Source organism: Chryseobacterium sp. CFS2, from assembly GCF_036543225.1.
GTDB lineage: Bacteria > Bacteroidota > Bacteroidia > Flavobacteriales > Weeksellaceae > Chryseobacterium > Chryseobacterium culicis_A.
The window spans coordinates 1-57,671 of the sequence record NZ_JAZHQU010000008.1 but is presented as its reverse complement, the minus strand read 5'-3'; the positions used below and the strand labels follow the sequence as shown (position 1 = coordinate 57,671).

Here is a 57,671-nt window from a genome sequence, read left to right as displayed (position 1 = left end):
GTCCCTTCCTCTCCCGGTTCTCTGTTAATATCATCCACATGAGAGAAAATGGCAGAGTGAGGAGATAGTTTTGAAGGTTTTTCAAGGTCTAGCAGACGAGGCAGTACTCTTCCGTAGCCGCTGGAATCAATAACAAACTTAGCATGGATTTCTTTCGTTTCTCCCTCCTTATTTTTTACCGTAGTTACAGAATCTGTTCCGTCAAATTTTATGTCAATAACTTCGGTTTCAAATTCAAGATCAATTCCTTTATTAATAACTTCCTGAGCAAGAGTATTATCAAAATCAGCTCTCGGAACCTGCCAGGTCCAATCCCAGCCTTCCCCGAATTTGTTGCTAAAATCAAAAATGCAGACTTCTTCACCACGAAGAAAACGGGCTCCCAACTTTTTTTCAAAGCCCATTTTGTCTAATGCAGGGAAAAGTCCGGCCTCATCAAAGTGGTCCATTACCCTTGGAATTAAGCTTTCACCCACTACCAGTCTGGGGAATTTTGTCTTTTCGACTACTTTTACGCTGACGTTATTATTCTTTAAGTACGAAGAAGACACGCATCCGGAAGGTCCAGCTCCGATTACAAGAACGTCAACAAATTCTTTGCTCATCTTTGATTTTTTATTTTAATAATAACTTTTATCTTTGCCGCAAAATTAGTGACAAATAATTAATATTTTACAAAATTATCAACTATTACTTTTAATTGATGAAAATAAATAACTTTTTAGAACTGAAAGACTTTCAAAAAATTATCATTGAGAATGAAAAAATAGAACTGGATGAATCACTTTTATCGAGAGTGGATAAAAGTTTTCAGTTTTTAAAAGAATTTTCAAAAAATAAAGTAATATATGGTGTGAACACCGGTTTTGGGCCTATGGCTCAGTTTAAAATCAGCGATGAAGATACACACCAGCTTCAATATAACCTTATCAGAAGCCATTCTTCAGGAATTGGAAATCCTTTACCTGCCGAAGAAGTAAAAGCCTGTATGCTGGCAAGGTTGAATACCTTATCATTAGGAAATTCAGGAGTACACCAATCTGTTATTTATCTTCTTCAGGAGCTGATCAACAGAGATATTACCCCATTGATATTTGAACATGGAGGAGTAGGAGCAAGCGGAGACCTTGTTCAGCTGGCTCACTTAGCCTTGGTACTGATTGGAGAAGGAGAAGTATTTTATAAAGGGGAAAGAAAATCCACAAAAGAGATTTTCAAAATTGAAGGATTACAACCAATACAGGTAGAAATTCGTGAAGGTCTTGCTTTGATGAATGGAACTTCTGTAATGTCAGGAATAGGTATTGTAAATGCTTATAAAGCGAATCAGCTTACAGATATTTCCCTTAGACTTTCTTGTGCGATTAACGAAATTGTACAGGCTTATGACGATCATTTATCCGAAGCGCTGAACGGGACGAAAAAACACTACGGCCAGCAGAAAGTGGCAGAAAGAATGCGTGCTCACCTGGCGGATAGTAAGCTGATCAGAAAAAGAGAAGATCATCTTTACACTCACTTCGAAGAACAGGAAAAAGTATTCAAGGAAAAAGTTCAGGAATATTATTCCTTAAGATGTGTGCCTCAGATTTTAGGTCCGGTATTGGATACGTTGGAATATACAGAGAAAGTTCTTGAAAATGAGATCAATTCAGCCAATGATAATCCCATTATCAATGTTGAAGACCAGCATGTTTATCATGGAGGAAACTTCCACGGAGATTATATCTCTCTGGAAATGGACAAACTTAAAATTGTAGTTACCAAACTGACGATGCTTGCCGAAAGACAGCTGAACTACCTTCTGAATGCCAAAATCAATGAAATTTTGCCTCCTTTTGTAAATTTAGGTAAATTAGGTTTCAATTTCGGGATGCAGGGCGTACAGTTTACGGCAACTTCTACTACGGCAGAAAGCCAAATGTTGTCGAATTCAATGTATGTTCACAGTATTCCAAATAATAATGATAATCAGGATATCGTTAGTATGGGAACCAATGCTGCGGTGATCTGCAGAAAAGTGATTGAAAATGCTTTCGAAGTATTGGCCATTGAAGCCATTACGATTATTCAGGCTGTTGAATATCTTGGATTCCAGGATAAAGTTTCATCATCTACAAAAGAGCTGTATGATGAAATCAGAAAAATAATTCCTGCTTTCTCAGATGATATGGTTATGTATCCGTATCTGGAGGAAGTAAAGAAGTATCTGAAAGGAATGTAACTATTAACGGTGGTGAATTGTCTTTTAAAGAAAGATGCATCAACTTAAAAAAACTAAAAACGATATAAACACTAACGCATGAAATGTGCAATTGTAACAGGAGGCTCCAGAGGAATCGGGAGAGCAATCTGTATAAAACTGGCTGAAGAGAAAAACTATCATATCTTAATCAACTACGCTTCAAACGAAACGGCAGCAAAAGAAACTCTGGCTAAAGTACAAGAACTTGGGTCTACAGGAGAAATTCTTAAATTTGATGTAGGAAATACTGAAGAAACACAGGCTGTTTTAACGGAATGGCAGGAGAAAAATCCTGACGCCGTGGTAGAAGTGATCGTCAATAATGCCGGAATCACAAGAGATGGTCTTTTTATGTGGATGCAGAAAGAAGACTGGAATAATGTGATCAATACAAGTCTTGACGGATTTTTCAATGTGACCAATTTCTTTATCCAAAAACTGCTTCGTAACAAATACGGAAGAATCATCAATATGGTTTCTGTATCCGGAGTAAAAGGAACTGCTGGTCAAACGAATTATTCTGCAGCAAAAGGGGCATTGGTAGGCGCTACAAAAGCTCTTGCTCAGGAAGTTGCCAAAAGAAATGTTACCGTAAATGCAGTAGCTCCTGGTTTTATCAGAACCGATATGACTCAGGAATTTAATGAAGATGAACTGAAAGCAATGATTCCAGCCAACAGATTCGGTGAAGCAGAAGAAGTGGCAGATCTTGTAGCATTCTTAGCATCTAAAAAATCTTCTTACATTACAGGAGAAGTGATTAATATTAACGGAGGAATTTATTCATAACATGGAAAATAGGGTTGTAATTACCGGAATGGGAATTTATTCCTGCATCGGGACATCTTTAGAAGAGGTCAGGGAATCCCTATATCAAGGAAAATCCGGTATTGTTTTAGATCCGGATAGAAAAGAATTTGGTTTCAGGTCTGGTCTTACAGGAGTTGTTCCAAAACCTGATCTGAAAAACCTTTTAAACAGACGCCAGCGTGTCAGTATGGGTGAAGAAAGCGAATATGCTTATCTGGCGACCATGGATGCATTGAAACAGGCAAATCTGGATGAAGAATTTCTGGATTCTCATGAAGTAGGAATCTTATACGGAAATGACAGCGTTTCTCAGGCTGTTGTAGAATCTATTGATATTGCCAGAGAAAAAAAGGATACAACATTGATGGGTTCAGGAGCGATCTTCAAATCAATGAACTCTACAGTAACCATGAACCTTTCCACCATCTTTAAACTGAAAGGAATCAATCTTACCATCAGTGCAGCATGTGCAAGCGGTTCCCATTCTTTGGGACTGGCTTATATGATGATCAAGAATGGTTTTCAGGATATGATTATCTGTGGAGGAGCTCAGGAAACCAATAAATATTCTATGGCAAGCTTTGATGGATTGGGAGTATTCTCCGCCAGAGAAGATGAACCCACAAAAGCTTCCAGACCCTTCGATGCAGAAAGAGACGGATTAATTCCTAGCGGCGGTGCTGCCAGCCTTATTGTGGAAAGTCTTGAATCTGCTCAAAGAAGAGGTGCTCCGATTATTGCAGAAATTATCGGCTATGGTTTCTCTTCGAACGGAGGTCATATTTCAACACCCAACGTGGATGGACCAGCTTTGGCAATGGACAGGGCATTAAAACAATCAGGATTAAAAGCTTCAGATATTGATTATATCAATGCTCATGCAACTTCTACCCCTATTGGTGATGCCAATGAGGCAAAAGCCATCTATGAGATCTTCGGTAGTGAAGTTCCGGTAAGTTCTACCAAATCTATGACTGGGCATGAGTGCTGGATGGCAGGCGCAAGTGAAGTTATCTACTCAATTCTGATGATGCAGAACGATTTTGTTGCTCCCAATATCAACCTGGAAAACCTTGATAATGAAGCACAAAAGATAAATTTAGTGGCAAAAACAAAAAATCAAAAAATTGATGTATTTTTGTCGAATTCTTTTGGGTTTGGGGGAACCAATTCTGCACTAATAGTTAAAAAATTTGATTAAAAACATGGAAAGGGAAAAAATTGTTGCTATCGTTAATGATTTTCTTGTCAACGAATTCGAGGTAGACGGAGACGAAATCAGTAATGATGCCAACCTTAAAAATACACTGGGCTTAGACAGCCTGGATTATATCGACATGGTAGTCGTGATCGAATCTAATTTCGGCGTGAAATTAGGAGAAGCAGATTTCAAAAAAATGGTAACATTTGATGATTTCTATACAACGATTGAAAACAAGATTGCTGAAAAAAACGCTTAGTTATTGAGTAAATCTTTATTCTATAAAATGAGCCAATGTAATACTACCACAGTGATTCGCTAGCGGACACTTCTAAAATGGTAATATTACATTGGTTCTCTGTTATATTAAACTGTAGATATGAACAAGTGGAAAGGTAAATCTAAAGGAACAGTACTCGGATACAGAATATTCGTCTGGTGTATTAGAAATATCGGAATCAAAAGTTCATATGGGGTATTGTATTTTGTAGCAGCGTATTACTCGCTGTTTCAGAAGAAAAGCAACCAATATATTCTGTATTATTTTCAGAAAAGACTGAACTATGGATACTGGAAATCCAAAGCCTCCATATTTAAAAGCTACTTTACCTTCGGAAAAGTTCTGATCGATAAAACAGCTATTTCTGCCGGACTTAGAGAAAAATACACCTATGAATTTGACGGTATTGAAAACCTCAGAAATCTTTTAGCCGCTAAAAAAGGAGGCGTACTGATCAGCGCTCATATCGGTAATTTTGAAATTGCAGAGCACTTTTTTGCAGATATCGACTTCGATTGCCAGATCAATCTGGTGACTACAGATCAGGAAGTTACCGTAATTAAGGAATATCTGGAAAGCGTTGCCGTAAAAAAAAGTAATATCAAGTTTATCTACGTAAAAGAAGATATGTCGCATATCTTTGAAATTAACAAAGCTTTGTCAGATAATGAGCTGATCTGTTTTACCGGAGACCGCTATTTTGAAGGCTCCAAATATCTGGAAGCAGAACTGCTCGGGAAAAGTGCAAAATTTCCGGCCGGCCCTTTTTTGATTGCCTCAAGGCTGGGTGTTCCCGTAGTATATGTTTATGTAATGAAAGAAAACAATCTTCATTACCATCTGTATGCAAGAGTAGCCCAGAATATCAAAAACCGGGATTCACAAGGCCTTTTAAATTCTTATGTTCAAAATCTTGAAACCATGGTGAAAAAATATCCGCTTCAATGGTTTAATTATTTTGATTTTTGGGATGATATTGATTAATTTTTCTATTTTTATCAAATAAAAACGAATAAAAAACTAAAAACCATTAAGATTCACCGAGGTTTAAGATGGTCAGATCATATTGCCTGATATAAATTTCTTTGCTTACTTTACCAAAGTAATCTTTAAATATCTTAAATTCCCTGTTTCTTAATTATTAAAAGCACATTTTCTTTTGAAGAAAGCATACGACATACTTGTAATCGGAAGCGGATTGGGAGGTCTTGTTTCAGCTCTTATTTTGGCGAAAGAAGGCCTGAAAGTATGTGTTCTGGAAAAGAATAACCAATATGGAGGAAACCTCCAGACCTTTGCAAGGGACAAGCTTATTTTTGATACGGGAGTTCATTATCTTGGAGGATTGGGCAAAGGACAGAATCTGAACCAGTTCTTTTCCTATCTTGAAATCATGGATGATCTTGAGCTTCAGCTGATGGATGAAGATGGCTACGACAGGATCAGCTTTGGAGAAGATGAAATAGAATATCCCCATGCTCAAGGATATCAGAATTTCGTAGAACAACTTTCCAAATACTTTCCTGAAGAAAAAGAAAACCTTGAAACCTACTGTGAAGAAATCCAGTATGTATGCAGCCAGTTTCCCAGATATCATGTGGTAGGAAAAGACAGTTATAATGAGGAAATCCTGCATCTCAATACCAAAAGATTCATTGAATCCGTTACCCAGAACAAAAAACTTCAGTCGGTTTTGCTGGGTTCCAACTTTTTATATGCCGGAGATTCTGAAACCGTACCTTTTTATGTACATGCTTTAACGGTAAATTCGTATATTCAAAGTGCTTACAAATGTGTAAAAGGAGGAAGCCAGATCTCTAAACTTTTGATCAGAAAGCTTAGAGAGTACGGAGCAGAAGTACATAAGCATTCAGAAGTTTCTGAATTTGTTTTTAATGAGAATAACAGACTGACCTCTGTAAAAACAAAAACAGGAAAAGAATACACGGCAAAACAATTTATTTCCAATATAGAAATCCGTTCCACCATTAAACTGATTGGAGAAGAGAGGTTGAAGAAGTCTTTTCTGAACAGAGTTTTAAGCTGGAAACCGGTTTCATCATGCTTTAGTATTTATCTGGTTTTAAAACCTCACAGCCTTCCCAACTTTAATTACAACAGATATCACTATTCATCAGAAGAGCAGGTCTGGAATGCATTCCGCTACAGGAAAGAAGCATGGCCGGAAACGTATATGCTTTCATCCACCCCTTCAAAACATCATCCTGAATTTGCAGAAAGCCTTACCGCTATTTCTTATATGGATTTTGATGAGGTTAAAGAATGGGAAAATACCTTCAACACGGTAGCAGATGAGCATGAAAGAGGAGCAGCTTATGAAAGGTTTAAACTCGAAAAGACAGAGAAAATGCTTGATGCTCTGGAAAAGAAAATTCCCGGCCTAAGGCATGCCATTAAAACAATATATACATCTTCTCCCTTGTCTTACCGGGACTATATCGGGAATTTTGAAGGAAATATGTACGGATACATGAAAAGCTCTGAGAATCCTCTTAAAACAATGGTTTCTCCCCGTACCAAAATCGACAACCTGTTTCTTACCGGACAATCCGTGAATATGCATGGAATTTTAGGAGTTACCATCGGAGCTTTTAATACCTGTGCAGAAATTCTTGGAAAAGAAACGATTGACATGAGGTTGATACAAATGATTAATAAAAACTAAAGTGAAAAAAACTAAAACCATTTATAGATCCCATAAAAGAGCTTTTCTTTACCTTACTTTTTGTTTTTTCCTCATGGCCTGCGGAATATCAAAATCTATCCGGCATATTCCAGATGTAAAACAATATGCACTGGAAGTTCCGAAGGTTACCAGAATCAACGACAGTACTTTGAGCTATAATCAAAATTATCTTACCAAAAATAAACAGCAGCTCTGGGAACTTTATATTAAAGGAAATCCTATACAGCTGGGATATAATAACGGAGCATTAACTCAAAGCTTAATGCAGAAGCAGGAAAGTATCTTCTTCGCAAAAGTTGAAGGGTTTGTACCCTCAAAATTCCGACAAAGGCTGTTAAGAGGTTTTTTAAAATGGTACAACAGAAAAATGTATCTCAATGTAAGAGAAGATTATCAGGCAGAATTATATGGTTTATCACAATATTCATCTGATCAGTATGATTTTATTGCTCCTAAATATTTAAGGAACCTTTACCTGCACGGTGCTCATGATATCGGTCATGCCATGCAGGATCTTGCAATGGTAGGCTGTACATCTCTTGCCGTATGGAACGAAAATACCGAAGATGGAGACCTGCTGATCGGAAGAAATTTCGACTTTTATGTGGGGGACGACTTTGCAAAAAATAAACTGGTAGAATTTGTTCAGCCAGAGGAAGGAATTCCTTACATGTCTGTAAGCTGGCCGGGAATGATTGGTGTGGTTTCCGGTATGAATAAAGAAGGAATTACAGTCACGATTAATGCCGGGAAATCAAAAATTCCTTTGACGGCAAAGACTCCTATTTCCCTTGTTACAAGAGAAATTCTGCAGTATGCTAAAAATATTGATGAAGCGATTGCTATTGCTAAAAAAAGAAAAGTTTTCGTTTCTGAATCTATTCTTGTGGGAAGTGCAGCAGACAAAAATGCGGTAATCATTGAAGTTTCGCCTAAAAACTTCGGTGTATACAGAGTGCAGAATACCAACAGGGTTCTTTGTACCAATCATTTCCAGTCTGAAGCCTATAAAGAGGACAAAAGAAATCAGAAACATATTGAAGAAAGCCATTCCGAATACCGTTATGAAAGACTTCAGGAGCTTTTACAGGAAGAAAAAAAGATGACCCCGGAAAAGATGGCTTCCATTTTAAGAAACAGATCCGGCTTAAAAGATGAAAACATAGGCTATGGTAATGAAAAAGCACTCAACCAACTTTTAGCTCACCATGCGGTTATATTTTCGCCTCAGAAAAAGTTGGTCTGGGTTTCTTCAAATCCTTACCAGTTAGGAGAATTTGTATGTTATGATCTGAATGAAATCTTTTCCGACAAACCATTATCCCAAAGTCTGCAGGCAAAAACAAAATTGAATATTGTAAGGGATCCGTTTGCCGATTCTGAAGAGTTTGCGCACTATGAACAATCTAAAATGCTGGCTAAAGAAATCAATGAGGCCGCAGAAAATAAAGATATATTGTTGACAGATGATCTTATTCCTTATTATCAGTCTATGAACCCCGATTTTTGGCAGGTGTATTATCAGTCAGGGAAATATTATTTTAACAAAAAAGAATATTCAAAGGCAAAAACTGAATTTGAAAAAGCTTTAACGAAAGAAATTACCACAGTTCCTGACAGAAAAAATGTTGAAAAGTACCTTAAGAAAACTTTAAAGAAACTGAAATGATCCCCAAATATATAAAACTGCTGTTCTGCATTCCTTTTATTATCATCATCTGCCATTCCGTGTATTTGTTTACGGTATACAGTTCAATCCCGGACACCATCCCTATTCACGGCTACGGAAATATGAAAGACATTGATGGAAGTAAAATATTTCTTATCATGCCAATCCTCATGAATTTGGTTATTCTTCTCTTTATCTGGTTGATTATCAGAAGACCGGATAAGATAAAATTTACGTTTGAAATCAATGATGACGAAAGAGAAAAAATATACCATATCACCCAGCTGGCTCTTGTAATTATTGCCATATTTGCTACCATTATGATGACTCCATTATCATTCTCTGATGTGGTTTACAGATAGCTAACCATGAAAAAACTTATTCCCTTCAAAACATTATGAAGCATAAGAAAAGATAGATGAATGGGTTTAAAGATCTATAGCCTTTTTTGAGTGATTAATAGTAAATAATACAATTTTCTGACTTGAATTATTTTTTTAAATAAATAATATGTGATTTTGTAACAATTTAGATTGTTTTTCTACTAACTGTTAAATCTAACGTATTAATATTTGTTAAAAGTAATCTAAATGAAAAAAATTCGACTAAGTGTTAAGCTATTGTTGTTTTGTTCAATTTTTGGTGCGGGTGTAGTATCTGCCCAGCAATATGAACAAACCATCAAGGACTATGTTAATTCTGCTCAGGGATCGTTCCAGAGAGTTAATCCGGAGCTTAAAGCATTTAAAATCATTAATGTAGATCCTTCAAAAAGCTTAAATGGAGATGTTGTAGGGATACAGCAAACGGTTAATGGTATTCCTGTTTTTGGAAGCTCTGCCAATGTTTTGATCAGAGAGGGAAAGGTTTTAAGCTTTGCAGATACTTTCATCAAGAATTCTCCTTCTGCGATTAAAGGAAAAGAAAAAGGAAAAAAAGAATCATTAGTAGCAGAAACCGTTAAAAAACTGAACGGTTTGCCTACTGTTAAAAATGTTGAAGGAAAAGAAGAACCTATCCGTGTCAATACAGTTTATTTTGCCAAAAATGGAGAGCTGATTCTGGGTTACCAGTTCTATATTGAAGAAAAAGGAACCGGTAATGTATGGAATACCATTGTCAGTACTGATGACAGCAGCATTTTATACCAGGAAAATACAACTTTATCATGTAATTTTCACGATGAAGCCTATGATCACCACAGTTCATCAGAACATAATATTCAAACCTATTTACCTGAAAATATAGCAGCTGCAAATCTGCAGAACCCTGCAAATTTTGTATTAGTGCCTGATAACGCTTCTTACAACGTGTTTGCATTCCCTACAGAAGCGCCTACGTTTGGAGCAAGGACATTGCTTACCAATCCATGGGATCTGACAGCATCACCTGAAGGATGGCATTCTGACGGAACTAATCATTATACCATAACAAGAGGGAACAACACATTTGCCTATACGGATGAGAGTAATCTCAATACGCCACAATTTTCTCCAGATGGAGGGGTAAACAGAGTATTTGATTTTCCTTTAGACATTACAGCCAGTCACACAACATATACTTCGGCAGCAGTAACGAATTTATTCTACAATGCAAATAAAACGCACGATGTATTTTATAAATTCGGATTTACAGAATCTGCAAGGAATTATCAGGTAAACAATTTTGGAAACGGAGGAGTAGGTAATGATCCTGTTCTTGCGGAATCCAGAGATGGTAGTGGTCTTAATAATGCCAACTTTAGCCCTGGTACTGATGGAACAAGCGGAAGAATGCAAATGTTCCTTTTTTCACCGAGTGGAAATGTAAGATATCTTTATTATAATTCACCATCCACTTATACGGCCAGAGCACCTATTGCTACTACCGCGAATTTTGGACCTCAAATTATGGGGAATCCACCTGTAACAGGAGATCTTGCTCTTTCTACACCTGCAGACGCGTGTACTGCAGTGACTGCCGGAAGCCTTGTAGGAAAAATAGCAGTAGTAAATGCTGCAGGATGTGGTTTTGCTGTTAAAACTAAGAATTTACAGAATGCAGGGGCAGTAGGAGTTATACAATACCACCCGTCAAGTAATACTCCTGTAGGAATGGGAGGAACTGATGCTTCCATTACAATTCCTACCATTATGGTGGGTATGTCAGAAGGTCAGTTCCTGGTGAATGACTTAACTAACGGAACTGTTGGTAATGCTACATTGAAAACAGATGCCGTTTACAAAGATGCAAGTTTAGATAACGGAGTAATCAGCCACGAGTATGGTCATGGTATTTCCAATCGTCTTACCGGAACAGGAAGTTCTTGTTTGTCTTTTATTTCGTCTAATGAGCAGATGGGTGAAGGATGGTCAGACTTCTTCGCTTTGATGATGACAACCAGACCAGGAGATACTTCTTCTATGGCCAGAGGTGTAGGAACTTTTGTTTCAGGACAGACTACTACCGGTGGAGGAATAAGACCTGCAAAATATTCACCTGACTTTGCCATCAATGATTATACTTATGGCCGTACCAACGGGATGAAAATAAGTACCACTATTTCAGGAATAGCGGTTACAGTGCCGGATGTTCACAGTATCGGATTTATCTGGGCTTCTATGCTTTGGGATCTTAACTGGAAATATGTAGAAAAATACGGATACAACAGCAACGTTCTTGCAGATGCGAACAGTGGAAGTGCACGAGTACTTCAGTTGGTAGTAGATGCTCTTAAATTACAGCAATGTAACCCAACTTTCATTCAGGGAAGAAATGCGATCCTTGCTGCAGAAATGGCAAAAACAAATGGGGTAGATAAATGTATGATTTGGAATGTATTCGCTAAAAGAGGGTTAGGGGTTAATGCATCTGCAGGAGCTCTTAATGGTTTAGCAATGGGTGCTAATCAGCCTTTACCGGAAATGAGCGATCAGGTGGAAGACTTTACTGTTCCTGCAGAATGTGCTGCATTGGCGGTAAAAGAAATTAATAATTCTAAAGGAATATCCATCTATCCAAATCCTGTAAGAAATGAATTCACGATAAAAACACCGTCAGATGTTAATCTGTCAGGAATTACAACCGTTTCTATTTTTGATTTTACAGGAAAATTGATTTCTAAAGAAAGCATCAACCTTAATAAGCAAAATACCATCAGTGCAGAAAAACTGATCAATGGTGCTTATATTGTGAAAGTTAGCAATGACTCAATTGACTATTCTCAAAAGATTATCGTTTCAAAATAGGAAATAATAATAACTAATTGTGATGGGCCTGGAACATTGTTCCGGGCTTTTTTAGTTGTTTTCCGGACTTACTTTATTCAGGAACAGAAAAGAGGCTATCCCTGTAAGGGCAGAAAGGGTAGTACTTAAGATGAAACTGCCGATAACGTATTGCAGAAGATTGTTTTTGATCAGTTCAAAATTTAAATCCTGACTTAAAATATCACTGTCACCACTTACAAATGGTGCTCCTAAAAACAGAGAAGCGGCAATGATAAATGGAATAAAAGGAGGAAGACTTACATTGGAAGCTACAAATGCAAGTACTTTATTGAGTTTAAAGAGTACAGACAAACTAATGACCAGAAGCGTCTGAAATCCCCAAAAAGGAGAAAGTCCTATAAAAACTCCCAGCGCTATAGAAAATGCTTTTGTACGGTTGCTCCCGTCACTTTCTAAGACATCTTCCTGTATGAATTTTTTAAAGCTTTTTTTTTTGAAATTATTCACGAAATTTCTCGGAATAATATAAAGCAGGGTAATCGTCACCAAAATCGTATTCAGAATACTGATTCTCGTAAAATCCTTGAAAGGCCTGAAGTGGGAAACCCGTTCTGCCGGATCATATAAAACCCTGATTGGGACATTTTTTACCGGAACATGCCTCCACGCAGTTCTTACAATGATCTCGATTTCAAATTCAAACTTAGGGGTAAAATATTTCTTTGGAATTTTATGCAAAGGATAAAGTCTGTAACCGGATTGGGTATCTTCCAGTTTAATTCCGGTTTCAAACCAGAACCAGAAGTTGGAAAAACGGTTTCCGAAACTGCTTTTCTTGGGAATGCCATCCTGAGACATATTTCTGTTTCCAATCAGAAGAACTTCTTCTTTTTCATGAAGAAGCGCCTCTACGAATACCGGAATATCATCCGGATAATGTTGTCCGTCCGAATCAATGGTGATGGCATAATCATACCCGGATTTTTTTGCCGCTCTAAAACCTGTTTTAAGGGCATTTCCTTTTCCTTTGTTCTCCGGTAAAGAGATTACCGTAATCTGAGGATATTGGGCAAGGATCTGAGGGGTAGAATCTGTAGAACCGTCATTGACCACAATAATACTTCCGGTGTAGTTGAGAACACCGTCAATAACCCTGTTCAGAGTCTTTTCATTATTGTAGGTAGGTATTAAAATGCATATCTTCTTTTCAGAAATTGCATTTTGAACTTCAGCAAGGGACATTTTTTTATTTTAAAGTGGCTCTTTCCGCCTCTGTAATGGTTTTAGATTGCATAGCAAACCTTTTGATATAGCCTTTTAATGCGGTATTCTGTTTGCTGTAATTATTCAAGAGGAAAGCTTTATCATCCTTTAGGCTTCCGCGGTAGCCTACAATTTTCGGAATATTTTCCTGAACGCTTAATCTGATCAGACGTAATTCTGCATTATTAGGATTACTTTTGATAACGCTTTCAAGACTTGTTGCTCCTGTTTTTACCAGTGATTTTCTGTTACTTTTAGCAATTTTTGCCTCCATAATCTTTGCCGCTGCCTTATAGCCTACAGTGACTGCATCAGAACCGGATTGTTTATCTGCGGTTTCAATGAAGTTTTGGGTATTGCCATTAGATTCATTAGCTTTAGCATAGCTGTTTCTCAATGTTTCAAGATCCAACTGAAAGAAAAAAACAAATGCCGCTAAGAATGATAAGATTAGTTTCATGATGGTATTTTTTTATAGCTTACAGACAATTTCAATGCAATAGTCTCGCCAAAAGAAGTTGCGTTTTTTACTTTAACGTCTTCTCCATTTTCAGCAATATCAAGTTGAAGAACCAAATCAGGTGTTTCAAATGGATTGATAATTGCCATAAATTTTACATTCGAAGCTGTTTTAAGGAATAATTTTGAACCTGTAAATTCTTCTGTCAGCTCTTTAATGATCTGCATCATACAAACACCGGGTGTTACCGGATTCCCAGGAAAATGTCCTTTAAAAATCTCGTGGTCTTTATTAAGGTTGATATGAGCAGTAAACTTTCCGTCTTCTGTTTTATCGTATGATGTTAATGTGTAAAAGTCTGTAAGAATGGTTTGCATGATCTTATTTTTTAAGATTAAATGTACAATACAGTCCGGTCTGAAAAAGAGCTCAAATATTGTACAATTTTTCCTGTTGGAACTTATTCTGTTTCGGTTATTTGAACTAGTTTTATATTGATCTTAAAGTCTTTGTGCTGTAGATTTAAGCTATCCGCGAAGATATGCTTTTTTGCATCAAAAGTAAAATCGATTTTTTCCTTGTTATTTTTCGTGTAAATGATCTGTTTCAATAAATTGTTTTTACTGAAGAATAAGTAATAGCTTTTATTCTCAATTTTTGAAAGATAGATTTTCGCATTTTCATTCTCAAAACTTTCGCTTACCGGATATTGTTTTTTAAGAAGCTGCTGAAAGTCGTTTTTCAGGAAATTAATGACAATTTTTTTATCCAGGTCAGAAAGTACATAATTCAACTTGAAATTATTCTCAGAAACCTCAAAATCAATCAGTTTGTTTCCGAAATCTGATGTTAAAGCAACACGATGGGTCGTTTCATTCAGTTTTTTGATGATCAGAATCCCGCTTACATGGTTTTTATAAATATCCATCTGGCATTTGTATACATAATCTTCGCCTGAAGAAAAGTATAAATTCTCAACCATCTTTTCAGAAGAGGAAACAGGTTTTGCTTCTGTTAACTTGTAGGTTTTACAGGAAACTGCCAGAATGAGAATTAGGCTATAGAGTAAACTCTGACGCAGGAATTGAAGCATTGACCTTGGTATTTTTGAAAACAATATTCGTAGTATCTCCGGAAGCTTCAGTCATATTTACCTGAGAAACCGTCGACTGGTTCTTAGGGAAATACAGCTCAATCTGTTTGATGTATTTCAACAGTTGGGATGTTTTAGGAATAAACTTTGCCACATTATAATTTCCGTTCTTGAAGTACGTTACCGTAAATTCAGGATCATTGAACATGGTTCCGTTTGAACTTCCTACAATCAGTTTATTGATTTTTTCAAATGTTTTACTCTTGGCATCTACAGAAGATTTTTTCCCCTGATCATTGATGTAGATCTTATTGCTTTTAAAAACAATACTGTACTGATAAGGTTTAGTATACCTCCAGCTCAGCATATTGGGAGTCTGTAATGACATTTTTCCATAGGTAACAATGCTTTTATCCAGAAAATCCATTTTTTTGGTCTGGGTAAAATCACTTTGTAATGTTTTGATCTCTTTGGTCTCTGAAGAAACCTTCGATACAAATGCTTTGGCTTCAGCTCCTGACATTGCCGTGTTTTGTGCAAAAAAGAAACCTGAAACCAGTAAGAATGCTCCGAAAGCAATATTTTTAATCATTTCTATTTGAATTTATAACTGTATCAACTGTAAAGGTTGAATATTTTTTGTCCTTCAAAAATACTAATAAATCTATCAGAACACGATAAGTGTTTTCCGAAGTATCATGAAGCAGGATAATGCTCCCTTTTTTCAAGTCTTTGGTAACTCTGGTATAGATTTTCTTTTCATCATCAATGATGGTATCTAAGGAGCGGACATTCCATCCGATACTTTTTTTATGTGTTCTTTTAATCGCTTTCGCAATATTGGGATTCGTCACTCCGAAAGGTGGTCTGTAGAGATGGGTGCTGATATTTCCAACATTCTTGATGATTGCATCACATTTTTCAATTTCCTCAATCATTTTTGAAGTCGATAAAAATCCTGTAGAATTGGAATGTGTTAAGGTATGATTTCCGATAGTATGGCCTTCAGCAATAATTCTCTGAAACGTTTCCGGATATTTTTCGATCTGTTTCCCGATACAGAAAAAGGTGGCTTTTACCTGATGTTCCTTAAGTAAGTCTAAAAATTTCGGGGTAAACTCGGTAGGCCCATCATCAAAAGTAAGGGCTACTTCTTTAATTCTTGTGCGTTTATGGGTAAGGCTGTTGACAAAATATCCCAGTTCAATATCAAAAGAACCCCAAACTACAATTGCAGAAAAAACAAAAAAACAAAACAGATACACCCAAAAACTTCCGTGAAACGCATAAATAAAAGCGTTACAGAAAAGATAGAAGAGGATGAATGGATAGTGTTTCATTGCTGACTGTTTTTTATTGTTGATTAATTGGAAACCTCTGTTGTACTTTGTCACTTCGTAGGAGTCTAAACTAATCTAGATTCCATGCTCCACTTCAGAACCTTGTTCGCAGACCTTTGGTCTGTGCTCTGAATGACAAATAGACCGCATAATTTTCAATTTCAACAATTATGCCTTTTCCAGTAATACCAAACTGTGATCATCACCTCCCAGATGATTGTAAATAAGTATATTCTTCACAATTTCTTTTTTCTCAGTGTTGATCATCATAATTTCCGGGATCTGCTGTTCCTTAAGGATATGACAGGCTATAAACGTTGAAAAACCACTGGCTGTATTGAATTCACCACTCAAATGTTTATAATACAGCTGTGCTGAATCCGGAAAAAGATCCATTGCTTTAGTATAATACATATCTGACTTTGCATCTCCACTGAACCCTAAAATAACCACATCAATATCATTGTGGGAAAGATTGTTTTGAGCTAAGAAATTCTGGATGAAATCTTTTACTTCATTTAATTCAACCTTATTGCTGATTTGGATATTCTGAAGCTTGGCGTAAGAATTTTCAGTCTTATTTTTTCCTACAACAAAGAAGCTGGCGCCTTCACCCCAGATTACTCCGGTGGTAGTGGAATTTAAGTAGTCAACGGGAAGATCTGTTTCTTTTTTGATGGTGTTATTCAAACAGTAAAGTTCCATTGTTCTGTCGGTCTGTTCATCTGTAGAACCTACCAGAACATTTTCCGCTTCTCCGTCATTGATCTGAAGTTGAGCATCCAATAATGAAAACTCCAGTGAGGAAGAAGTATTTACATAGGTGAAGTTGTAAGCATGGCATTGCAATCCCAGAGCAATCTGTCCTGCTACCGTATTGTGAGTAGACTGAATAAAAAAAGTAGGTGTAAGAAACTCTTCATGATTATCAATCACATTTTTCAGGAACTTTTCAGAATCCTGTGAGCAGCCCATTCCGGTTCCTACGATGATGGCATCCGGTTGTTCAATACCGGCTTCCTTCAATGCATAATTTGATGCTACGGAACTCATTTTTACTGTTTTGGACATTCTTCTGATCATCGCAGGCGGAATGAACTCTTTATAATTGGGTTCTATCGCTTTAATGATGTTTAAAGAATTCCTGGAAGTAAGGTTCTGTAGAATATTGTTGTTTAAAGTGTCCTGAACTGAGATACAGGATGCACTGTTGATGTATACTGCACTCATGATTTTGAGAAAATTAAAGTTGAACAGTTTCCTCCAAATCCAAATGAATTGGAAAGCACATGATTGATGCTTTTCTCTTTTAATTCAGTAACCGGAGTGAGATCAAACTCTTCCATTTTTGTTTTGAAATTCAGGTTGGGGAAAATAAGGCTGTTTTGCATTGCTAAGATTGAAAATACAGCTTCAATTCCTGCTGCTGCAGCCAAAGTATGGCCTGTAAATGCTTTTGTAGAACTGAATTCAGGCACCTGGTTTTCACCGAAGATTCTGATCATGGCAATTCCTTCTGATAAATCATTATTAGGAGTTGCTGTTCCGTGAACATTGATGTAATCTATATTTCCTTTATCTAATCCGGAGATTTTCAGGGCTTGCTGCATGGCTAAGAATGCCCCTTGTCCGTTTTCTGAAGAGGCTGTCTGATGGTGCGCATCATTAGCGTTTCCATATCCTGAAAGATAAGCCAGGACTTTTTTGTTTTCTTTTTTGACAATCTCTTCAGATTCAAGAACTAAGAAAGCGGCTGCTTCTCCAAGGTTCAATCCTTTTCTGTTGTTGTCAAAAGGAGTATTATAGGAATCCGTAAGAATCATCAGGGTATTGAAACCATTTAAGGTAAACTTTGAAAGGGAATCTGTTCCCCCGACAATGACACGGTCCAAAACTCCGTTTTTGATCAGTTTAGCACCCATCATAATCGCATTGGCTGCCGATGAGCAGGCTGTACTGATGGTAGAAACCATGCCTTTTAATCCTAAATAATCAGCAATTGCCAATGAGGAATTTCCGGCATCGTGAGCGTCAATATATTTTTGCTTTTCAGGGAAGTCTTCGTAAGAGTAGAAATATTTTTCAGTAATATCCATTCCTCCTACACTGGTAGAAGAAATCAGCCCGGTTTTGTAACCATTAATATCTGAAATACCTGCACTTTCTACAGCTTCTTTTGCAGCAATCATTCCCAATAAAGAAGTTCTGGTTACATTGTTGTCTTCATCAAGCTGAAGTTTCTGTACAAGTTCTTTATTGGATAATTTTATCTCACCTGTTTTAATAATTCCGGCATGGCGGGTTTCAAACATTTCGATATCTGAAATTCCGTGTTTTCCGGTTTCTAATGAAATAAAATTTTCCTCCACATTGTTTCCGATGGAGGAAATGATGCCCATTCCCGTTATGGCAATTTTTTGACTCATGGTATTCAATACTGTAACAATGTATCAATCTAACAATTTACCAATAATTGCTACATTGTTACACTGTTAGATTGTTGTAGTAATTTATTTTGTTCTGTTATCCTCGATGAATTTAGCCATCGTATCGATAGATTGGAAAATCTCTTTTCCTTTTTTAGGATCGGCTAATTTGATTCCATAGTCTTTATCAAGAAGAACAATAAGTTCCAAAGCATCAATAGAATCTAATCCTAATCCTCCTCCGAATAATGGATCAGTATCTTTGATTTCTTCTACAGATACATCTTCAAGGTTAAGGACTTCAATAATTTTGTGTTTCAATTCTGTTTTTAAGTTTTCCATAAATATTATTTTAATGTAACAATATATCAATGTACCAGTTTACCAATAGTTGTTATTACCTTTAGCATTGGTACATTATCAGATTGGTACATTGTTAAATTATAATGTGAGCAAATATACAAAAGCTTTATAATTTTCCTGATACAATTCTACCCAGCCGCATAATACCTTGTCGGCCTTACCAGACTGCAGAATCTGTTCAGCATAATTGTTTAAAAAATTTTCATCAAATTCATCCAAAACAAAAAAAGCATTTTCTGTCTGCATTTTATGTTTAATGCTGATTTCGCCTACACAAATATTGGGTAATGTGTACACAAAAACTGCCGGACTCGGATAGAAGTTATCCTGATTATTGATGCTTTCCTGATATTTGAAATCCGTATCAAGGCTGGATGATCTGTTGGCAAAAACGATTGCTGTTCTGCTGTGATCTTCGTCTTTCAAAATCGTTTCTGCGGAAAGAAAAGCCAGTTTACTCAGATGATCCATTTTATGAAACTTAGGATAACTGAGATCTAAACTTTTATAAGCTTCCTTGGCAAATTCCTGAAAAGTTTCGCTTTGACTTTCAAAAACAAGATTTCCGTCAACGGTTATTTTTGAATGTTCTATGGTACAGGTATTTATTTTCTTCATCAAATTCAATTTAACATTTTTCCAGCACAACAGCTGCGTTACAGCCGCCAAAACCTGAAGCAGTCTTCAGAATATATTTAATTTCTGCAGATTGGTTTTCTCTGATGATATTCAAAGATTGGGTTACTCCTGTTTCTTCAAAGTTCTTTGATGGAAGTAAAGTACTATGAAGAGCACTTTCCATAGAAATAATGCTTTCAAGAAGACCTGATGCACCCAGACAATGTCCGTAATATCCTTTCATACTGTTGAGAGGAATATTTTGAAGTTCCATTCTGTTGAAAGCAATGGCTTCCATTTCGTCGTTATATAAAGTTGCTGTTCCGTGGGCAGAAATAAAATCAATCTGTTCTGAGGAAACATTGGCTTCAGCCATGGCATTTCTGATACTGGCATATAAACCGTCACCTGTTCTTGAAGGTCCGGAAATATGATTGGCATCATTTATGGCAGAATCTCCCAGAACGTTAAACCTGAATTTTTCGTTTTGTGAGGGATTGCTCGTTATATAAACTGTAGCTGCAGCTTCACCAATATTGATTCCATCTCTGTTTTTGTCATAAGGTTTGCAAGGTCCCGATCCTATGGCCTGAAATGAATTGAATCCTGAAATAACAAATTCAGAAAGCTCATCACCGGCAATGACAAAGGCGTCTTTATATTTTCCTGCCTGGATCATATTCTTAGCCACCGCAATTGCCATGACTCCTGAAACGCAGGCATTGGAAACTACGATGGGTTTTGTTTTGAATCCGAAAAAGTCTGCAATTTTTCCTGCTAATTTCGACAGATAAACACCTTCCGGTAATTCAGACTGATTTTTTAGCAGACTGATATTTCCTTTTGTTGTTGAAAGGATAAAAGCCGTATCTTCTGATATTGTATGTTGTTCAACAAGAGGTTTTATACTTAAAAGAAGCATTTTCTCCAGTCTTGTGAAATTAGGAATGTCTTTCTGGGTAAAGAATCTGTTGAATTCTTCATTCAGTTTTTCAGAATCAATCATGGAAGCATACAAAGCATCCTGATTGTCTATGATTTTATGTAAATCAACTCCTGATCGGCCTTCCAAAAGTGCCTTCCAGTTGGTGTCCACATTGAAACCTAAAGGAGTTACACAACTGTAGTCTGTGATATAAATTTCCTTTCTCATGATAATCCCATTTTATCTTTCCAGTTTTGAAAAAACTCCGGATTGTACAGACATAAGCTACCGTTACTGTCCAGAAATACCTGGATGGTTTCCCCACTGCATACCAATTGGTCCTCCTGATTGAAGAGCTCATATCGGTAGATTAGTTTAGCAGAAACAGAATTGATAAAAGTAGTTACAATCCTGAATGTTTCACCATATTTTAAAGGAAGAAAATGTTCACAGGTACTTTTTACGATGGGGGTTACAAATCCTGCATTTTGAATATCAAGATAGGTAAGGCCGTGCAGACGACCGAAAGCTTCTCTTCCGTCTTCAAAATACACGATATAATGTCCATGCCAGACAATTCCCAGCGGATCTGTCTCATTGAATCGTACTCTGACTTCTTCAGTACAGGTTAATATATTTTCTTTAGACTGCATTTTGTTTTTTTTCGTAAAAAATAGAAATAGCTACGGTAGCAATATAGAATAAGAAAAGAAAAACCAGTTCTTTAGCAATTCCTCCAATTCCACTGTTTCTTAAAATAATATCGTAATAGGCATTCAGTCCCCAGTTCATAGGAGAGAATTTTGCGACAGTCTGCATGAATTCCGGCATTAAAAATACAGGAACCCAAATTCCTCCGATAGCTGCCAGAACCACTACGGATGTTGCCCCAAACGGAGCCGACTGTTCCTGAGTATCGGCAATTGTTCCCAATAAAACACCGAACCCGATAGCAGCTAATCCTGCAAACAATGTTACAATAACAAGCTGGAACATTTTTCCGGATACATCAAATGCAGGAAGATCCATATAAGGGAAAAGATAAATTCCTACTGCCACCATCAGTAAAAACTGTATGATGCAGATAATAAGATAAGTAAATGTTTTTCCTAAAATATGAACAAAATAGGGGGTAGGGCTTATTCTCGCTCTTACACTTGTTCCCTGACTTTTTTCCTTCACCAGATTAATGGATAAAGGAACTACAATAAAGAATATTGCAAAAAGAGTCCACGCAGGAACGTTGTGCTGAACAGAATTCGGCATAACATCCATTTCTCCTTTTTTGGGAGTGATTTCTTTAAAGCTGATCAGGTTTTTATTTTCGTCAAGGTTTTCCGTAGTTCCCAGCTGATCCTGGAATGCTTTGTAGATCTTTTTATTTTCAATTTCAAAAACCATTTTATTCACAGAATTCATTACAGAGTTCTTGAATCCGGCATTGGTAGCAGGGTCAAAGTATAAATGAATTTCTTTCGCCTTTGGAGCTGCTGTTTTTACTTTTGCAGAGTCTCCTTCCAGTCCGAATGAACTTACAATGGTCTGAACTTTTGAATCAATATTAGAATTTAAATCTTTCGTTAAGTTTTCAGGAATGACAATCGCCATCTGGTAATCTCCGGAAAAAACAGCATCCTGAGCAGATTTTTCATTGAAATTGGTCAGCAACTGGAATGTTTTGCTGTTTTCAAGCTCTGCTTTTATATTTTTTGAGACTTCAGATTTATCCTGATCAATAAAAATGATAGGAATCTTTGATCCTTCAAGGTTTTTAAAGGTAGAATCCTGAATAAGGGTAATGGTGACAATCAAAAGCAATGGCATCACAAAGATGATGACAATCCCTCCGATATCTCTTTTCAGCAGAAGAATTTCCTTAATAAAGCTTCTCCACAGTTTATACAACAACATCTCTTAGTTCTTTTCCGGTTAATGAAATGAAAACATCTTCAAGGTTTTCGGCACTTGCTACTCTGTTCACCAATTCTTCGGGTGTTCCTACCGCATGGATTTTTCCGTGGTCGATGATGGCAATTTTAGTACAGAATTCTTCAGCTTCCGACAGGTGATGGGAAGTATAAATAATACAGGTACCTTGTTTATTTAAATCCAGGAGATAATCAATAATGGCTTTTTTAGATTGAACATCTACGCCAACAGTGGGTTCATCCAGGAATAAAACTTTAGGATTGTGGAGTGTTCCTGCGATGAGGTTACAGCGGCGCTTCATCCCTCCAGAAAACTGACCTACCTGTTTGTTGGCAAATTTTGAAAGACCCATGATTTCCAGAGATTCATCAATTACTTTTTTTAGCTGGCTGTGCTTCAATCCGTACAGACTTCCAAAAAACATTAGATTTTCTTTTGCGGTAAGTGTGGGATATAAAGCATATTCCTGAGGTACAATTCCGATGATCTGTCTGATTTTAAAACCTTCTTTCTGTGGAGATAAACCATTGATGGTAAAAGTTCCTGAGGTAGGTTTTATCAACCCTGAAAGCATGGAAATCAATGTTGTTTTTCCAGCACCATTAGGTCCGAGAATTCCATAAATTTCATCTTTATTGATATTCAGGGAAATATCATTTACAGAAAACTCATCAGAATTTTTGTATTTCTTATATAAGTTTTTGATCTCAATCATATTTTCTGCCATATCAGATCGCTTTTCTCAGTTTTTTATAGAAAGCTTCTTCCAGATCTGCAATGTGCAGCATCGTTTTTGAAAGTTCGTTATAGATATTGCTTTTTGAGTTTCTGTTTTTATATACTCTGGCAATATCCACGGCAAAATCTCTCCAAAGATCACCAATAGAAGTGATTTCTTTTGATAATTCCTTCAGTTCATCATTTTTGAGAATGATAGCTGCTTCCTGAAGAAATGCGCCATAGATAAATCTGAAGCCTCCGCCTCCGGTTCCAATTTCTTCCTGCATTCTGATCAATTGTCCCAAATAGTGATTGGTGACTTTTGTTCCTTTCTTTTCTGCCCATTTCGGGATGCTTTTGGCGACCCATATCATGGCTTTTACGCCGATAAGCGGTACAGGAGCCAGCATATTTTTACAGGTATCTTTGATCCCTTTTTTGATAGCTTCCTCAAGGTTTACATTTTCCGGAACATAAACAGGGTAGTACATATGTCCTTTCGGAGGAAGTGCTCCTTTGGCATATCTTACCTTTTCCAGTTCTGCTTCGGAAAGGGATGTTGTATAGTCCATTACCGGATCACTGATCAGGAATTTTCCATCTTCTTTTCCATACACCACAAGGTTGTGGGCATTGAAGTGGAATTTATATTCTTCAGGGAAATAAGTAAGGTTGAAAACTCCTACCTGAAGTCCGGTAGGGATATTTTGTTCCAGATTTCTTTCAAGAGCTTTTTGAGCATCTTTAGGATTTGAGAATTTTTCTCTTTTGATTTTAATTCCTAATCTTTTGGCTGCTTTACTGAAAATAGCACCCGGCATCGGACGATAGCTGAAGCCCGGAGCAAAATTCACCTTTAAAAAAGGAAGGTAGACAAAAAACAGTCCGGAACCGATCCCGAAGATCATGGGTTCGCTTAGTTTAAGTCCTTTATTAAGCAGTAGATTAGAAGCAACACCGTTTTCGCAATGCGCAGTCTGATGGTGTTCAAAGTTTAATTTCATTTGCTGATTGTATCTTTTCATTGGAAAATGAAGCAGGCATTATCTATAGCCTTATTTCAATTATTTACCGTTGAAGTTTTTTAATTCATCCACCGAAATTCCGAAAGCATCGGCATATTTTTTCAGTGCAGTTTCGCTTAGTGTTTTAAATATCCTGGGTTTAAAATGTCTTTTTACCCTCCATTGCCACATTCCTACATAAGATGCAAGGACTCCAAGATCCATTTTGTTCAGTTCCATAAAATAAACGATGGGACTTACCTTATTATGGGCAACATTTTGCTTTGCTTCCTCAATTCTTTCATAAATGAGTTCCATCGATTCATCCAGAGCAGCTTTCTTGGCATCCCAGCCTGTACTGTTTGCTGTCGTGTAATTGTCGTTCTCATCCGTCACATACAACACTTCCGTCATGTTAGCGGATTTCAGGTTACTTTCGTCTTGAGGCAGGTCTTGTTTTTTCATCTAAATACTATAATTTTTTTAGATTGCAGATGAAAAATTTTCACCTGTTTTTTGATTCTTATAATCGGTGGCTAAAATAGTGAAAATACATTATATGTAAATCATATTACCTCTGAGGGAGTTATTGCTTTGAAACAGAGGCTTTATGAAAATATTTTGCAGATTCTAAAAAACAGAAACCCATTATGTTTAATTACGAATATGTATAAAATTTTGTTAATTATTGAAAATATATGGGTGGTTTGATTGTTTTATCTATATTTGTTTGTCTTAAACAACAAAAACTAATAATTTAAAACAAATTTAAACCATGAGAAACTTAAAGTTACTTACAAAAAGCCAATTAAAAAAAGTACAAGGAGGTATAACTGTTTATATTTCATGTGCTAACGGAACGAATGGTCAAATCCGCAACGTAGATATCAATACTGATATTGCTGGTCCTGCTGAGCAGATCTGCGGAGGGAATGACTATGAAGTAGTTATCTAATAAAAATTTACAAAACTTTCATAAAAAGTCACGCTGTTTAGATTCTAAACAGCGTGACTTTTTTATAGGGTTGAATGGGCAAGATTTCATTTTATCTTGTTTGGATATGATTTTGCCTAATAAGAAGTGTTTCATGGATTTATAAAATGTTTCACGTGAAATAATTCATCTTATGATGATGTTTTGTTGTTTGTATTGTATTGATTATCAGTTGTTTTTTTGTGAGGCTCTATTGTAGTTAAAACAGATGAAAAATGAATGTTTTTTATGGCAAGACTGCTGTAGTCAATTCAATAGGAGTGGGCTTTAGCCCACTTGCAAAAAATGGAAAAAATCAACTGTCTTTAGCCAAAACTTATATCTTAAACACAAATGGCACTAATGAATTGCACAAATGTTCATAAGCAAAGAATTAATTATGCAATTTAAAATAAAAAGCTGTACAAAAACGTACAGCTTTTTTATATCTATGTCGAATTGATTTTATGATTTTACCTCCTGAATAAACAGGTTGATTTCTGCTCTGATCAATAGTTCATCATTATTAAATGTTTCACAGAAGATATGGCAGATGTTCTCAAACTGTGAAATGAGTGAAGCTTTGGAAATGATTTTGTCATTCACTTTTGGCAGGGCAAAAATTTCAATCTTCTTGATATTGGTAATAAACCCGATTACTTTTGTATCTGCTTCAGGATTTTCAAAGAAGCTTTGTCCCAGGATAGAAGAACAGGTTTGTGCCAGATTTTCAATTAAGCCGGCTTCTGCAAATTCATTGTTGTGAACAAAAACATTGTCTTCTTTTATTTCAAAGGAAGTCACTACTTTTTCTTTGGTCAGCTCCAGGATGAAATCTGCCATCAGCATCGGTTCGCGATGCGGTAAAAAGTTGTGTATATTGATGATATTCTCTTCCTTTATTTCCATTTCCAGTTTATTTTACAGCGGTTTTCATTTGAGATTTTGCAATCACTTCACCGTTCAGTTTGGTAACGATATCCACCAGGGTTACTCCCATAACTTCATTGAGGATGGTTACCTCAGACTTCAGTTGATCTCCTATTTTAGGCAATACTTCAGCTTCAAAAGATTTGATCGCGCCGATATATCCTGTAGGCGCGTCTTTCCCCAGCAGGTAATACTTGTATCCTGTATGCAGTGCAACACTTTGTGCCTGGTGCTCAATCAGTCCGGAAGCCTGAAATAATCCGTCCTGGATGAAGAGGTTATCTTCTTGTATTTCAAAACCTGACAAAAGATGGCTTTCAGAATACTCTGACAGCTCATGCACCATCACAAAAGGAAACCTTTGCGGAATAAGACTTTCTACAAAATCTTTATCGGATGTAGGCAGTTTATTTTCCATTAGCAAACGGTTAATAACGCACACGAATAAGCAAATCTTCCACTTTCGGGAACGCAAAGAAGTACTTTTTCTCCTTTTTTCAATGTTCCTGAGTTCATTAATTCTTCAAGGGCAATAAATATAGATCCTGCTCCGATGTTTCCTACTTCAGAAAGGTTATAGAACCATTTTTCTGCAGGGAAATCCATTCCTTTTTTCGCAAACTCTTCTTTCAGTCCGTCTTTAAAATATCCTGAAGAAATGTGAGCCAATACGTGGTCAATTTTTTCCGGATCTAAATTATGTTTGTCAAAAGAAGATCTTAAACTTTCGGCTCCTTTTACAAGGATATATTTATCAAGGATTTTAGTATCCTGTTTGATGGCAAAAATAGATTGCTTCAACCATTCATCAGAAGGGTAGTCTGCCCATGATTTCAGGCTTCCGTCTTCCAGTTTGTCACATCCGGCATACATACATGCTTCAATTTCGTGAGCATAAGAATAAAAGTCAATAAATTCTACCTTTAAAGAAATACCGTTTTCTCTGGGTTTGTTTTCCAAAAGGAAAGCTCCTGCTCCGTCAGAAAGCATCCATCTCAGAAACTCTCTTTTGAAAGCAACGATAGGTCTTTCTTCCAGTAACTTTAAGTTTTCAGCTTCGTGGTTGAATTTATCAGCGGTCATCCACGCAGACATTCTTTCGGAACCTGCACATACAGCATTGTCCTGTACTCCGGCTTTTACAGAAAGGAATCCGTAGTTCAGAGCATTCATTCCTGAGTTGCAAAGACCTGTTGAAGTATTAATTTCAATAGATTTTCCGATGTTCAGTTCACCATGTACCATAGAAGCGTGAGAAGGCTGGATCTGGTCTGGTGAAGTAGTTCCTACGGATAATAATTTCATATCTTCCTTTTTGAAGTTTTCATCAAAAAGGCCTTCGATTGCTTTTGCAGTAAGCTGCGCATTAGAGTGGGTAGGATTTCCTTCTGTGTCTAAAGCGTAGTATCGTGTCGTAATTTTATTATTTCTTAGGATAAGTGATTTTGCTTTGGATGGCGCATCATTGATAAGCCCAAGATAAGTCTCCATTTCATCATTCGCTACCGGCTCATTGGGTAAGTATTTTGATGCTTTTGTTATAAATACGTCGTACATTCTATTTTAAATTAATTCCTTGTAAATATCTTTTTTGTTTTTGTCTTTTAAACCAAAATATAGGGGTTGTAAGCAGGTGTAAAACCAAAACGACAGGTGAGATAATCCATATCGCTGCCATCAAATATACCTTAAAGAATTTTATCAGCAATGGACGTTTCTCTTTTTTCTTGATGATCAGATTAGACCATACTGTAAAAATTTTGTTTCCTACCTTCTCTACACGTACCAGAAACGCACGAATTTCAATGGCTCCATTCTTAACAAGATCCGGCTGTAAACTATTAAGGTCATTATTATTAAAATGTCTTTCAATAATCTCGCCATACTTTACGGAACCTGCAATTTCTTCATCGGAAACTCCTGCCGCTGGAAGCATTCCTGATTTTTCTTTCTGACCTGTTGTGAGCCATCGAAGGATGGTCAATACACTCGTGTAGTTGTCATGTCTGTCTACCAGTGCAATATTCCCCACAAGTTTAGCCTGTAAATCTCTTAAGTATACCTTTAATTTCTCCTGGGAGAGCATCCACATATTTCTGGTTCCGGAGATAGTGACTACAGGAGTATCTTTAAGAATACGTTCTGCATAACCACTCTTTAAAAATGAAATAATAGGAATGGATGGTGTGAGATACCATACCTGATACCCAAAAAGAATAAGGTCGTACTTTTTGTTCAGAATTTCTTCTGAAGGAGGAAGGATTTCTTTAGGAATCTGTAAATAAGATTCAGGAAAGGTGTTGAAAAATACATCGCCTGGCCAGGGAAAAGGAAAGTCTTCCTTTAGCTGAATGTTGTAATACGTAATGTCATAAGCATCCTTTTTTGCTTCAAAAGGCTGGGCTATGTTTCTCACGATATCTTCGAGTTGTCCGGTTTGTGAATAATATATGACAAGTATATTTTTCTTCATTAGTTTTCTTTAGCGTTTACAAAAATATGTTTTTCATATTTATTATTTAGTTTTAAATACTTTTAATGATTCAGAATTAAATTTTAATGCATAATTATCACTTTCAAATGAAGTGTTTTTTGTATTTACAAAAATGATTGTTTCAGGGAGACCCTGAATATCATTGAATGTAAAATGATCATGTGAGACAATAAGTACATCAATCTTTTTGTTCACTTCCGAAAGATCTTTTATATACTGTATCTTTCTTCTTTTTACCAGATAGCTATGGGCAGCTGTTGCTCTTTTTTCATCATTTTTTATCAGAGAAAAAACTCTTCGGCTTGCCTGGTAAAGCGTTAATAAAGCATCTTTCTGTCCGAAATCATCCGCCATATGAAGAATGTTGGCTTCATGGGAAATATGCTTATTCATTTCGAAATATACTGATTTATTGGTATTGAAATCTTCTTTTACTTCTTTTACCACTTCACTGTCCTTATACAGGTAGCTCAGGAATAATTTCTTTTTAAAATAATTTTCATCCTCAATCTCTTCTCTCAGTTTTGCAAATTCCTCTCTGAAATAGGCATTGATCTTCTTGGTTCTTTCAGAATAGTTTTTACCAAAACTAATGTCATCTTTGCTGATTCTGTTCCCCACTTTTACGGTAATACTTCCGTCATAGATTATAAAATCTCCTTTCGGTAATACCTCAGAGTTTCCGTGGATATAGAGTGGAAGAATATCCAGACCGAACTGCTCGGCAAGATAAAATGCGCCTTTATGGAATCTTTTCACATCATTGGTGTAAGAACGCTCTGCTTCAGGGAAAACAACCAGGGAATATCCTTGTTCAATTTTTTCCTTCAGTTTTTCCATTCCGTTCTCGATTCCCTGTGAAACAGGATAAAAGCCCAATGCCCGTACCAATTTCCCAAAAACAGGAGACTGATATACCCAGTCATTCACAAGGTAAATGATTTTATGGGTAGCCATTGCTATTGCCAGGGTATCAAGGAAAGACGTATGATTGGCAATAATGACAGCAGGTTTACTGAAGTCTTCCAATGTATTTTTAATGACCTTCTTCTTTACAAATGGATTGGAATAAAGGACAGAAGTTAAAAATCTGGCTAAAATAAGTTTGATAATATCCAGGGTTTTTCCTTTGGAATTTTTAACGAAGAAGCTTCCAAACGCTGAAAATATAAGACCTCCGATTCCATAGTATAAAAATGAGAAGATTGAAATAACCGAGAGTCTGAAGGTGATTGGTGAAAGTCCTTTTTTGGCCCGGTTGGTAATGAATAATCTGAACCAGAAAGGATATAATGTAGAGGTAATAATAATCACAGAAAACATTCCTATCAGCGCCACGAGTGCTAAAGAATGCAGAGCCGGATGCTTGGCAAAGATCAGAGATCCGATAGACAGAATAGTCGTGAAAACGGCAAGAATAATGGATGTTCTGTAAGTGGGCAATTCATTTTTTCCTGTGGTATGTTCTTTTTGCATAGCCTGTGTCAGGAAAATACTAAAGTCATCCCCAACTCCAAATACAAGAGTACATACAACGGTACTGAAGATATTTAATTCAAGTCCCAGGAAATAAAGAATTCCGGCTGTCACAATACCCGTCAGGACAATTGGGAACATGGTCAGGATTGTTAATTCAAAATTTCTGAAGAAAACAATGATTGTTAAAATGATCGCAAGAAGAGAATAATTAATCAAGGTATTGAAATCCCTTTTCAGGAGTCCAAGGAAATTCTCGTTCATCTGCTGGCGGTCAATGGCAATGGCATCATGTTTCTTCTCAATATCTTTGATGAAAGTATCCCGTTTATTTTCGTTCACTTTCACAACATTGGAAACGGTGTAAAAACCATTTTCGCTGCTCATGAATTCTGAAATCTGAAGTGCTTTCACCTTTTGATAGTCTTTTAGACTTAATGCAGTATAGTTTTTATGCAAAGCTTCATTAAAACTGTCAAAAGCAGAACTGTTGAACCCGAATTTATTTCCGTTACCGACCAGCTCAGTAATGGCCTGATTCTTTTTCTGGTCATTCCAGAATTGGTTCCAGTGGTCTATCTTTTTTTGCTGGTCTTTTTCTGAAAGCACGATACTTCCGATAGAATTATAGCTTAAAATTTTACCTTCTTTCTTTTCTTTTTCAAGGAAGCTGCTGAGTTCGGAATTTCTGGTTAATGCCTCTTCTTCAGAATTTCCATAAGAAATAGTGTAGATTGATTTTGAAGTGATATCGGAAAGTTTCTGCAGTTTTGCTTCACTGATTTTTAATTCTTTTGGAATATAATTCAGATCACCAATATCTTCATTAAAGCCCACATGTCTGAATCCGAACAGGCAGGCAAGAATGATAATGGAACATCCTATGATTAAAGGTTTGTTTTTCTCATAAGGATAAGAGCCGATTCTATCGATAAAATTGGTATTGAGATGTTCTTTTTCTTTTGGTTTATAAAGCTGAGGAACAATAATTAATGCTGAGATTGAAGAAAGAATAACTGTAATGGCTGCAAAAAGGCCTAAATCTTTTAGTGCTTCAGAGCGTACAAAAACCAGGCACAGGAATGAAACGGCTGTCGTTGCGCTGCTTAATACAATAGGTTGGGTGATTTCTTTGTAAAGCTCTTCAATATTGTTGTTGTGTTTGTAATGCGTCAGAATATGCAGGGCATAATCTATCGTAATCCCTATCAGAATAGCGCCTACACTTAATGAAATTGCAGAAATCTTATCTTTGATAAAATAAAGGATTAAAAGGGCAAGCAGTACCGAAAACACCGTGGGCAAAAACACAATGATGGGTGTAAAGATATTTCTGAAGTAATAGATCAGAAGGATCAAAAGCACCGTCATGGAAATGACTACCGTGTTCTGTATGTCTTTTTTGATTTGTTTTGCATTGGCCACAGCAATCACCGGAGAGCCGAAATAGCTGATCTCTGTTTTTCCTTTGAACTGTTTGTTGATATGGTCTTTTATAGAATTAAGCTGATCTATAAAAGCTTCATTTGCTTTTGTATCATTGCTTTTGTTCCTGGGGTCAATGAAAAGTAAGAGGTTTTTACCATCTTTGGTTACAATATAGCTGTCTTCGAGTTTGAAGTCTTTGCTGATATTTAAAGCATTTAATTTTTTGATTCCTAAAAAAGTAAGTCCCAAAGGATCTTTTTTAATAAACTCTTTGGTGACAAGACTTGTGGGAGAAACCAGTGAGATGTAATTGTTTTCTACCTGTTTCGCAATGCTGTCTTTCTGAAGTTTCCGGTCAATTTCTTTATAATCATTCTCATTAAGGAATAAAGGGAGGTTCTGGCTGACAAAATCAAAGGTTTCAGAAATCTCATTATCATTCACTTTACCCTGAACAGAGCCGATATACTTTTGTAGAGGGTCAATTTTTTTGAGGAAAGTATCTGCGGTTTCGGAAAGCTGGAAGCTGTCTTCTCCGGATTTATTCTCTATAATAACAATAATTTTATCCGAAAAATTGAGCTGTTTAAGAACCTTTGCCGTAAGATCTGATTTTTCATTTTTAGGAATAATCTGATTGATGTCTTCCTCAAAATTGATCTTTGACGCAAAGAATAGGCATAAAACGGCAATTCCCAAAGCTGTCAGTACAGATAGGATTTTATTTCTGGAAATCAGATAATATAAAAATATAAAAAAGCGATGCATTGCATTTAAATCAAGTCTGCAAATTTAATTTTTTAAGCATTAGTTCAAAATAGTTAGCGATAAGTTTTGACTGAAAATCAATAAAATATTCTAGGAAGAATGAAAAAATATTCTACTTTTGCAAAAGTTCCCTTTTGAAAAAATGTATTTTCAACCACCATTATTATTAAAAAAATAAGAATCTGTTTTTAGATATGTTGAAAAGAAATGATGAAAAAATAAACGGATTTCTATTTGTAATAGTACTTCCGCTGCTGTTGTTTGCCATGTCTTATTATGGGTTTGAATCTTCCTATACAAGACTGAAAACATCAGAGACTACTCCTGACTTTTTATTTTCCTCCGTATATGCTTACAGAGTGATTCCTAATTATCTGAGTGTACAGATGACAGATCTAATGTACAGTCTGATTAACGGACCCCTTTCTTTCTTCAAAGATTTTCTATCAAAAAACGGAACCCCTTTTTATCATGGGCTTTTCCTGATGAACAGTGTGTTCTTTGTTTTATGTTCTTTGATTTTGAATGCTGTTTTTCAATTGAAGTCAATAGGACTTCTGCTGAATCTTAATGCGAGAAGGATTATTCATCTCTTATCTGTGTTTTTCATTGTGATCACACAATATGCACCTACAAATTGTGATACTATTGCACTATTCTGCTATCTGGCGGGTGTTTTTTTAACCCTGAAATATTTAGATACCAGAAAAAATATTTTCTTTTATATTCTCATTGGTCTCATCGGAGTTTCTACTCTGGTAAGAGAAACAGCCTGTTTGAACATTGCTTTTTTTGCCGCGGTATTTTTTAATATTGATGAGTTGAAAAAAGGAAATTATCAGGTAATCTGGAAAATTATACCATTGGTTATTGCTTTTCTGATTCCTTATCTGGGATTGAGAGCATTACTTGTTCAGGACGAAACTACTTTTGTGGAAGGGTTTTATATTAATAGAAACTTTTCCAGTCCTTTCAATCTTGCAGGATTGGTCTTTGCATTAATTGTGATTTATTTTATATACAAGCTGTGTACAGAAGATGAAAACAGGAGTGTTTTTGGAAAATATTTTTTCTTTTCCATTCCTTATCTTCTTATGATTACTTTAGTGGGGCTTTTCTGGGAAGTGAGGCTTTTCCTGCCTTTAATTCTGACCGGAATAATCACAGCATATCATCAGTTTAAAAAAACACCAGAGATTTAGCATGAGTTTACTACATCCATATTATTTAATTGCAATTGTCTACATGCTGTTTTTCAGTGTTCAGGAAGTGTATGGAAAGAAGGTTGATAAAAAGTGGTTCTGGTTCCTTGCTGTTTATTTTATTATTATTGTTGGTCTTAGAGACAGCGTAGGTCCGGATTACGGAAGTTACAAGGGAATTTATATTTACTCTGATACCAAAAGCTATTACAGTATCTTTATGAAGATGCTCCATATGGAAGGTACGGAAACCCTGGATGTGGAATGGCTGTATACTTTGATTAATAAGATACTTCTCAATTTTTTTGATGCTCCCTTTTATATGCTGACGCTGGTCATTGCTATTTTTGCGATGATCTTTAAAGTGGAATATACAGAAGACAATACTTTTTATCCCTTTACTTTTACGCTGTTTATGTTTATTCCTAACTTCTTTATCGGGGAGAGTGGGCAGATCAGACAAAACCTGGGAACTTTTATTGTTTATTTTGCGATACGGTATATTAAAGAACGGAAGCTCTGGCATTACCTGTTTTTTATATTCATAGGATCTGGTATACACAGTGTTTGTTATTTATTCCTGCCGATGTATTGGCTGGCCCGTGTTCCGTTGAACAGAACGGTGATGCTGATTATGATTGTAGGGTCTGTCTTTTTATCACCGTTTGAAATCTATAGGAGTTTTGGAGGTTTCTTAGATGGTATGGCTTCTAACAGTACACTTGTAGAAGGATTTAATGGATATATGGATGAGACGGTACAACGGCTTAATGGTGGGATCGGAATCCCGGAGGTCATGATGGCTATCCTTACTTTCTTCCTTTTTGTTTTTGATAATAAGATGAAAGAGCTGTATCCTTATTACGAATATCATAGAAACTATGCTGTAATTGGGATCTGTCTTTACTTTATTTTTAGAAATAACCCTATCTTCTCATCCAGACTTGCAGGAGCATTTATTGGGTTCTCGTACATTGTTATTCCGAATGCAATGTATGTTGTTTCCGGAAGGGTTAAAAATATGATTTATGCATTTATTATTTCACTGGTTGTCTTCAATTTTGTCGTCTTCTCCATCTTTAATAATATTAAGGCTGGAAGATTTTCGATAGATCTTTATAGAAACCATATTCTTCCATAGTATTTTGAACATTAAAATATAAAGGCAGCTTAAGGCTGTCTTTTTTTATGTAAAAGGTTTTGGGTATTTGTACTGTTTATCAGGTTTTGTTTTATATTATTAATAACATAATTAAAATATGGTGTTTTTATTTATATAATAAATCTCTTTTCATTGAAATGGGCGTAAAAATTGCATTCCGCTAATAACACTAAACCATAAGGTATGAAAAGATTAACTGAAAAATTAGCGGCAGTTATCTGCCTGATATTATTTGGAGTCTGTTCTAAAGCTAATATCAGAGGAAGCCTTCCCTCAGCAGCATATATAAGAACGGTATGGCATGCCAAGAGCATTGACTCATTGAAAAGACCAGTCCATGAATTGACAACATTATTTCTTCCGGACTGGAAAAAAGCTCCTAACAGTTATATTTTTGATCCCAATCAGAATAGCGAAGGATTGTTGGTTCCCGTAAAGAAAGCCTATGCAATGTGGGAAGGAGGCGGATATCTTAACGGAACCGGTATTCCGGCGGGTACAGTAACTGCAGATGTTTTATGGGAAGACGTTCATGGGCTTATAAAGTCCGGAGTAAACTATGCCCTTGAAATAATGGGAACAGGGCAGGATGCTAAGATAAAGGTTCCTGTCAACAAAGCGAAAAAGGGAAATGCTGTGATTGCTCTTAAAGTAAACGGCGAAATTTATTGGAGCTGGCATATCTGGGTAACGGATGATCCTACGAATGGAGTTACCTATAGAAGTTTCAACAACGTCAAAAGAATGAAATCAGACGGAACTACTGAGGTTATTCCAGACTCCGATTGGAAATGGATGGATAGAAATCTGGGTGCCATCACAAGTTCTATCACGGCATCAGACTGGAACCGAAGTATCGGACTTCTTTATCAATGGGGACGAAAAGATCCTATTCCGCCATTGGTTACAAGAGGAAACGATTTCTACGAAGCTTCAGGATCTATAGGCAGAGTGAGGCATAGAGGGGCTAAAAATATGACCAATGCTGTAAGTATTGATGATCTCATGAAGTTTGTTCTGCTTTCTTCTGCGGAGGTTACCAATAATATAAGGCTTTCTGTAAAAAATCCTTTGAGTCTTATCTATGTCAATAAAGATGATAATTCAGGTCAGGCTTACTATAATAATAATCTTAATCTTCCTGTCAATTGGTTTGGTAAATCTACTGCCTTGCCGAGTAACAGGCTTTCAGAACTCAATCTTTGGTCAGACAATGCACAAGGAAAAATCGAAAGCATTTACAATACAGATGAAAAAGCTAAACCTTATAGAGATAAATCTCCTTATGATCCATGTCCTAATGGATGGCGTATACCCTCAATGCTGGTAGCGAATCTGGCCTCAGGATCCTATGTAGATGATATAAGAATAGATTTTTCGCCTTTCGGGGTGAAAACCAATATGGCAAGAAATGTTTTTGAAGCCAATAAATATCATATCATAAAACCTACTGATGCAGGAATTCCAGCCTTTATGACAGGGTTTAGGATTTATCCCAATCTTGGCTTTGATCTATCTGCGGTAGGAGGATATAATATGGGGATTTTTCCCGGAAACGGACAGCTTATCAGAGGAGCCCATTTAGGACAATACAGTGATCAGCATCATATTGCATTGTGGACGGCTACTTTGACTCGATTGTTTGATGCTTCTCCGGCTGTTACGGTAAGAGGTCTTTCCATGATTCCGGATAAAACACAGCCTGATATTCCGGATGCCAATTATCCTAATATTAAAGGACGTTATTATTACTTTCCAATGTCCGGAATGTATACCTCAGATGCTAACGGCTGCAGATGTATAAAAGATCCGCTATATACTATTAATGATTATGATTTCCCAACAGAATACCTGCCAGTAGCCACAGAATTCAAAGAAGGTTTCAATAACCCGAATACGTATCAGGTTGTTAAAAGCGAAACAGCCACTATTATTGAAATTCCGGTCAGTAAAGCGTTTTCTGTACAAAGCCAGTTGTTGGGTAATCTTGAGATATTAAATCCTTCCAATTTTACTAATTTAAAAACCAATGTGCTATGGACTACCAATACCTCTCTTATCAGCAGGATTCTAATGGTGAATCCTTCACCTTCATCACTGCAGGATATTATTAATTCTAAAATATCTGTAGAAATTGCTCCTAATGAAAGTGGAAATGCTGTGGTAACATTGCATAATGGCGACGTATCTTCACCTGTATATTGGAGCTGGCATATCTGGGTTACAGATTCTCCTGTAGGATCTTATTCTTATGTTACAGAAGTCCCGGAAGCAGTTACAAATTATGTGAACTATGTCAACAAAGCTGATGTTGCATTACAGACGGTCTTTATGGATCGTAATCTCGGAGCAACAGATGCTTTTCCCAACATTGTCAATCCTCAGGCGCCCACTGCTGATGAACTGTTAAAAATACGTGCCTCTACCGGACTGCATTATCAATGGGGTAGAAAAGATCCTATTCCTCCATTCCAGTATGCTGATAATAGAAGCTTTTATAATGTGTTTCTGGGAACTCCTGCTCCTAAAGGAACTGTTTCGTACACTACGCTTAATCAGTCTGAATATAACAATCTTTCAGGAAATTATATTGTACCGTATAACACGTATGCGACGTTATCAAATGTACAGTTAACGGATAAGCCAGCTGATAAAATTTCAAAAATATTATCCTATTCTGTGAAAAATCCTCTGGTATATATGATCCCAAGTACATGGGCTCCTTATAACAGTACAACACCCAATTATACGAACGGTACAGACTGGCTGGCACAGGAACCCAATTTAGCGCCTGACCGGTGGGGAAGAGGAGGTAGTAAATCACCTTTTGATCCTTGTCCTGAAGGATGGAGGATTCCTGATCTGACCAGTGTAGCTTTGGTTTCAGGTGCTGATTTCGGACAAACTCCCTGGTATAAAAAAGATAAGAATGTGGCCACATCATATAGTATTGCGACTGATTATTTGGGAGCAAGAGTGAGAAATTCGGCCAATGCTACGGTAGGGTATTTGTTTAACAATCCGGCTTATCCCATAGGAAACTACCCTGATTCCGGATCAAGAGGTTTCAGAAGTGTTATTGCCAATCAGACTTCACAGGGAACGTTCAATGTTCTCAACTTTCAGTATCCGGCTGTATGGACGGATGCTTTAAATTCAAATTACATTGGAAGGTCTATTAATGTTTTGTTTGATGCAGCTTCTACAACCAACAGGATAATGGTCTTTCATGATAATAATGATCCGTACTTCGGAACGGGATGCCGATGTGTGAAAATAGAATATGATGCCAATGGTAATGAAGAAGGTCCGCTCTCAAAAATGAATACGATATCTAAAGAACCTAGACTGAGCAAAGTAAATTCTGAACTAAAAATTAAGAATAACAAGATCTCTTTATACCCAAGCCCTTTTTCTAGTATCCTTTACATCAGGGCTACGGTGGATAAAGAGTACAGTTTTCAGGTTTTTAATGCCCTCGGTCAGCTTGTGAAATCAGGACAGTTTGTCAATAACCAGGCAGATCTCTCTTCTTTAAGTGCAGGAGTGTATGTAATAAGAATAAATAATTCAGAAGCAACTGTAAAAATTATAAAACAATAAACCATAACAAGAGGGTTGAATAGCAGAATGAGGTTTCTTGTTCTGCTTTTTCATATAGAGCATATTTCTTGCATCTATTATGGCTGGTGAAAAATTCTATATCATTCAGTGTTGATAATTACATAACAGTCTAAAACCTATACTACAAAGGATTTGTTTCTTCAAAAAATGGATGCTGAAAGAGAGTGTAAACCACTTCGATTGTTAAATTAAACCCGTTTAACAAAAAGTATATAATAAAAAAGCTTTACTTTTGCAAAAATTTTTAGTTAGAATGTCGAAAAATTTAGTAATCGTAGAGTCCCCGGCAAAAGCAAAAACTATTCAAAAATATCTAGGAAAGGATTTTGAAGTAAAATCCAGTTTCGGACATATCCGGGATCTTCCTAAAAAAGGAATGGGGATAGACCTTACTACATTCAGTCCTGATTACGAAGTTTCAGCAGACAAAAAGAAATTGGTAACCGAATTAAAGGCGGCCGTAAAGAAAGCTGATATGGTATGGCTTGCTTCCGATGAGGACCGCGAAGGAGAAGCTATTGCATGGCATCTTGCGGATGAATTGAAGCTGAAGCCTGAAAACAGGAAAAGAATTGTTTTCCACGAGATTACCAAAAACGCCATTCTAAAAGCAATCGACAATCCAAGAGATATTGATCAGAACTTAGTGAATGCCCAGCAGGCAAGAAGAGTGCTGGACAGAATCGTAGGTTTTGAAATGTCACCCGTTTTATGGAAAAAAGTAAAACCGGGACTGTCTGCAGGTAGAGTACAGTCTGTAGCAGTAAGATTAATCGTTGAAAGAGAAAAAGAAATCCGTGAGTTTAAACCAAAAGCAAGCTTTAAACTTGACGGGATTTTCCTAAATAAAACAGAGCAGGAAATTGCTGCCAAGCTGAAAAAAGACTTTGAAAAGGAAGAAGAGGCAGAAAAATTCCTGGAACAGGCAAAAACTACAGAATTTAAAGTTCTGAATGTAGAAACCAAGCCAGGTACACGTTCGGCTTCCGCTCCGTTTACAACTTCTACATTACAGCAGGAAGCTTCCTCAAGACTTGGATATAATGTAACCAATACCATGCGTCTGGCACAGAGGCTGTACGAAGAAGGGTTTATTACCTATATGAGAACAGACTCCGTAAACCTTTCCCAGGAAGCCATTGAAGGTGCTAAAAAACAAATCGTATCAGAATACGGAGCAGAATATTCTTCTCCAAGAAACTATACCACAAAATCTGCTTCAGCACAGGAAGCGCACGAAGCGATCCGTCCTACGGATTTTGGAGTAAAAACTGTAGCTGATGCACAATTAAACAGACTGTATCAATTAATTTATAAAAGAACACTGGCTTCTCAGATGGCTAATGCCAAAATTGAAAAGACAGTAATTGAAATAGGAAATGCGTCATTGCCACATCATTTTGAAGCACAGGGTGAGGTGATTATATTCGATGGTTTCCTGAAGGCTTACGGCATTGTAAAGACAGAAGAGGATGATGAAGAAAACAACGATAAGTTGTTGCCGAAAGTAACTGTAGGAGAAATATTGAACTATAAAACAATTACTGCTACTGAAAAATTCACAAGACCAAGTGCAAGATATACTGAAGCCGGATTGGTGAGAAAACTTGAAGAATTAGGGATTGGGAGACCTTCTACTTATGCTCCTACAATTCAGACCATTCAGAACAGAGAGTATGTAGATAAAAGAGAAATCGAACCGCATACCCGTGAAGTGATCAAAATGTCTTTGACAAAAGATAAGATCAAAAAAGTAGTTCTTGAAGAAAAATTCGGAGGTGATAAAAATAAATTCATTCCTACAGATATTGGTGAAGTTGTAAATGATTTCTTAACAGATAATTTCAGAGAAATCCTTGACTACGGTTTCACAGCAAGAGTAGAAGAAAGTTTTGACGAAATTGCGAGTGGCGACCAGAAATGGAAGGAAATGATGACGAATTTCTACTCGAAATTCCACCCGAGAATTGAAGATGTAGAAGAAAATGCAGACCGTGCCACAGGAGACAGATTATTAGGAGTAGATCCAAAGACCGGTAAAAATGTTCATGCAAGAATCGGAAGATTTGGAGCAATGATCCAGATTGGAGAAACGGATGATGAGGAGAAACCAATCTTTGCTTCATTAATGACAGGCCAGAATATCGCAACCATCACTTTTGAAGAAGCATTGGAACTGTTCAAGTTGCCTTTTGATTTAAGTGAAGTTGACGGACAGCCGGTTTCTGTAGGAGTAGGAAGATTTGGACCTTATGTGAAATGGGGAGAAACGTATATCAGTATTCCGAAAGGTGAAGATCCGCTTTCTGTAGATCAGAAACGTGCCGAGGAAATCATCAATGAAAAGAAAATTGCGGATGCTCCTATTGCAACGTATAAAGGAGAACCTGTAACAAAAGGAACAGGAAGATTCGGACCATTTATCAAGTATAAAGATATTTTCGTGAACGTTCCAAAGAGATATGATTTTGAAAATCTTTCTCAAAGCGATATCAATGAACTGATTGATGCTAAACTGGAAAAAGAAGCCAACCGATACATCCAGCAGTGGGAAAAAGAAAAAATTTCCATTGAAAACGGAAGATGGGGACCTTTCATCAAATTCGGAAAGGCCATGTTCAAAATTCCTAAGAAAGCTGACGACACAAAATATGATGCTGAGGAATTAAAAGAACTTTCTTTAGATGAGGTTAAAAAATGGATTACAGATCAGGATCCTAAAGCTTTTGCAGAAAAGAAAAAACCTGCAGCTAAAAAAGCGACTACTACAAAGAAAACAACAGCAGCAAAGAAACCTGCTGCCAAAAAGAAATAATAATCAGAGAAGATTGATAAAGCCGTTGACAGACCATGTTAACGGCTTTTTTTATTAAATCCTATTCTAAAGAAGATATTTCTCTTCTTATTATTTCTCATTAAATTTTTAACTTTAGCGACTTGAAAACTAATATAACAACCTGAAACATCATTTTAAAATTGAGTCTTATGTATAAAATTCTATCTATTTTAGGGCTTTTCATCACTTTGAATGCCTTTGCCCAGGAAAACCTGCTGGATACATCGTATGGTTTAAGCAGTGGATCTACGGATTTTGCATTTTATAATGGCAGTCAAATGTCCGGAGGACTGCAGATACAATCCACAACCCAACTTCCGGATGGAAAAGTTTTAGCGGTAGGCAGTAACTTTATTGCCCGTTTTACCGCCAATGGAGTATTAGATACTTCTTTTTCCAATGGGTCTGGGTATAAACTTTTCTCTCAGGGGAACTATGGTAAAATAAAACCTGCCGGAGACGGTAATTATATTATCATGGATGGTGGATATGGCGCTGTTCAGAAAATAGATGAAAATGGAAATTTTGTAAATGGTTTTACTCCTTTTAATCAGTCCGCATCCTATGCTGATATAGATATTGATCAGAATGGCAAAATTTATCTTCTGAAATATACCACTTCCAATGCCGGCTCAGATTTTAGCCTTGTACGTTTTTTACCAAACGGAACTCCGGATACTTCTTTTGGAAACGGAGGAACGCTTGCTTTAGGTCTTGCTTATAAATACAGGAGAGTTATTGTAAAAAATAACAATGAAATATTTATAGCAGGTCAGAAAATCGTTGCGGTGAGCGATCAGAGAATCGTTATTACAAAACTTCAGCCTGACGGAAACCTTGATCCTTCTTTTGGAAATGCAGGAACTTTCCAGTATTCCTATGGTCAGAATATAGATGGGAGTGCTCACCTTATGTTTCTTGATAATGGGAAAATCTTAGGATTTACTTCCGGGAGTATTTGTAATGGGAATAATTGTTTTGGGCTTGTTACGTATCGTTTGAATGCAGATGGAACTTTAGATACTACATTTAAAAATACAGGAATAAGTGTTACTCCTGTTCAGTCTGATTCAACTCCGATGAAGGTGGCGCGCCTTGCAGACAATACATTTATGGTTTCAGGAACAGGCTGGTACAATACCTATGCTTTGAAGATAGATGAAAATGGCGATCTGGATAATTCCTTCGGGCTAAACGGTAAAATTATTACGCCGCAAATGCTGAACAAGAATGTATACAATAAAGGATTCGAATTGTATGGGAACTCCATTGTACTATTTGGAATCTACTCTATCTGGTATGGATCGCAAACCAAATATGTAGGGACAGCCCGTAAATATTTTTTTAATACAAGCAGTCTGAAAACTTCAGAAGTACCATTGAATAGCGTGAAGCTCTACCCAAATCCGGTTAAGGATTTTCTACATATTACTTCCGGTGAAAAAATAATGAGCTATGACATCTATGATACAAATGGACGAATTGTATTGCATGTGGAACCTAATCAATTACAGGATAGAATTAATGTAAGCAATCTGTTATCAGGTATTTATTTTATTGATATTCAAATGGTAAAAGAAAGAGTGGTGTCAAAATTTATAAAAAATTAATTAAGAAATAATTCTTATCTTACTAAAAGTCTTCTTCAAGGAAGGCTTTTTTTGTATGTTTGTTATATCAAGCAATTAATCAATTATTACATTTCAAATTAAAATATGGATTTCGAAGACTTTATCATTTCACCAAGAAATTTCAAAACAGAAAGCTGGCAGATAGGAAGTCGGATTACTAAGGATATTAAAGAAGACAGTATTGTTCTTTTATTTGTATCAGACTACAGAGGTGCCGGCGGCGATGCAGAAGTACAGGATTTTACAGCAGTAAGAAAAGAATTTTATAAGCTTTCCCAGATGGACTTCGAAATTCCTGTTGTAGATCTTGGGGATTTGGTTTCCGGGAAATCCGTGCAGGATACTCACTATATCTTGCAGGAAGTGCTGTCCGCATGTCATTATAAAAGAGCTATTCCAGTGATTATTGGAGGTTCCAATGACTTTGCTTTTTCATTATTTTCAGCATTGAATTTTCACAAGAAAAGCATCAATTATACCCAGATCAGTAATATTATTTCTCTTCAGCAGGGAGAAACAATCAATGAACATACTTTTTTAAGTAAGATTTTTGGAGCGAAAAATTTTTCCATTAAAAATTATCATCATCTGGGGTATCAGAAACATTTAAATGAAATGGATTCTGTAAGACTCATCAAAGAAGTAGAGTTTGATATTATCCGACTGGCTGAAATGATGAATTCCACAGAAAAAACAGAACCTTTCTTCAGAAAAGCAGATCTTGTTACCGTAAATTGTGATGCTATTGAAAGCTTTAGTGAACCTTTTTCAATGAATCCACAGGTAAATGGTTTGAACAGAAGAGAAATCTGTGCCTATATGAAAGAAATCGGATTGAGTGAAAACCTTACATCTGTAGGAATTTTTAATTATAATATTTACTCGGAAAACCAACTGAATCATCAGCTTTTAGCACAGATGCTGTGGTATTTGATCGAAGGAATCAATATCCAGCATTCCCATCCGAAAGAAAGACATTATGAGCTGTTCTATGTTTTGATAGATGACAGACAATATGCATTCAGACGCGATACTTTCAGTAATTTATGGTATTTTGGTGAAGATGAAAATATAGAAAACTGCATTCCATGTTCCAGAAAAGATTTTGACGAAGCTAAAAAAGGCTGGCTGAATGCAAGACTGACGAAAATTTAATGTATGACAAATGTTCCCTCAAGAGTATCCATTATTGTTCCCGTTTATAATGTTGAAAATTATCTGACACAATGTCTTGATTCTCTGGTGAAGCAGAGTCTCTCTGATATTGAGATTATTGTAGTGAACGATGGAAGTAAGGATAACTCTGAAAAAATAATTAAAGAATTCGCACACCAATATCCTGAAAAAATAAAAGCTTTTACCAAAGAAAACGGAGGTTTAAGCGATGCCCGTAATTTTGGGATTGACAGAGCAGCCGGTGATTACATCGGTTTTGTAGACAGTGATGACTATGTCACCGAAACCATGTTCGAGGAAATGTTTCTTTTAGCCGAAAAGCATCAGGCTAAAATGGTCATCTGTAATATCCAGAAAGTGGATGAAAACGGAAAGGTTATTCAAAAACTGACCCAGCTTCCCAATATGCCGGAGAAGATAACCCTTGAAGATAACTTTTCCGTATTTTCGGATATCAGCTACTTTGCCTGCAATAAATTATTCAAAAAAGAACTTTTTAATCAGAGAAGATTTAAAAAAGGGGTTCATTTTGAAGATATTCAGCTTATTCCACAGCTTTTGCTGGAATGTGAAACCATTGCGCAGACTCAGAACTTCCATTATCAGTACCTCGAACGTACCGATTCTATTACAAAAACCCACACAGAAAAAGGACTTGATATCCTAAAAGCAGTGTCTGATGTAGAGAAAGTATTCAGAGAATCCCCTTATTCCCATAAAAATAAAGAATTGAAAAATTTTCAGATTTTTGAAGGAATTTACTCGTTTTTGGCCTATCTGGCATATGTCAAAAAAGAAGAATTATTCTATAGTATGTCTGATCAGTTAGTCCTTTTTATGAAGGAAAGACAAATAAAAATTCAAGATATATTGAAGTATAGTCGTTTTGGTAAGAATTATCTTTTATCTTTGCCTTTGAAGAAAAAGATTTTTTATCTGTTGTTTTTTGCCGGACAGAAAAGATTGATAAGAAAATTGATTTAGTAAACACAAATGTAAGTACTATTGTTTCGGTCAATAGAAAATGATAATGAAGTTCTTATACGTTCTGTTATGGTTTTTTATTTAGGAGATACAAGTGCTGAATAAGAAGAAAATGAAAAATTTTGAATTGTTCTTAAGCGGATCGGGAATACCTATTTTCTATATAAAAATAGGACTGGGTTTCGTGTTCTCCTTTTTAATTACTTTTTTTTCTATTCCTACCATTGTCAAGATTTCTAGAAGAAAGAATCTGATGGATGAGCCTGGAATAAGAAGCTCTCACCTTAGAGAAATTCCCAACCTGGGAGGAATTGCCATCTTTTATTCTATAGGAATCTGTGCCTCAATTTTTGCCTATGAATTATTTGATCTCTATAAATTCTTATTTGCCTCACTGATTATCCTGCTTTATGTAGGAGTAATGGATGATATTGTGGTCATGAGAGCCTACAAAAAACTTGTTGCACAAATTGTGGTGTCTTCATTGGTGGTTATTGGCTCAGACATTAGAATCAGAAGCTTATTTGGAATATTTGGCGTATATGAGCTGGAGTATTTTGTAAGCGTGATCTTCAGTATTGTAACATTTATTATTCTGATTAATGCATTCAACCTGATTGATGGAATAGATGGATTGGCAGGAGGATATTCTGTTATCTGCAGCGCTTTATTCGGAATCAGCTATTACCGTTTAGGAGAATATAATTATCCGCTGGTTGTGCTATCCATTATTATTATTGGAACAGTGCTGGCATTTTTATATTACAATTTATCAAATTACCGGAACCGTAAAATATTTATGGGCGATACAGGTTCTATGCTGCTGGGCTTTTTATTAGCTTTTACTTCCATTTGTTTTATAGATATTTTTATCGATAAAAAACTGATAGATGTTCCAAGATATCACCTTCAGTCTGCTCCTGTAGTCGCTGTAGCCATTCTGATTCTTCCCATTGTAGATACATTAAATGTGATTGTGGTAAGGCTTTATAACAAAAAATCACCCTTTGATGCTGATAAAAACCATATCCATCATAAACTGCTAAAATTGAATCTTACCCATAGAAGATCTACTTTTTATATTATTCTTTTCTATTTAATGATTGTAGGAGTAGCTTATTATTTAAGACACATTGATATCAATCTTTTATTACTGGTGATTGTTTCACTGGGTTTTTTTGGTGCTTATTTACCAGATTTGCTATATCGATTAAGAAATAACAAAAATTAACAATTAAATATTACTTTTGTAAACAATATTATATATATGATGAAAAACTTTAAATATTTATTTTTAATATTCCCTCTTTTAGTTACCTCATGTATTACAACAAAGGATGTCAGATATCTGCAGCCCAGTGAGAGTCTCGTAATTAATGAAGAAGGTCTTGTTCCCTACAACATCCCTGTGTACAGGATTACCAAAAATGATATCCTTAACCTTAATATTGTGACCACTCCAAAAGGAGATGCCGCACAGTTTTATTCATCTTACAATTCCTCCGGGGGAATTGGAACTGGAGCTGGAACTGCAATAAGTCCCGCCATGTCAGGTGGTAGTTCTGGAGGAGGAACAATTGGTTCTAATTCTGGTGCCAGCAGAGGAGGAAATATGAATTTCTATTTTAATGGACTGAAAGTTGACTCCAATGGGGATGTCAATGTCTTTGGAATCGGATATGTAAAAGCGGAAGGAAGAACATTAGAAGATATCAGAAAAGAAATTCAGGATAAAGTAAATGAAAATTTCCAGGAAGGTAAATCTGAGGTACGACTGAATACGGACGGGATTACTTATTATATTCTTGGTGACGTAGAAACTACGGGTCTTTCAGGAGAGAAAGTTGCCCATAAAAATACCCTTACCATTACTGAGGCTTTAGCCATTAATGGCGGACTGAACAGAACGATCGACAAGAAAGAGATCGTGATCCACAGAAAACTTCCCGAAGGAATCAAAATTGCTAAAATAGATCTTACCCGTGAAGATCTTATGAATTCTCCTTTCTATTATGTACAGAACGGAGATGAAATTTACCTGAACACAAGAGCAAAAAGCTTGAATGGATTCGGAAAAGATCCTATCCAGACTTTAACTACAGGAGTTTCGGTAATTACAACGGCATTGTCTATTTATTTACTTCTTAAAAATCTTTAGTCATGATTCCAGAAAGAGTAACCGCTACAGAGAAGAATAATTCTCAGAAAGAAAAGTATGGATCGTTTGCGTTATTTGATTTAGAGCACTTTTTAAGAAGAATCCTTAAAAACTGGTACTGGTTTGTATTTATGTTTCTTATCGGATATGCTCTTGCATGGGGATACAGTAAATACTATGCACAAAATATTTATGCATCAGATTTATCATTAAGTACTTCCAGTAAGGGATCTGAGTTTTTACCAACACAGTCTAATCAGTCTATCAACTTCATCTGGGGAGATACTGGAAATCAGGATGGACTTTATTTGAAGAAAATGCTTTTATCCAGATCACACAACGAATTTTTGGTGAAAGAACTGGATCTTTTTGTTAATTATTCTACTAAGGGACTGATAAAATCCACTTACCTTGATAAAGATGATTCACCGGTCTTTCTTCAGATTGATAAAAAACATCTTCAGCAGATTAATTATCCTATTACCCTGATACCCAAAGGAGATGGAGCATATCAAGTGGTTTTACCGGAAGAAGGAGAATCTACAAACCTGTATAGCTATGAGGTAGAAGGCTTTCAGAGTATCAATCCATACAGCAGACCCGCTGATAAAATCATTAAAATCAATGAGTGGTACAATTCTCCTAACCTGAGATTCAGACTTCTTAAAAATCCTGTTCCTGCTAAAATCCAGTTGGATAATATCATTGTAAACCTGAACTCGGTCAATGAGAGTGTTAATGAAATTGTTTCCACTACAGGCGTTGATTTTGATAAAGAAATCAGATCCATTATGATTATTACCAAAAAAGGATATAATCTTAACGGGACGGTTAATTTCCTAAATAAATCTGTTGCAGAACTACAAAAAAAGAGATTAGCAGACAAAAATATTATTAATAAGAATACAGATATCTTTTTAAAAGACAATCTGGATAATATCCGTAAAAAACTTGATTCAAGTGCAAACGTACTGAATTATTTAAAAACTTCGGAAAAGCTTTATAACATTAAAGACCGTGATGAAAAATCTCTGGAGAAAATAAAAGATTTAGAAGCTAAAAAAGCAGATATCATAAGTAAAATCAACTCTCTAAACAATATCAAAAACACCCTGCAGTCTCAAAATTTTGATAAAATGATTGGGACCAATGCAGCAGGTTTTGAAGATGGATTGTTTTCAGCAACGGTTTCTGAACTTAAAGCTCTGTATACCAAAAAAGCAGAAATGGCTTCTATTTATAAACCGTCATCAGAGCCGATGAGAGAAATCAACAGGCTTATTGATGAGGCAAGAATGGGATCATCCAACAGCTTAAGAGGATATTATAACAGATATTATGATGAAATCAATAAAATTGATCGTGATATTTCAGGAGCCAACTCAGATTTAGCTTCTTATCCTGAAAAAGAAAGAAAGTATCTGGACGCAGAGAGAGGATATAATATGATTGAGGCCACTTACAATAGTCTTTTGGGAAGACAGAGTGATACTAAGATGAGAATGGCAACCAATCAATCTGATATTACAGTGATTGACCCTGCTAAAAATCTGGGGCAAAGAGCTATAGGACCTAATGTAAAGTTAGCAAAGACTGCCATTATCTCTGGATTAATGCTGCTTCCATTACTGTTTATCTTTGTAGGTGAAGTATTGGATAGTAAAATCAGAAATATCAAAGAACTCTTAGGCGCTACGAAAATTCCACTGCTTGGGGTAATAGGAAATAACAGCAATGAAAATATGCTTACCGTTCTGGAGCAGCCGAAATCATCTGTATCAGAGGCTTTCAGGGGAATAAGAGCCAATATGAGATTCTTGATGGAAAATGAAAGTGAAAAAGGTAAAGTTATTTTGATTACATCATCCATTGGAGGAGAAGGAAAAACTTATATTTCTATCAATCTGGCATCTGTAATAGGATTAAGTGACAAAAAAACAATCTTATTAGGCATGGACCTTAGAAAGCCAAAAATCTTTGGAGACTTTAAAATTGATAACAAATACGGTATTTCAAACTACCTTACAGGAGAAGTAAGTATTGACCAGATTATTAACAAAACCAAGATTCCTAATCTTGATGTTGCTACTTCAGGTCCTATCCCGCCAAACCCTTCTGAACTTTTAATGAGCCAGAGAAATATCAGGTTTATAGAAGAACTTAAAGAAAAATACGATTTCATTATTATAGATTCACCTCCTGTAGGTCTTGTGGCTGATTCATACGAGCTCATGAAGCATTCTGATGCTAATCTCTATGTAGTACGTCATGAATACACAGAAAAGTATATGCTGAAAATGATTACTGAAAAGTATCATAATGATGAAGTTAATAATTTAGGGCTTGTTTATAATGACTATAATACAAAACAAGGTTACGGATATGGCTACGGTTATGGCTACGGATATGGTTATGGTTATTTTGATGAAGATAAAAATTATAAAGAGCCGTTACTGATAAGGATCAGAAATAAAGTACAGGTATTATTCAACAAAAAATAAAGCATTAAACCCTCATTTAATGGGGGTTTTTTCATATTTAGAGTATTTTCATTCTATGAAAAAAAGAATATTTTTGCCACTTTGCCGTTTACTTTATAACAAATTATGTTTTTTTGTTTATTTTTAACTAAACATTAAGATTATCATTAATATAAAAATGTTTTATATTTGCAAAAATTAAATTTTAAAATAACCATAAATCCATATTCTTTTATGAATAAAAAATTATTGTTTAGCTTCCTTGCCTTCCTTGGAGTGGTAAGTGTTAAAGCACAAAGAAACGAATTGGGAGTTCGTCTAGGTATGAGTAACCTAGTGGGAGATGTAGGAAGGACAAATTATATTTTACAGAAGCCGTTGGATTTAAGCAGAGCGTCAGATTGGGGCATCCCATTTTATGGTGGTTTATTATACAGATTTAATTTTAACCCGCATCAGACTGTTAGATTGGATTTAGGATATAACCAGATTCAGTTTAGTGATAAAGCGGCGAAAGAAGATTATAGAAGAAATAGAAACTCATACGGAAAAAATAATGTGTATGAGGCGAGTTTAATGTTTGAATATAACTTTTTCCCAGTAAATAATGAGCAGATCAGCATGCTGAGCCCTTACATCTTCGGAGGTGTCGGTGCTTTGATGTTTGACGCTCCTAAAGCAACCCTTGTGAATGATTTCAGAAGAGATGCGGATGGTGTAGCACAGGCTCCAATCAATGAATTGGATTTCACAACTACAACAGACTATTCATTAGGGAAAAAAGTAACAATGCATATTCCTTTTGGGGTTGGTTTGAAGTATAAATTCAACCATTCATGGGCTATATTTGCAGAAGCTACATTCAGATATACATTGACGGATCAGTTGGATTATAGTAAGATCCTTTCCAAAGATGTAAAAACTTCTTTTAATGCTGATATTTTGGACCCTGCTACAGGTGGTTCATTATTACAGTCAGGAAATTACTATGCAGTTTCTAAAGAAAGAGAAGCAGAGTTTATTAAAAAGAGAAATATTGGAGATGACAGATCCAACGACTGGATAAATACTTTCAGTTTAGGACTGACATATTCGTTCGGAAGACCTCCATGTTATTGTGAATAATATGTCGTTGATAAAAGAAAAAATAAATTCTGAGAATTTACCAAAACACGTAGCCATCATTATGGATGGTAATGGAAGATGGGCAAAATCTCGTGGCGAAGAAAGAACCTTCGGTCACAAAAATGCCATTAATGCAGTAAGAAATGCCATTAATGCATGTAATGAGATTGATATCCCTTATTTAACACTGTATACATTCTCTTCAGAAAATTGGAATCGTCCAAGTGAAGAAGTGAATACCCTTATGAATCTGTTGGTAGAGACCCTGCTTCTGGAAGCAGAAGAGATCTTCAGCAAAGGATTAAGAATGCATGTTATAGGGAATCTTGAAAAACTGCCTACATTAGTGAAAGAGCAGTTGGAACGTGTGGTAGAACTTACAAAAGAAAACACAAAAGGAAACCTTGTATTGGCTATAAGCTATGGCTCACAAAATGAAATACTGGAAGCCGTAAAAAATATAAGTTCTGATGTAAAAGAAGGAAAAGTAGAGATAGAAAATATTAACGAAAGTCTATTTGAAAACTATCTTTATACAAAAGATTTTCCTCCTGTAGATTTACTGATCAGAACCAGCGGCGAAATAAGGATAAGCAACTTCCTGCTTTGGCAGATTGCTTATGCAGAATTGCAGTTTTTAAATGTTCTGTGGCCGGATTTCACCAAAGACATTTTCTTCCAATGTATTGTTGATTATCAAAACAAAGAAAGAAGATATGGTTTAACCGGTGAGCAGGTAAATGGCCAATAAAATTTTAAGAAAAGAAAGACTCGATAAAATGAAGTTTAGACTATTACCCATCATTATGTTTGCTGCTTCTGCACATTTTTATGGACAAGTAACTCCACAAGACAGCACAAAAGTAAATAATGCTGTACATGCAGAAAATGAGGCAGGAACTTATACACTTAAAGACATCGTTGTAGATGGGGTAAAAAAATATACACCAGCTCAGATCTTAAGATTTACGGGCCTTACAAAAGGAGAGAGTGTAGACATTCCGGGACAGAAAATCAGCAACGCTGTAAAAAAACTTTGGGATACCCAATCTTTTTCTGAAGTGGAAGTTTATGTTCAAAGCATTGAAGGACAGACGATTGTTCTGAAATTTTACCTGCAGGATCTGAAAGAACTTGGAGAAGTGAAATTTGCTGGAAAAGGAATCGGTAAATCTAAAAGTGAGAAACTGGCAAAGGATAACAACCTTAAACCAGGAACTAAGATCACTCAGAACTTGGTTTCAAGCCTTAAAACCAATGTCCCTAAAGACTACATTAAGAAAGGTTTTGCTGATGCTAAAATCACGATTCAGGATAAAGTAAATGCAGGAGATCCTGCTTTAGTAGACTGGACAATCAATGTAGATAAGGGTAAAAGAATTAAAATCGACCATATTGAATTTGAAGGAAATGAAAATGTAACCGACAGAAAGCTTAGAAATAATGCTTTCAAAGAAACGAAACAAAAACGTTTTGGGATCGGTGGTATTTTAAAATCCTCAAAATTCATTGAAGATAAATATCAGGAAGATAAACAAAGCCTTATCAGTTATTACAACTCCCTTGGATATAGAGATGCTAAAATCGTTTCAGATTCTGTATGGAGAAATAAGAGAAATAACTACGAAATCAATGTAAAACTTAACGAAGGTAAAAAATATTATATCGGGGACGTTACGTTCACGGGAAATACGGTATACGCTACAGAATATTTACAAAGATTATTAGGATATAAAAAAGGTGATATTTACGATGCTGTAGGATTCAACAAAAAAGTTGGTGAAGACGGAGGAAAAGAAGATGATTCAGATATCAAATCTGTTTACATGAACAATGGTTATCTTTTCTCCAATGTAACTCCTGTTGAAAAATCAGTATCAGGAGATGCCGTAAACCTTGAAGTTAGAATTAACGAAGGAGAACAGGCTACCTGGAATAAAGTAACATGGCAGGGGAACACTACAACCCATGACCACGTGATTCTTAGAGCTTTAAGAACGAAGCCGGGAGAGCTATTCAAGAAAACGGAAATTAAAAGAACCTATTTCGATTTAGCAGGAATGTCATTCTTTGACCCTCAGCAGATCGGTCAGGATATTCAGCCAAATCAGGTGGATAATACCGTAGATATCAACTGGAAACTTGTAGAAAAAGGATCTTCTCAGGTTCAGTTACAGGCAGGTTACGGTGGTAACAGCTTTATCGGGACTTTAGGATTGACATTTAATAACTTCTCATTAAAGAACTTCCTTAAGTTTAAAGACTTCAAACCTGTGCCTCAGGGAGACGGACAAACGTTCTCTATTCAGGTTCAGGCAGGACAGTACTTCCAGAACTATGGAGTATCATTTACAGAACCTTGGTTATTTGGTACAAGACCAACAGCTCTTTCTGTAAGTTTGAACAACTCCAGAGTAAGATATACAGATCAGTACGGAGCTGCTCAGAAATTGAACATCTTCTCCGCTTCAGTAGGATTAAACAGACTATTGAACTGGCCGGATGATTATTTCTCACTTTACACAGGATTACAGTTCCAGAAGTATGACTTCAATAACTACCCATTCCAGTTTGGAGATACTACAGAAACAAATGGTACTGCCAATAACTTCAGTGTCAACCTGGGATTGAGCAGAAACTCTGCAGGTATTGACCCGATTTTCCCAACAATGGGATCCAATATTGAGCTTTCAGCAAAACTGACTCCTCCATACTCATTGTTTAAGAAGAAAGATTACTCCACTATGTCAGCTATTGACAAATATAAGTGGATGGAATTCTATAAAATCAAGTTTAAAGCAGATGTTTACAATGAAATCATTGGAAAATTGGTCTTGAGATCTTCCGCAGAAATGGGATTCATGGATGGATATAACAGCCAATTAGGTGCTCCGCCATTTGAAAGATTCTACATGGGAGGTACAGGTCTTTTCGGAGGGAGATATGACGGTAGAGAATTAATCCCTTTAAGAGGTTATGAAAATGCAAGTACAGAAGGAGGACAGGCAGATGATATTACGCAGAAAGGTGGAGGTACAATCTATAACAGATTTACTTTAGAATTAAGATACCCAATCTCTATGAGCCAGACTGCAAAAATCTACGCTTTGACATTCGCAGAAGGTGGTAATGTATGGAATTCATGGAGTTCTTACAGCCCATTCCAGCTGAAAAGATCAGTCGGAGTCGGGGTAAGAGTGTATATGGGAGCATTTGGATTGATCGGATTTGATTTTGCACTTGGTCTTGATAAGACAATTTCAGGTGATAAGTCTGGATGGAGAAACCACTTCTTGATGAACCAAACATTATAATTACAAATATGAAGCACTTTAAAATAATTTTCACATTCGCATTCCTTTTGCTTTTTGGGTTAAACAATGCCCAGAAAATCGGAGTAGTGGATACGAATGAAATTTTGAATAAATTACCTCAGTATAAAGAGGCTGAAGCAAGATTAAACTCTCAGATCGATACCTGGGAATCCGAACTTCAAAATCTTCAGACTGAATATGAAAGAAAAAAGGCTGCTTTTGAAAGTGAAAAAGTTTTATTGATAGGTGACCAACTTAAACTTAGAGAAAAGGAAGTTACAGACCTTGATAAAAATATTAAAACGACAACAAGCTTACGTTTTGGAGCTAACGGTGAGATCACAAAACTGAGAACAAATCTGGTTCAGCCTTTTCAGGATCAGATCTGGGGAGCTATCAAAACAATGTCCGAAAAAAATGGCTTGGGCATAGTTCTTGATAAAAGCAATAACATTAGTGTTATTTTCCTTCAGTCAAAATATGATTACACAGAAAAAGTATTGTCTATCCTGTTAAAAGGAACAGATAAGAAGGAAAAAACAAATAGCAAAGGAAAAAAATAATAAGAAAATTAACTTTTGCTATATTTTAAAATCTAAAAACAAATTAAATTATTTATTTACCAGTTATGAAAAAATTAAGTGTATTATTTGCAGCAGTAATGATGGTTGTATCTGTAGGTATGGCAAAAGCTCAAAAAATTGCTACTTTAGATGTAATGGGAGTTCTTAACGCTATGCCGGAGAAAAAGAAAGCAGATGCTGATCTTAAAACATTCTTAGATACTAAACAAGCTGAGATTAAGAAAAAAGCTGACGCAGCTCAAACTAAATATCAGCAATATCAAACTGAAGCTCCTAAGAAAACAGCTGACGAAAACACAGCAAGAGAAGCAGAAATGAAAAAATTAGCTGAAGAAATCCAGCAAATGCAGGACAAAGCTCAAAAAGATCTACAAGCTAAGCAAGATGTAGCTTTCGGTCCTATTGAGAAAAAGCTAAATGATGCAGTAGAAAAAGTAGCTAAAGCTAATGGATATGACTATATTATGGATGCAAACTCAACAGCATTCCTTTATAAAGCAGGACCAGACGCAACTGCAGCTGTGAAGAAAGAATTAGGAATTCAATAATTTCAGCAAATTAACAAAGATTTATAAAACTAACCACCTCTTTTAGAGGTGGTTTTTTTATTTTTGCGGAATGGAAAAAGAAGTATCAACTACGGTCAAAGTTAGGTTTAGTGACTGTGATCCGATCGGACATCTGAATAATGTAAAATATCTTGATTATATGTTCAATGCTAGAGAAGATCATGTAGAAACATTTTATGGGTTTACCTATGAAGAATATACCAAGAAAACCGGCTGTACCTGGATTGCCATTCAAAATGAAATAGCCTATTTAAAAGAAGTAAGGTATAACACACAGGTAGTCATCAGCAGCAAAACCATCGATGTACAGGATAGAACAGCAAAAGTTGAAATTCTGATGAAAAGTCTGGATGAAAAGACAATTCATGCTGTACTTTGGGTGACCGTTATCTATTTTAATGTTAAAACAAGAAAATCTGAAGTTCATCCTCAGGATATCAAAGAGATTTTTGATAAGTTTTATGTAGATCTTATCCAAAAAGACTTCCAGTCTAGAGTGAAGTTCTTAAGATCTCAGAATGCCAAAAACTCTTAACCCCATTTCTTATTGAAGGTTCCAACTTAAAAATTAATAATAAACAAATGAAAAAAATAGCAGTAATAGGTAGTAACGGACAATTAGGAAACTGCATAAAAAAAATAGCTCCTGACTTTGAACACCAATATGAATTCTTATTTACAGATTCATCCACTTTAGATGTTACCAATGAAGAGCAGGTGAATGATTTCTTTTATGATAACAAACCTGATTATTGCATCAACGCTTCTGCATACACAGCCGTTGACCTGGCAGAAAAGGAAAAGGAAAAAGCTTTTGCGGTAAATGCTGATGGAGTAGCTCACCTTGCTCAGGCCTGTACAGATTATAAATCTGTTCTTATCCACGTTTCTACAGACTATGTTTTTGATGGTACTACAAATCTTGCGTACTCTGAAGATGATTTTACTAATCCGATAGGAGTATATGGAGCATCAAAAAGAGAAGGAGAGGAGCGTGCTCTGGAAATCAATCCTAAAACAATCATCCTGAGAACTTCATGGCTGTACTCTGAGTTTAATAAAAACTTTGTGAAAACAATGTTGAACCTTTTCTCTCAGAAAGAAGAGTTGGGAATCGTTGCTGATCAGTTTGGACAGCCAACCAATGCAAACGATTTGGCAGAAGCAATTATGGAGATCATCGAAGCTCCACAAAAGACCTATGGAATTTTCCACTTCTCAAACTATCCGGAGACAACCTGGTTTGAATTTGCCAAAAAAATTGCTGAATTTTCAAAATCATCAGTAAAATTAAATCCGTTGACAACCGAGCAGTATCCAACACCTGCCAAAAGACCTGTGAGAAGTACCATGTCTTTGGATAAAATAGAAGAAGTCTACAAAATAGAACCTAAACATTGGGAAAATAGCCTTGAAGAATGTGTTGATATACTTTCAAACCCATAATATATATATGAAAAATATTGCAATACTCTTTTCCTTATTATGTATCCAGCTGTGGAGTGCACAAAATGTCTATATGACGAAAGTCGAAAAAACAAATGACAACTCAGATAAATTCTTCTACAGAAAAGAATCCGCCGGAGATGCTGTTTATTTAGGAGAAGTAGAAGTACAGGGCTTTTCAAAAGATGATGCACTAGTATTTTCCTTAGTATATAAAAAAGCAAAAGAGATTGGTGCCAATACATTTGAATTAAAACCCTTCGAAAATGTAGATGGTACCCCTCAGGCATTCAATGCTGCCAATTATAAAATTGCGTTATATTATACACCTAAAGAAAAACTGGTAACTAAGCATGGAGAGATGTATATATTTGCCTCCTCTGAAAAAGATCAGAAAATAAGTATCAATCGTAAAGATTACACCATTTCTCCCAGATCATTTTTAAAATTAAAATTTATGCCGGGAGAAATCTATACCATCTCCACCAAGAAGCTTTTAGGATCTACAGTAAAAGTTCAGCCAAAAATCAATGATGATGATATTTATTTTCAGGTTTCCTCTTTAAAAGTGAAACCGGATAACTCAGGAGTAGGAGGTTTAAACCTTAAATCCGGAGATATCATTGGTCTGGAGAAGTCTTATGCAGAATTTTTGAGCGTGATCTATAAAGAAAGTAAACCTTAAATATCACTTATAATAACAATCTCGCTGGTTTTACTTTATATGAATTTAAATTGAGTGGATTTTGTTTAAAATTTTTCTCACTTTGTATCAGTGGCTTATGTTCAAATATTACGTGGATATGACATTTATGTTAAATAAAGTTGTTTTGCGTTACAATAAGTTGTTATCTTTGCCCCACTGAAAAACGAGAGTAGTTCAGTAGCGCAGAAAAGCTTTTAGATAAGCAGAGACAATATGATACTTCAAAAAGAGACAAACAAAAAACTTTAATTTTTTTATAAAAAAGAGTTGCGGGTTTAAAAAGAGTTTGTATCTTTGCAGTCCCAATTACAGGGAGCGCAGGAGTAGATTGATTGAGGGTTTG

Annotated in this window: 51 protein-coding genes (1 of these 51 running past the window's edge); 28 read left to right on the top strand and 23 right to left on the bottom strand. The window is 36.0% G+C overall.

Annotated features, from left to right (window positions below; translation table 11 throughout):
- Positions 1–605: the 5' portion of an NAD(P)/FAD-dependent oxidoreductase gene (locus tag ODR02_RS17970; protein ID WP_309512957.1), read on the bottom strand. The gene continues 652 nt to the left of window position 1, outside the view; 605 of the gene's 1,257 nt are visible here — the first part of the coding sequence; its start codon is at positions 603–605; its stop codon lies beyond the left edge, outside the window.
- Positions 606–703: 98 nt separating this feature from the next.
- Here ODR02_RS17970 and ODR02_RS17965 point away from each other — a divergent pair, with 98 nt between their 5' ends.
- The 9 genes from ODR02_RS17965 (at position 704) to ODR02_RS17925 (ending at position 12,139) form a co-directional block, all read left to right on the top strand.
- Entirely contained in the window at positions 704–2,224 is a 1,521-nt protein-coding gene (locus ODR02_RS17965) for an HAL/PAL/TAL family ammonia-lyase (RefSeq protein ID WP_209786768.1), read from the top strand.
- Positions 2,225–2,302: 78 nt separating this feature from the next.
- The gene (fabG, locus tag ODR02_RS17960) at positions 2,303–3,034 is read left to right on the top strand and encodes a 3-oxoacyl-ACP reductase FabG (protein WP_105684174.1); all 732 of its coding nucleotides are present in this window, start codon (positions 2,303–2,305) and stop codon (positions 3,032–3,034) included.
- 1 nt (position 3,035) lies between these two features.
- Positions 3,036–4,256, top strand: a complete 1,221-nt coding sequence (locus ODR02_RS17955; protein WP_309512956.1) for a beta-ketoacyl-[acyl-carrier-protein] synthase family protein — start codon at positions 3,036–3,038, stop codon at positions 4,254–4,256.
- Between the two features lie 4 nt (positions 4,257–4,260).
- Positions 4,261–4,515 carry an acyl carrier protein gene (locus ODR02_RS17950; RefSeq protein WP_047377388.1) on the top strand — a complete coding sequence of 85 codons (255 nt, stop codon included), beginning with the start codon at positions 4,261–4,263 and terminating at the stop codon, positions 4,513–4,515.
- A gap of 120 nt (positions 4,516–4,635) precedes the next feature.
- Complete coding sequence (locus ODR02_RS17945; RefSeq protein ID WP_209786769.1) at positions 4,636–5,520, top strand: LpxL/LpxP family acyltransferase; 885 nt, start codon at positions 4,636–4,638, stop codon at positions 5,518–5,520.
- A gap of 175 nt (positions 5,521–5,695) precedes the next feature.
- Positions 5,696–7,222 (top strand): phytoene desaturase family protein, encoded by a 1,527-nt coding sequence (locus tag ODR02_RS17940; protein WP_309512955.1) that lies wholly within the window; start codon positions 5,696–5,698, stop codon positions 7,220–7,222.
- 73 nt (positions 7,223–7,295) lie between these two features.
- Positions 7,296–8,912, top strand: a complete 1,617-nt coding sequence (locus tag ODR02_RS17935; RefSeq protein ID WP_309512954.1) for a C45 family peptidase — start codon at positions 7,296–7,298, stop codon at positions 8,910–8,912.
- The gene (locus tag ODR02_RS17930) at positions 8,909–9,274 is read left to right on the top strand and encodes a hypothetical protein (RefSeq protein ID WP_309512953.1); all 366 of its coding nucleotides are present in this window, start codon (positions 8,909–8,911) and stop codon (positions 9,272–9,274) included. The genes ODR02_RS17935 and ODR02_RS17930 overlap by 4 nt, the downstream gene beginning before the upstream one ends.
- Before the next feature lie 228 nt (positions 9,275–9,502).
- The gene (locus ODR02_RS17925) at positions 9,503–12,139 is read left to right on the top strand and encodes a T9SS-dependent M36 family metallopeptidase (protein WP_309512952.1); all 2,637 of its coding nucleotides are present in this window, start codon (positions 9,503–9,505) and stop codon (positions 12,137–12,139) included.
- A gap of 51 nt (positions 12,140–12,190) precedes the next feature.
- On the opposite strand, the gene ODR02_RS17920 is transcribed toward ODR02_RS17925, so the two are convergent.
- From ODR02_RS17920 to ODR02_RS17845, 16 genes are all read right to left on the bottom strand, one after another.
- Positions 12,191–13,363 carry a DUF2062 domain-containing protein gene (locus ODR02_RS17920; RefSeq protein ID WP_309512951.1) on the bottom strand — a complete coding sequence of 391 codons (1,173 nt, stop codon included), beginning with the start codon at positions 13,361–13,363 and terminating at the stop codon, positions 12,191–12,193.
- Between the two features lie 4 nt (positions 13,364–13,367).
- On the bottom strand, positions 13,368–13,844 hold the full coding sequence (locus ODR02_RS17915) for a hypothetical protein (protein ID WP_309512950.1): 477 nt from the start codon (positions 13,842–13,844) through the stop codon (positions 13,368–13,370).
- Positions 13,841–14,221, bottom strand: coding sequence for a 3-hydroxyacyl-ACP dehydratase (locus tag ODR02_RS17910; protein WP_209786776.1), 381 nt, complete (start codon positions 14,219–14,221; stop codon positions 13,841–13,843). Before ODR02_RS17910 ends, ODR02_RS17915 begins: the two co-directional genes overlap by 4 nt.
- A gap of 83 nt (positions 14,222–14,304) precedes the next feature.
- Entirely contained in the window at positions 14,305–14,937 is a 633-nt protein-coding gene (locus tag ODR02_RS17905; protein WP_209786777.1) for a hypothetical protein, read from the bottom strand.
- On the bottom strand, positions 14,903–15,529 hold the full coding sequence (locus ODR02_RS17900) for a LolA family protein (protein WP_309512949.1): 627 nt from the start codon (positions 15,527–15,529) through the stop codon (positions 14,903–14,905). Before ODR02_RS17900 ends, ODR02_RS17905 begins: the two co-directional genes overlap by 35 nt.
- Positions 15,522–16,277, bottom strand: a complete 756-nt coding sequence (locus tag ODR02_RS17895) for a polysaccharide deacetylase family protein (RefSeq protein WP_309512948.1) — start codon at positions 16,275–16,277, stop codon at positions 15,522–15,524. The genes ODR02_RS17900 and ODR02_RS17895 overlap by 8 nt, the downstream gene beginning before the upstream one ends.
- Before the next feature lie 168 nt (positions 16,278–16,445).
- The gene (locus tag ODR02_RS17890) at positions 16,446–17,507 is read right to left on the bottom strand and encodes a beta-ketoacyl synthase N-terminal-like domain-containing protein (protein ID WP_309512947.1); all 1,062 of its coding nucleotides are present in this window, start codon (positions 17,505–17,507) and stop codon (positions 16,446–16,448) included.
- Entirely contained in the window at positions 17,504–18,703 is a 1,200-nt protein-coding gene (locus ODR02_RS17885; RefSeq protein ID WP_309512946.1) for a beta-ketoacyl-[acyl-carrier-protein] synthase family protein, read from the bottom strand. The genes ODR02_RS17890 and ODR02_RS17885 overlap by 4 nt, the downstream gene beginning before the upstream one ends.
- An 84-nt stretch (positions 18,704–18,787) precedes the next feature.
- Positions 18,788–19,045 carry a phosphopantetheine-binding protein gene (locus tag ODR02_RS17880; protein ID WP_034692439.1) on the bottom strand — a complete coding sequence of 86 codons (258 nt, stop codon included), beginning with the start codon at positions 19,043–19,045 and terminating at the stop codon, positions 18,788–18,790.
- Between the two features lie 99 nt (positions 19,046–19,144).
- A complete protein-coding gene (locus tag ODR02_RS17875; RefSeq protein ID WP_309512945.1) occupies positions 19,145–19,684 on the bottom strand; it encodes a 3-oxoacyl-ACP synthase in 540 nt (179 codons plus the stop codon).
- 10 nt (positions 19,685–19,694) lie between these two features.
- Positions 19,695–20,837, bottom strand: a complete 1,143-nt coding sequence (locus tag ODR02_RS17870) for a beta-ketoacyl synthase N-terminal-like domain-containing protein (RefSeq protein ID WP_309512944.1) — start codon at positions 20,835–20,837, stop codon at positions 19,695–19,697.
- Positions 20,834–21,262, bottom strand: a complete 429-nt coding sequence (locus ODR02_RS17865; protein ID WP_105684190.1) for an acyl-CoA thioesterase — start codon at positions 21,260–21,262, stop codon at positions 20,834–20,836. The genes ODR02_RS17870 and ODR02_RS17865 overlap by 4 nt, the downstream gene beginning before the upstream one ends.
- Positions 21,252–22,520, bottom strand: a complete 1,269-nt coding sequence (locus ODR02_RS17860) for an ABC transporter permease (RefSeq protein WP_209786784.1) — start codon at positions 22,518–22,520, stop codon at positions 21,252–21,254. Before ODR02_RS17860 ends, ODR02_RS17865 begins: the two co-directional genes overlap by 11 nt.
- The gene (locus tag ODR02_RS17855; protein WP_105684192.1) at positions 22,507–23,265 is read right to left on the bottom strand and encodes an ABC transporter ATP-binding protein; all 759 of its coding nucleotides are present in this window, start codon (positions 23,263–23,265) and stop codon (positions 22,507–22,509) included. The genes ODR02_RS17860 and ODR02_RS17855 overlap by 14 nt, the downstream gene beginning before the upstream one ends.
- 1 nt (position 23,266) lies before the next feature.
- Entirely contained in the window at positions 23,267–24,262 is a 996-nt protein-coding gene (locus tag ODR02_RS17850) for a BtrH N-terminal domain-containing protein (RefSeq protein WP_309512943.1), read from the bottom strand.
- A 60-nt stretch (positions 24,263–24,322) separates the two neighbouring features.
- Complete coding sequence (locus tag ODR02_RS17845) at positions 24,323–24,727, bottom strand: hypothetical protein (protein WP_209786786.1); 405 nt, start codon at positions 24,725–24,727, stop codon at positions 24,323–24,325.
- Between the two features lie 310 nt (positions 24,728–25,037).
- Here ODR02_RS17845 and ODR02_RS17840 point away from each other — a divergent pair, with 310 nt between their 5' ends.
- Positions 25,038–25,217 carry a hypothetical protein gene (locus tag ODR02_RS17840; protein ID WP_105684194.1) on the top strand — a complete coding sequence of 60 codons (180 nt, stop codon included), beginning with the start codon at positions 25,038–25,040 and terminating at the stop codon, positions 25,215–25,217.
- A gap of 483 nt (positions 25,218–25,700) precedes the next feature.
- Here the strand turns inward: ODR02_RS17840 and ODR02_RS17835 are convergent, their stop codons facing one another.
- The 5 genes from ODR02_RS17835 to ODR02_RS17815 are packed head-to-tail and all read right to left on the bottom strand — an operon-like array spanning position 25,701 to position 32,331.
- The gene (locus ODR02_RS17835; protein ID WP_209786787.1) at positions 25,701–26,144 is read right to left on the bottom strand and encodes an ABC transporter permease; all 444 of its coding nucleotides are present in this window, start codon (positions 26,142–26,144) and stop codon (positions 25,701–25,703) included.
- Positions 26,145–26,151: 7 nt separating this feature from the next.
- Entirely contained in the window at positions 26,152–26,583 is a 432-nt protein-coding gene (locus ODR02_RS17830; protein WP_105684196.1) for a hypothetical protein, read from the bottom strand.
- Positions 26,583–27,722, bottom strand: coding sequence for a beta-ketoacyl-ACP synthase III (locus tag ODR02_RS17825; RefSeq protein ID WP_209786788.1), 1,140 nt, complete (start codon positions 27,720–27,722; stop codon positions 26,583–26,585). The genes ODR02_RS17830 and ODR02_RS17825 overlap by 1 nt, the downstream gene beginning before the upstream one ends.
- A 1-nt stretch (position 27,723) precedes the next feature.
- Positions 27,724–28,638: a dialkylrecorsinol condensing enzyme DarA gene (locus ODR02_RS17820; protein ID WP_309512942.1), complete on the bottom strand. Its 915-nt coding sequence runs from the start codon at positions 28,636–28,638 to the stop codon at positions 27,724–27,726.
- Positions 28,639–28,680: 42 nt separating this feature from the next.
- On the bottom strand, positions 28,681–32,331 hold the full coding sequence (locus tag ODR02_RS17815; RefSeq protein WP_309512941.1) for an MMPL family transporter: 3,651 nt from the start codon (positions 32,329–32,331) through the stop codon (positions 28,681–28,683).
- Positions 32,332–32,525: 194 nt separating this feature from the next.
- Between ODR02_RS17815 and ODR02_RS17810 the strand changes: the two genes are divergently transcribed.
- The 18 genes from ODR02_RS17810 (at position 32,526) to ODR02_RS17725 (ending at position 57,307) form a co-directional block, all read left to right on the top strand.
- Positions 32,526–33,533: a hypothetical protein gene (locus tag ODR02_RS17810; RefSeq protein WP_309512940.1), complete on the top strand. Its 1,008-nt coding sequence runs from the start codon at positions 32,526–32,528 to the stop codon at positions 33,531–33,533.
- Between the two features lies 1 nt (position 33,534).
- A complete protein-coding gene (locus ODR02_RS17805) occupies positions 33,535–34,674 on the top strand; it encodes an EpsG family protein (RefSeq protein ID WP_309512939.1) in 1,140 nt (379 codons plus the stop codon).
- A 204-nt stretch (positions 34,675–34,878) separates the two neighbouring features.
- Complete coding sequence (locus tag ODR02_RS17800) at positions 34,879–38,298, top strand: T9SS type A sorting domain-containing protein (RefSeq protein ID WP_309512938.1); 3,420 nt, start codon at positions 34,879–34,881, stop codon at positions 38,296–38,298.
- A 274-nt stretch (positions 38,299–38,572) separates the two neighbouring features.
- Positions 38,573–41,134 (top strand): type I DNA topoisomerase, encoded by a 2,562-nt coding sequence (topA, locus tag ODR02_RS17795; protein WP_209786793.1) that lies wholly within the window; start codon positions 38,573–38,575, stop codon positions 41,132–41,134.
- 170 nt (positions 41,135–41,304) lie between these two features.
- The gene (locus ODR02_RS17790; RefSeq protein ID WP_209786794.1) at positions 41,305–42,765 is read left to right on the top strand and encodes a T9SS type A sorting domain-containing protein; all 1,461 of its coding nucleotides are present in this window, start codon (positions 41,305–41,307) and stop codon (positions 42,763–42,765) included.
- A gap of 105 nt (positions 42,766–42,870) precedes the next feature.
- Positions 42,871–43,941, top strand: a complete 1,071-nt coding sequence (locus tag ODR02_RS17785) for a formimidoylglutamase (RefSeq protein WP_309512937.1) — start codon at positions 42,871–42,873, stop codon at positions 43,939–43,941.
- A gap of 3 nt (positions 43,942–43,944) precedes the next feature.
- On the top strand, positions 43,945–44,946 hold the full coding sequence (locus tag ODR02_RS17780) for a glycosyltransferase family 2 protein (protein ID WP_309512936.1): 1,002 nt from the start codon (positions 43,945–43,947) through the stop codon (positions 44,944–44,946).
- 112 nt (positions 44,947–45,058) lie between these two features.
- A complete protein-coding gene (locus tag ODR02_RS17775) occupies positions 45,059–46,177 on the top strand; it encodes a glycosyltransferase family 4 protein (RefSeq protein WP_209786797.1) in 1,119 nt (372 codons plus the stop codon).
- Positions 46,178–46,213: 36 nt separating this feature from the next.
- A complete protein-coding gene (locus ODR02_RS17770) occupies positions 46,214–47,104 on the top strand; it encodes a polysaccharide biosynthesis/export family protein (RefSeq protein WP_309512935.1) in 891 nt (296 codons plus the stop codon).
- 2 nt (positions 47,105–47,106) lie between these two features.
- Positions 47,107–49,605, top strand: a complete 2,499-nt coding sequence (locus ODR02_RS17765) for an exopolysaccharide transport family protein (RefSeq protein WP_209786799.1) — start codon at positions 47,107–47,109, stop codon at positions 49,603–49,605.
- A gap of 213 nt (positions 49,606–49,818) precedes the next feature.
- Positions 49,819–50,709 (top strand): type IX secretion system protein PorG, encoded by an 891-nt coding sequence (porG, locus tag ODR02_RS17760; RefSeq protein ID WP_209786800.1) that lies wholly within the window; start codon positions 49,819–49,821, stop codon positions 50,707–50,709.
- A gap of 1 nt (position 50,710) precedes the next feature.
- On the top strand, positions 50,711–51,460 hold the full coding sequence (locus ODR02_RS17755) for an isoprenyl transferase (protein ID WP_105684211.1): 750 nt from the start codon (positions 50,711–50,713) through the stop codon (positions 51,458–51,460).
- 28 nt (positions 51,461–51,488) lie between these two features.
- Positions 51,489–54,023 carry a BamA/OMP85 family outer membrane protein gene (locus ODR02_RS17750; RefSeq protein WP_105684225.1) on the top strand — a complete coding sequence of 845 codons (2,535 nt, stop codon included), beginning with the start codon at positions 51,489–51,491 and terminating at the stop codon, positions 54,021–54,023.
- 8 nt (positions 54,024–54,031) lie between these two features.
- Entirely contained in the window at positions 54,032–54,586 is a 555-nt protein-coding gene (locus tag ODR02_RS17745) for an OmpH family outer membrane protein (RefSeq protein ID WP_309512934.1), read from the top strand.
- Positions 54,587–54,651: 65 nt separating this feature from the next.
- Entirely contained in the window at positions 54,652–55,155 is a 504-nt protein-coding gene (locus ODR02_RS17740; RefSeq protein ID WP_105684212.1) for an OmpH family outer membrane protein, read from the top strand.
- 70 nt (positions 55,156–55,225) lie between these two features.
- Positions 55,226–55,711, top strand: coding sequence for an acyl-CoA thioesterase (locus ODR02_RS17735; protein ID WP_105684213.1), 486 nt, complete (start codon positions 55,226–55,228; stop codon positions 55,709–55,711).
- Between the two features lie 32 nt (positions 55,712–55,743).
- Entirely contained in the window at positions 55,744–56,622 is an 879-nt protein-coding gene (rfbD, locus tag ODR02_RS17730; protein ID WP_309513050.1) for a dTDP-4-dehydrorhamnose reductase, read from the top strand.
- A gap of 73 nt (positions 56,623–56,695) precedes the next feature.
- Positions 56,696–57,307 carry a hypothetical protein gene (locus ODR02_RS17725; protein ID WP_309512933.1) on the top strand — a complete coding sequence of 204 codons (612 nt, stop codon included), beginning with the start codon at positions 56,696–56,698 and terminating at the stop codon, positions 57,305–57,307.
- 163 nt (positions 57,308–57,470) lie between these two features.
- Here ODR02_RS17725 and ODR02_RS17720 read toward each other — a convergent pair.
- Positions 57,471–57,671 (bottom strand): hypothetical protein (locus tag ODR02_RS17720; protein WP_309512932.1); only part of this gene is annotated, 201 nt, incomplete at its 5' end.

Excerpts from the sequence above, each read along its gene's own strand:
- ODR02_RS17965 (WP_209786768.1), top strand. The coding sequence starts at position 704 with ATGAAAATAAATAACTTTTTAGAACTGAAAGACTTTCAAAAAATTATC.
- fabG (WP_105684174.1), top strand. The coding sequence starts at position 2,303 with ATGAAATGTGCAATTGTAACAGGAGGCTCCAGAGGAATCGGGAGAGCA.
- ODR02_RS17955 (WP_309512956.1), top strand. The coding sequence starts at position 3,036 with ATGGAAAATAGGGTTGTAATTACCGGAATGGGAATTTATTCCTGCATC.
- ODR02_RS17950 (WP_047377388.1), top strand. The coding sequence starts at position 4,261 with ATGGAAAGGGAAAAAATTGTTGCTATCGTTAATGATTTTCTTGTCAAC.
- ODR02_RS17945 (WP_209786769.1), top strand. The coding sequence starts at position 4,636 with ATGAACAAGTGGAAAGGTAAATCTAAAGGAACAGTACTCGGATACAGA.
- ODR02_RS17935 (WP_309512954.1), top strand. The coding sequence starts at position 7,296 with ATGGCCTGCGGAATATCAAAATCTATCCGGCATATTCCAGATGTAAAA.
- ODR02_RS17930 (WP_309512953.1), top strand. The coding sequence starts at position 8,909 with ATGATCCCCAAATATATAAAACTGCTGTTCTGCATTCCTTTTATTATC.
- ODR02_RS17925 (WP_309512952.1), top strand. The coding sequence starts at position 9,503 with ATGAAAAAAATTCGACTAAGTGTTAAGCTATTGTTGTTTTGTTCAATT.
- ODR02_RS17920 (WP_309512951.1), bottom strand. The coding sequence starts at position 13,363 with ATGTCCCTTGCTGAAGTTCAAAATGCAATTTCTGAAAAGAAGATATGC.
- ODR02_RS17915 (WP_309512950.1), bottom strand. The coding sequence starts at position 13,844 with ATGAAACTAATCTTATCATTCTTAGCGGCATTTGTTTTTTTCTTTCAG.
- ODR02_RS17910 (WP_209786776.1), bottom strand. The coding sequence starts at position 14,221 with ATGCAAACCATTCTTACAGACTTTTACACATTAACATCATACGATAAA.
- ODR02_RS17905 (WP_209786777.1), bottom strand. The coding sequence starts at position 14,937 with ATGCTTCAATTCCTGCGTCAGAGTTTACTCTATAGCCTAATTCTCATT.
- ODR02_RS17900 (WP_309512949.1), bottom strand. The coding sequence starts at position 15,529 with ATGATTAAAAATATTGCTTTCGGAGCATTCTTACTGGTTTCAGGTTTC.
- ODR02_RS17895 (WP_309512948.1), bottom strand. The coding sequence starts at position 16,277 with ATGAAACACTATCCATTCATCCTCTTCTATCTTTTCTGTAACGCTTTT.
- ODR02_RS17890 (WP_309512947.1), bottom strand. The coding sequence starts at position 17,507 with ATGAGTGCAGTATACATCAACAGTGCATCCTGTATCTCAGTTCAGGAC.
- ODR02_RS17885 (WP_309512946.1), bottom strand. The coding sequence starts at position 18,703 with ATGAGTCAAAAAATTGCCATAACGGGAATGGGCATCATTTCCTCCATC.
- ODR02_RS17880 (WP_034692439.1), bottom strand. The coding sequence starts at position 19,045 with ATGGAAAACTTAAAAACAGAATTGAAACACAAAATTATTGAAGTCCTT.
- ODR02_RS17875 (WP_309512945.1), bottom strand. The coding sequence starts at position 19,684 with ATGAAGAAAATAAATACCTGTACCATAGAACATTCAAAAATAACCGTT.
- ODR02_RS17870 (WP_309512944.1), bottom strand. The coding sequence starts at position 20,837 with ATGAGAAAGGAAATTTATATCACAGACTACAGTTGTGTAACTCCTTTA.
- ODR02_RS17865 (WP_105684190.1), bottom strand. The coding sequence starts at position 21,262 with ATGCAGTCTAAAGAAAATATATTAACCTGTACTGAAGAAGTCAGAGTA.
- ODR02_RS17860 (WP_209786784.1), bottom strand. The coding sequence starts at position 22,520 with ATGTTGTTGTATAAACTGTGGAGAAGCTTTATTAAGGAAATTCTTCTG.
- ODR02_RS17855 (WP_105684192.1), bottom strand. The coding sequence starts at position 23,265 with ATGGCAGAAAATATGATTGAGATCAAAAACTTATATAAGAAATACAAA.
- ODR02_RS17850 (WP_309512943.1), bottom strand. The coding sequence starts at position 24,262 with ATGAAATTAAACTTTGAACACCATCAGACTGCGCATTGCGAAAACGGT.
- ODR02_RS17845 (WP_209786786.1), bottom strand. The coding sequence starts at position 24,727 with ATGAAAAAACAAGACCTGCCTCAAGACGAAAGTAACCTGAAATCCGCT.
- ODR02_RS17840 (WP_105684194.1), top strand. The coding sequence starts at position 25,038 with ATGAGAAACTTAAAGTTACTTACAAAAAGCCAATTAAAAAAAGTACAA.
- ODR02_RS17835 (WP_209786787.1), bottom strand. The coding sequence starts at position 26,144 with ATGGAAATAAAGGAAGAGAATATCATCAATATACACAACTTTTTACCG.
- ODR02_RS17830 (WP_105684196.1), bottom strand. The coding sequence starts at position 26,583 with ATGGAAAATAAACTGCCTACATCCGATAAAGATTTTGTAGAAAGTCTT.
- ODR02_RS17825 (WP_209786788.1), bottom strand. The coding sequence starts at position 27,722 with ATGTACGACGTATTTATAACAAAAGCATCAAAATACTTACCCAATGAG.
- ODR02_RS17820 (WP_309512942.1), bottom strand. The coding sequence starts at position 28,638 with ATGAAGAAAAATATACTTGTCATATATTATTCACAAACCGGACAACTC.
- ODR02_RS17815 (WP_309512941.1), bottom strand. The coding sequence starts at position 32,331 with ATGCATCGCTTTTTTATATTTTTATATTATCTGATTTCCAGAAATAAA.
- ODR02_RS17810 (WP_309512940.1), top strand. The coding sequence starts at position 32,526 with ATGTTGAAAAGAAATGATGAAAAAATAAACGGATTTCTATTTGTAATA.
- ODR02_RS17805 (WP_309512939.1), top strand. The coding sequence starts at position 33,535 with ATGAGTTTACTACATCCATATTATTTAATTGCAATTGTCTACATGCTG.
- ODR02_RS17800 (WP_309512938.1), top strand. The coding sequence starts at position 34,879 with ATGAAAAGATTAACTGAAAAATTAGCGGCAGTTATCTGCCTGATATTA.
- topA (WP_209786793.1), top strand. The coding sequence starts at position 38,573 with ATGTCGAAAAATTTAGTAATCGTAGAGTCCCCGGCAAAAGCAAAAACT.
- ODR02_RS17790 (WP_209786794.1), top strand. The coding sequence starts at position 41,305 with ATGTATAAAATTCTATCTATTTTAGGGCTTTTCATCACTTTGAATGCC.
- ODR02_RS17785 (WP_309512937.1), top strand. The coding sequence starts at position 42,871 with ATGGATTTCGAAGACTTTATCATTTCACCAAGAAATTTCAAAACAGAA.
- ODR02_RS17780 (WP_309512936.1), top strand. The coding sequence starts at position 43,945 with ATGACAAATGTTCCCTCAAGAGTATCCATTATTGTTCCCGTTTATAAT.
- ODR02_RS17775 (WP_209786797.1), top strand. The coding sequence starts at position 45,059 with ATGAAAAATTTTGAATTGTTCTTAAGCGGATCGGGAATACCTATTTTC.
- ODR02_RS17770 (WP_309512935.1), top strand. The coding sequence starts at position 46,214 with ATGATGAAAAACTTTAAATATTTATTTTTAATATTCCCTCTTTTAGTT.
- ODR02_RS17765 (WP_209786799.1), top strand. The coding sequence starts at position 47,107 with ATGATTCCAGAAAGAGTAACCGCTACAGAGAAGAATAATTCTCAGAAA.
- porG (WP_209786800.1), top strand. The coding sequence starts at position 49,819 with ATGAATAAAAAATTATTGTTTAGCTTCCTTGCCTTCCTTGGAGTGGTA.
- ODR02_RS17755 (WP_105684211.1), top strand. The coding sequence starts at position 50,711 with ATGTCGTTGATAAAAGAAAAAATAAATTCTGAGAATTTACCAAAACAC.
- ODR02_RS17750 (WP_105684225.1), top strand. The coding sequence starts at position 51,489 with ATGAAGTTTAGACTATTACCCATCATTATGTTTGCTGCTTCTGCACAT.
- ODR02_RS17745 (WP_309512934.1), top strand. The coding sequence starts at position 54,032 with ATGAAGCACTTTAAAATAATTTTCACATTCGCATTCCTTTTGCTTTTT.
- ODR02_RS17740 (WP_105684212.1), top strand. The coding sequence starts at position 54,652 with ATGAAAAAATTAAGTGTATTATTTGCAGCAGTAATGATGGTTGTATCT.
- ODR02_RS17735 (WP_105684213.1), top strand. The coding sequence starts at position 55,226 with ATGGAAAAAGAAGTATCAACTACGGTCAAAGTTAGGTTTAGTGACTGT.
- ODR02_RS17725 (WP_309512933.1), top strand. The coding sequence starts at position 56,696 with ATGACGAAAGTCGAAAAAACAAATGACAACTCAGATAAATTCTTCTAC.